Genomic DNA, 54373 nt, shown 5'->3' on the forward strand with positions numbered 1-54373 from the left:
CTTCGGTAGGACCGGGAAGTCGTCAAATCGTGCGTAGGGCTCGCGCTTGTGCCCGTGACCCTTCAAGCCCGCGGTGACGAGGCGGCATGACCACGTTCGACGGGATCCGGCGGTGGATCCGTGCTGACCCGGATGCGCTCGGGCCGGGTTCTGCGCCGCCCGGCACCGGCCTGGCCACCCGCACGGCCGCCGGCAACCTGGGGGCGGCCGCGCCGACTGTCCGGACCTGCCGATTCTCGAGGGGATCATGATCCGTTCGGAGGTCGACCGGCTCCCCCTCCGGCGCGGTCCCGAAACCGATCTGGCTCTGGTCCTCGACCACCGGCCTCAACACCGCCGAGGTCGACCGGCTCTGGCCGGCCTTCCTCCGCTGGTTCGACGTCGATCGCAGGTTCCGCCTGCTCGAACAGGAACGCTCGTCACGACGATCGTGCGGCGCCGCAGCGGCGCGGTTCGAGGCGCGAGTAGGTCTCATCAGCCACGACCCGTCATGCGACCGGCCGGGTGGCCATGAAGAGGCCGGGAGCCCTCTTTGCCGCCCGGAGTTGCGGCCCGGGCGACGTGAGGGTGAGCGTGGACCACAGCGGAACGGCGATCGCGACGCTCGCTGGCCCCATCCGGTGCGGCCCCGCCGCGGGCGATCGGCGGCGCGGTCCTGGGCGGCCCCGGGTCAGGGCCAAAGGGCTAGCTGAGGTAGGGGCGGAGGGCTTCGGCGGCGTCCAGTTGGGCCTGCACCGAGGCCTGGACGTCAGCTCCCAGGGCGAAGAACGTGTGCGGAACACCCGGATACCGAGCGACCGTCGTCGGGACGCCCGCTTCGGCCAGCCGCGCCGCGAACTGCTCGCCCTGATCCCGGAGCGGATCGCGGTCGGCGGTGATCACGTGCGTCGGCGGCGCGGCCTCGAGCGTCGACGCCGGCGCCTCGAGCAGCGCGAACCGCGGGTCCAGCGCGTCGGCCGGGTCGGCGAACAGGTGCATCAGGAACCAGTCGACCGCCGGGCGGTCCAGCAGCGCCGCATCGGCCGCGTCGAGCATCGACGGCGTCTCCTGGGTCGACGTCGTCACCGGCGTGATCAGCAACTGCGCGACCGGCCGCAGACCGACCGGCATCGCCAGCGCAGCCGCAGCGACCATGTTCGCCCCCATCGACTCGCCGGCCGCCACCACCAGAGCCGGGTCGCCGCCCACGTCGGCCGCCGACGCCAGCGCCCACTCCAGCACCGCCCGGACGTCGTCGTGCCCGGCCGGGAATGGGTGCTCGGGCGCGAGCCGGTACTCCACGCTCAGCACCACGCAGTCGAGCTGATCGCAGAGCGCCTGGGCGGTCGTGTTCGCCGCCGATCCGATCACCCCACCACCGCCGTGCGCGAACACGACGACCGGCAGCGTCTCCTCGACCCCGGCCGGCCGGAACACCACGACCGGCACGCCGTCGATCGTGCGCCGCTCGGCCGGCTCCGGGTCGGGCACCGAGACGACGTTCCGCAGCGACGGTTGCCTGCGGGCCGCCTCGGGCGTCAGCAGGTCGGGCGCGGTCGGCCGCAGCCGGGCGTACTCGTCCACCACCAGCTGTGCGTCGTGGTCCAGCAGCCCGGACGCGTCGGTCGCCAGCAGCTCGTCCCGGTCGGACGACTTGTCGCCGAGCAGCCCGTCGAACACCGACGTCACGGCCGCGACCAGGCGCGAGGCACCGGGAGGCTCCGGGTTGATGTCGCCGGGGGCGGCCCGCCGCGCCTCGTAGTAATCCCGGCCGAGCGCCTGCAGGTCGGCGCCGGACCCCCGCAGCGCGGGCAGCAGTTCCCCCTCGATCTGGGCGACGTGCACCCGGGTGCCCTCGATCAGCCGCAGCAGCGCCTGCTCGAACTCCGGCTCCCCCGGCTCGGCGGCCGACAGCACCGCGAGCCGTTCCTTGCTGGCGTTCTCCCCGGCCCGCGCCTCCTCGACGATCGTCGCGATCGACCGGTGACCGGCCGGGACGATCAGGTCGGCCGCGATGGTGCTGGGCCCTCCCCTGGGCGGCGAAACAGGTTCGACGACGGCGCCGGGCCCTGCGGTGGTGCGCGGGCCCACGGCGGTGCCTGGGTCGGCGTAATCAGAATGCTTGTGCAGTTCCGCCAGAACGACCTGATCCATGCCCGCGTACAGCAACGCACACCGGTGCACCAGCTGATCGGCGAGCGTCCGGCGGGAGCCGGAGCCGGTCTCCAGGTGCTCGAGCAGGCGCAGCACGGCGGCGTGGTCGTCAGCCACCGCCCGGTCGACGTCACCGGGCAGCGTGGGGTACGGCAGGGCCATCGGGTCCTCTCTCTGCCGGGGGAATTCCAGGTCGCTACCCATTGAGCGCCTGAAACATGTGTCCCGCCAGTGTGGGGTAAGCGGTAGCTATGGTCACCGTCGCAACGTTCAACATCCAGCACGCGCGCACGGAGGGGGGCACGGTCGAGCCGCAGCTGCTCGGGAAGGCCTGCCAGGAGCTCGGCGCCTCGGTGATCGCGCTGCAGGAGGTCGACCGGTGCACGACCCGGTCGGGGGGCACCGACCTGACCGCGCTCGCGGCCGAGGCGACCGGCATGCAGTCGTGCTTCGGCGCGGCGATGGAGATGGAGGGCGGCGAGTACGGCAACGCGCTGCTGGTCGACGGTGACCTGGGCGATCGCGAGGTCGTGATCCTGCCCCAGACCTCACGCTACGAGGGCGCCGAACAGCGGGTCGCGGTGCTCGCGCACGTGCACACGGCCGGGGAGACGCTGACCGTCGGGGTCACGCACCTCGACTTCCGGCCCGCGCTGGCCGAGATCCAGCTGGCCGCGGTGCTCGACGTGCTGCGTCGGCGGCCGGGTCCGCACCTGCTGATGGGCGACCTGAACCTGCCGCCGTCGGTGGTGGTGCCCGCGGTCGAGGCCGCCGGGTGGTCGGCGACCGCGGGGCTGACCACGTTCCCGCTGCGCCACCCCGACCGGACGATCGATTACGTGATCACTCAGGGACTCACCGTAGAGTCCTTGCACACCCGGATCCTGGCGGTCGGCGATCATCGCGCACTGATAGCAAACGTGACGCCTTCTCACGCTGCGACCGAGTAATTGCGCTGTTACCGTGAACTCGACGGTCGATACCTTCAGCTTGCGAGGGTTGGCGGCCGACATCAGCCGAGGGGCACCCCGATGGCAACTTCCCCCGAGAATGCCCTGAACACCGCGTCGGTTCGGGTCGCATTGCACGGTGAGATCGACATGGTCACGGCCGAGAGCGTGGTCTCCGCGGTCGAGGACGCGCTCGTTCCCGGAGTTCCGATCACGGTCGACCTGGCCGACGTCCGCTTCCTCGACGGGCGCGGGGTGACCGCGCTCGTGATGGCGCAGGCCTCGGCGGCTGCCCTGGGGTCGGCGTTGCAGCTGGTCGACGCGCAGCCGATCGTGCGTCGCGTGCTGGAGATCAGCGGGCTGCACCCGGCTTAGCCAGTTCGCCGGTCTCGGTGAGATAGCGCGCGATGTCGACGAGCTTGACGTTCGCGTGCTGGCTGGCCCGGACGAGCAGGGCGAACGCCTGGTCGCCGGTGATCTTGTGCCGCTCCATGAGGATGCCCTTGGCCTGGCCGATCTGATCGCGGACGCTGACCGCGTGCGAGAGTTGCTGCACCTTGCGGGCGTCCGCCATGGCGACCGCCGCGTGCGCGGCGAACAGCAGGCCCACGTCTTCCGACTCATCGTCGAACGCGCGCGGCTCCCGCGCGTAGAGGTTCAGCGCGCCGAGGTTGTCGTTCGCCACGTACAACTGGAACGACAAGATACTGCGGACGCCGAGGTCAGCCGCTTTTTCGGAGAACGTCGGCCACCGGGACTCGGCATTGGTGTCGGGAATGTGGACGGTGCGGTGCTCGAACAGAGCGGCCAGGCACGGGCCTTCGGCGGTGGAGTACTGGGCCTGGTCGACCGCGCGGACGAGGTCGCCGGTCGCGGCCGACGTGCGGACGATGCGCCGGCGCTCGACCTCGGAGATGCCGGCGTGGGCCGCGCCCGGAATCGTTTCGACGGCGGCGACGACGATGCCCTGCATGGTCTGTTCCGGGTCTTCGGCCTGGAGATCGCGGGCGAGATCGGACAGACGCATCGCCAGCGTGTAGTCGGTGGGCGTGCCACGGTGGGCGGGGCCGCGGGTGGCGTCGGGCGTCATCGGGCCTCGCTTCGCGGGTCGCGGACAACTCCGACCGACGGTACCGCGTCAGCGTCAGCGGCGGCGGAGGCGGTCCAGGCGGGAGCGGGTGGGAATCCGGCGGTCGGCCAGGGCCTGGCGGACCTGGGCGAGGGTCAGGCGGTCCTCGGGGTTCCGCGCCATCATCCGTACGAGCACGGGCCCGAGCCACCCGGCCCGCTCCGGCTTCCGGGGCGCCCCGCACGAGGGTGCCATCAGCGTCGCCCACGGGTCCTCACCCGTGAACGCGTGCTCCCCCTCGACCGCGTAGTACAGCGTCGCCCCGAGGCCGAACACGTCCACCGCCCGGGTCGGCGGATCCCCCCGGACCTGCTCCGGGGCCGCGTACCCGGCGCTCCCCTTGGCCGCGGGCGTCTTCTCCTCGTCCCACTGCGCGATCCCGAAATCGGCGAGCCAGGGATGGTCCTCGTCCGACAGCAGGACGTTCGCCGGCTTCACGTCGCGGTGGATGATGCCCTGGCCGTGCGCGGTGTCCAGCGCCTGCGCGAGCCCGTCGCCGATCCGGGCGACCAGCTCCACCGGGAGCGGCCCGTCGGCGGCGACCCGCTGCTGCAGCGTCGGGCCTTCGACCGCGGGCATCACGATCCACGGCCGGCTCCGGTGCTCCACCACGTCGTACACCGGGATGATGTGCGTGTGGCTGAGCGCGGCGACGGTCCGGGCCTCCGCGAACCCGGCCGCGGTCAGCCGGGTCGCGCCGGAGGCGTCCATCGGCGCCAGCCGCACCTCTTTGATCGCGACCGACCGCCGCAGCAGTTGGTCCCGGCCCAGCCAGACGGCCCCCATGCCGCCGGCGCCGAGTTCGCGCTGTAATTCGTAACGTCCTGCGATCAGCCGCATCGGTTCCCCCAAACCGGTTCCGAATGACCCTCATTCGGGACGTTAGGCGGGTACAGAGCCGATTTAGCCGCGCAAGCGTTGATTTCACGGACAAACTAGGTTGACTTAAGAGGCGGATTCACACCGGTATCAGTCGTCCCATCCGTACCGCGGGAGGTCAGATGGAGCCGTTCGGGCCCGACTCGTTGCTGTGGCGGAACTTCGGTTCGCGACTCGGTTATCTGCACGGAGCCGCCTACGGAATCCTCCAGAACATGTACCCGCCGCTCGGGGCGGGCGTCACCGAGCACTCGGACGTCTACGACGACCCGTGGGACCGATTGATCCGGTCACTGCCACAGATCATCGGCGTGGTCTACGACGGTCCGGCCGCCCTCGAGACCGCGCGACGGATCCGGAAGTACCACGAACCGATCTCCGGGCCGGGCTACCACGCGCTCGACCCCGGCACGTTCTACTGGGCCCACGCCACGTTCGTCCGGGCGATCTTCTTCGGCATCGAGATCGGCGGCACGGTATTGACCCGGGCCGAGAAGGACCAGCTCTACCGGGAGTCGATCGACTGGTACGCGATGTACGGGCTGTCGATGCGACCGGTACCACCCGACTACGACGCGTTCTGCGCCTACTGGGACCGGATGTGTTCGTCCGAACTGGAAGCGACGCCGGCCGCGTTACGACTGCTAGCGCTGTTCGACCACTTCGGAGACGTCGCCTACCCGGGCGTGCCGCGAGTCCTCTGGCGGGCGTCCGCGCCGCTGATCGCCCGGCCGCTGCGCTGGCTGAATTACGGTGTGTTCCCGCCCGTCGTCCGGGAGAAGCTGGGGATCACCTGGACCGACCGGGACGAACGCCGGTTCCGCCGGGTCATGCGGACGCTGGCCGCGGTCTGGCGCCGGATGCCGGACCGAATCCGGCTGATCTCGCGGGCCTACGAGGCCCAGCGCCGGGTCACACGAGAGGCAGCGGGTGCCGCAGCACGCCCTCGCCCGGGGATCGCCCGGTGAGGATCCGCGCGAACTCCACCGCGTCCCGCTCGACGACCTCGCCCGGGTGGTCAGGGTCGCGCACGAACTTGCCGCCGGCCGGGCCGGTGAGCCGCAGCGTGAACGGCTCGCTGTGCGTGCCGGCCCACTCGGCCACCAGGTCGGCGACGATCCGTCCGTCGTGCTCGGGGGTGGTGTGCGGCTCGCGTCCCGTCGCGCCCGTGATGTCGAGCCGGTGCATCCACACGCTGCGGGTGAACCCGATCCCGTACAGGTACTCGACCGGCTTCCAGCCGAACTTCACCCCGTCGACCGTCCCCAGCGGCAGCAGCGGCAGCGCGCGCACCGGGCCCGGGATCCGCTGCCGAGCGTGTAACGCCTGGTAGGACGCGACCGCCCAGAGGTCCGGGAGCGCGTCGGGCTTCAGCGCCGCCCCCTCGGCGAGCTGGGCCGCGTTGGCCCGGTCGCGCCAGCGCTTCTGCCCGCTCCGACGCCCGGCCCGGACCTGCCGGACCAGCTCGCGCACCGACGCCTGCGCTCTCGCCGACCCGAGCACGTGCACGGCGATCGCCCGGACGTCCCAGCCCTGGCAGTCGGTGGCGCGGGCCCACTCGTCCGGAGCCAGGCCGTCGAGCAGGGTGTAGAAGCGGTCGTGCTCGGTGACCGTGAGGTCCATGGCCTCGGCATGGTCGATGCGGGCCAGTGCACTGATCGGCGTCTCGACGTCCGGAGCGCTCATGATGGCCATGTAAGTGGGTAGCGGGGATCCGCCGCAAGGGTCTGTCGATTCGGGGCGGTGCCGTTCGTACTACCGGTACAACGAGGAACGGAGATCGACATGGCTCAGTACCTGCTCAGCGTCTACCAGCCCACGGGCGGCGAGCCGCCTGCCCCGGAGGCGCTGAACGTCATCATGGTGAACCTCGGGAAGCTCCAGCAGGAGATGAAGGACGCCGGAGCGTGGGTGTTCTCCGGCGGCCTGGAGGCCCCGGAGACCGCGACCGTGCTGCAGGCGACCGGTTCGCTACGGCCCGACGGGACCCTCTCGTCCGACGAGGTCCTGCTCACCGACGGGCCGTTCATCGAAGCCAAGGAGTACCTCGGCGGGTTCACGATCATCGAGGCCGACGACCTGGACGAGGCCCTGCGCTGGGGCCGCCGCACCGCGGCCACGATCGGCCTCCCGATCGAGGTGCGCCCGTTCTTCCGGGTGGAGTCCTGACTTCTCTCGACGGCCTCTACCGGGCCGAGTACGGGCGGGTCGTCGCCGTGCTGATCCGTCAGTGCGGCGACGTCGACCTGGCCGAGGAGTGCGCCCAGGACGCGTTCGCGGCCGCCGTCGAGCGTTGGCCGTCCGACGGGGTGCCGCCGAGCCCGGCCGGCTGGCTGATCACGACCGCCCGGAACCGGGCGATCGACCGGCTGCGTCGGGAGAGCACCCGGGACGCCCGGCAGCGGGCGGCGGCGCTGCTGGATCCCGGGCTGCCCGAGGAGGTGGGAATCGTGACGGACGACCGGCTGCGGCTGATCTTCACGTGCTGCCACCCGGCGCTCGCGCCCGCGGCCCGGGTCGCGCTGACGCTCCGGCTGCTCGGCGGGCTGACCACCCCGGAGATCGCCAGGGCGTTCCTGGTCTCGGAGGCCACGATGGCCGCCCGGATCACCCGGGCCAAGAAGAAGATCAGCGCGGCCCGCATCCCGTACCGCGTTCCCCGGGAAGCCGACCTGCCCGATCGCCTGCGTGGCGTCCTGGCCGTGATCTACCTCGTGTTCAACGAGGGGTACACCGCGCTGGATCGTTCCGAGCTCGGCGCGGAGGCGGTCCGGCTCGGGCGGCTGCTGGTCGAGCTGATGCCGGACGAACCCGAGGCCCGGGGGCTGCTCGCGTTGATGCTGCTGGCCGAGGCCCGTCGTCCGGCGCGTACGGACGCCGGCGGGTCTCTCGTCCGCATCGGAGAACAGGACCGTTCGGCCTGGGACGCGGAGCTGGTGGCCGAAGGCCACGCGCTGGTCCGGCAGTGCCTGCGCCGCGGGCAGCCGGGTCCGTACCAGGTGCAGGCGGCGATCGCCGCCGTCCACAGCGACGGGCCGTCGCCGGACTGGACGCAGATCAAGCAGCTCTACGACCAGCTGCTGACGATGACCCCGACGCCGGTGGTCGCGCTCAACCGGGCCGTGGCGGTGGCTGAGGTCTCCGGCCCGGCTTCGGCTCTGGAGCTGGTGAACGGGCTCGCGCTGGACGGTTACTACCTGTTCCATGCGGTCCGTGCGGACCTGCTCCGCCGTCTGGGCCGGCCCTCCGAGGCTCTGGACGCCTACGCCTCGGCGTTGACGCTGACCTCCAACCCGGCTGAGCAGGAATTCCTACGCGGACGTATTCACCAGTGCGCGCGCGAGGCCAAGCCGATGGCGTAGGCCTGCCACCAGACGCCGGCGTTGGGAGCGCCGAGCCGGCAGGCGCCGTCCGAGAGGCCGATCGTCTTGATCCACAGCTCCCCGTCCAGCAGCGGGTCGTCGGTGCTGGTCGTGGGGCGTGGGCCGAGCGCCCGGCCGGGCGGGTTGCACCAGGCCTGGGTGCCGGTCCAGGGCCCGTTGCCGTTGCGGCTCACGTCGACGACGAAGTGCGCGTCGTCGGTGGCCGCGGAGATCTGCCGTCCGTAGGCGACCTCGCCGTCGGTGTTCTGGAAGTTCGCGACGTTGAGCGCGAAGCCGGCGGCCTGGTCGACGCCGGCCTGCTGGAGCCGGGTGGCCATCGTCGCCGCGGGCTTGAACGCGCTGTGCCCGGCGTCCAGATAGACGGCGATGCCGGCCTTGGTCGTGAGGCGGGAGACCGCGTAGCGCATCAGCGCGAGGCGGGCCGCCTGCCGGGCGCTGGTGAGGCAGTCGAGGTGCGGCAGCGCGTCCGGCTCGAGGACGACCGCGACGCGGCCGCCGGCCAGCCCGGCCGAGACCTGGTCGATCCAGGTGCGGTAGGCGGTGTCGCTCTTCGCGCCGCCGGCCGAGTAGCCGTGGCAGTCGCGGAACGGGATGTTGTAGAGGACGACCGGCAGCAGCGCGTTCTTCTTCCTGGCCGCCGCGACCAGCGACGTCGCCTGGGTGCGGGCCTTGGCCGGGGTGAGCCAGTCGCCGAACCAGACGGCCTGGGGCTGGTTCGCGATCTTGGTGAGCAGCGTGCGGTTGCGGGTCTGGGACTTCGGGGTCTTGGCCAGCGCGACCGCGGCGGCGCTGCCCGGGGCGGTGAAGAGCGTGCGGCCGCGGACGAGCGTGCGCTGGGCGTCCGGGGACACCGCGGCGAGGCTCGCGAGCGCGGTGCTCTTGTTGAACGCGTAGCCGAGCGTGTCCGAGGTCGGCGCGGCCGCGGTGAGCGTGGTCAGGCCGAGTGCGGCGGCGGCAAGCACGGAGAGTCCCCGTTGCATGTGGTTCTGATCGGCCGGGCGGCGGGTGGGTTGAGGGCTTCGGTGCGGGATGGGAGCGGTGGGTGGTTCGGGCGCGATATCTGCGGGGCTGGGTCGACGTCAGGGGGGCGACCTACGACCTCCCCAGGAGACCCCTCATGACGATGCCTGAGAGCCCTGCGTCCTCTTCCGGGGCGGGGGCGGCGGAGCCGACTCCGGCGTGGACGCGGGGGGCGGCTGCTTATCCGCCTGGGGGCGTGCCTACATTCGATGTGCCGTGGTATCAGTCGGCTCCGTTCGCGGAGGGGCCCAAGGCCTGGCCGGTCGCGGTCTTCACGGTGATCTTCGGGATCTTCGGTGCGATCTCGGCGGCCCGCCGAGCCGACGACGCCCGTGCCCTCGGTCTCCCGTCCGGCCGCTACTGGGCGGTCTTCGGCGGGGCCCTCGTCGGCAGTTTCGCGATCTGGACGCTCGCGTTCGGGCTGCTCGTCGCGGTCTGGCTGCCGGGCTACATCGAGTCGGCCTCGACCGTGATGACCACCGCCCAGCTCGAGCAGGAGATCGAGGCCAGCAGCGCGGCCGGCGTCGCGGTCAGCGAGGCCGACTGCGTCGAGGAGTCCGTCAACCCGGACGGCACCGGTTACTACGACTGCCAGATCGCGTTCGGCGACGGCGAGAGCCTGTCGTACCGGATCTCGGTGAACCACGATGGGACGTGGGCGGAGGTAGTTCGATAGGGCAGGCTTCTCTGCGGGCCCGGTTCGGGGGCGCGGTCGCGGTGAGCAGCGCGGGCACCCGCGGATGGGGGGCACCGCTCGCACGTCCTGGGCGCGAGCCGCGGAGCGGGCTCGCCCGGGCTGGACATCGACGATCCGGTGGGTGGGCCGTCGGCCGGGTTCGTGCGTGCGGCGGCGGAGATCGGAGAGGCGCTGGCCGTCCCGGTCCGGCTTCTGTAGCGAAGTGCGGTTTTTGCCGGTCACTCAATAAAGAGTGCGGAAAACCGACATCAGCCGTAAGCACAGAAATGCGCTGAGCGCAGCCTGCGAGCCAGGTCGGCAGGTTACTCTCCTGCTTGTTCCGCCCGGCCGATCCACGGCCGCCGAGCGCCACTTCTGTCACAGGGAGAACCCGCCGTGGAGGCAGCCCCCGCATCTCAGGCCATCGAGGTGATAACCAGTCGATTGTCGCGAGGGGACGCGAACCCGGCAGATGCCGAGATCACCGACGCTTCGGAACCGCTGATCAGGGTGGTTACCGACCGTCTGCTGCTCAGCGACGTAGGACGTGGCGCCTACCAGCGAATCACGGAGCAACCCACGGACGACGACGCCAAGGACGCGGCAATTCGGACCTTGCAATTCGAATTGGACCGCGACCACGCATTCGCTGCGCGCATTCAGGCGCTACTGGCCGGAGAAGAAGATCCGGAGTTCGTCGACGAACCGCCGGTAAAGCGCTCGAATTGGAGCTGGATTCTCGGCGGTGCGGCCGTCCTGCTCATCGTCGGGATGGCCGCGGCCGCGGTTCTCGCTTATCCGCGGGCCAATCGGGCCGAGACACCGACCGTCGCTGCCTCCCCGTCGCCGTCCCCATTCGGGCCGACCTGGAAAATTGCCGCCAACGTCGACGTGAAAGCGAACGACATCAAGTTCGACCGGCAATACGGCGACCTCTTCGCGACCGCGAACACCGACGGCACGATCACGCTGTTCAAGGTCGGCCGCAAGTCCCGCCTCGCGCGCTTCGACTCGACGATGGGCGCGATGACGTCCGGGGCTCAGGACCTCAAGTCGCTCGACTTCAGCGCGGACGGGAAACGGCTGGTCGCGGGCGGTATGCGCGGCTCGGTGGAGATCTGGAACCTCGACACCGGCAAGCTGGTGACCAAGCCGTTCGGCGCCGGGCGGATGGGCGTCATCAACGGCGTCTCGTTCGCGCCCGACCGGCAGTCGGTCGCGACGGCGAGCGCGGACGGCACGGTCCGGCTCTGGAACCCGTACAACGGTCAGCAGATCGGCGAGCCGATCACGACCGCTCCGGAGGGGTCGGAGTACAAAGTCGCGGCGACCGCGGTGCAGTTCAGCCCGAACGGAAAAGTGCTCGCGACGCTCTCCGACGACGGTTCGGTCGCGTTCTTCGACGCCGAGTCGCACGAGCGCATTCGGCAGGCGGATTCGCCGTCCACCACGGTCGGCACGATCGGCGACGAACTCGTCTACCGTCCGGACGGCCGCGTGGTCGCGACCGTCAGCGCGTCCGGATTGCACATGTGGGACGCGCGTACCGGGAAGACGTTGAAGGCGGCGAAGACCGATTCGATCGGCGCGTTCGCGTTCCGGCCGGACGGCAAGATGCTCGCTTGCGCGAGCATCGCCGGGCCGGTGCGGCTGTACGACCCGGCGACGCTCGCGCCGGTCGGCAACCCGCCGCCCGGCGAGTTCCGGTTCGTCGATGCGATGTCGTTCAGCCCGACGGGCAAGTACCTGGCCGCGGCGGAGACGGACGGGTCGGTCCGGATCTGGAGTACTTGATCCTTTTCGGGGCCGTCAGGATTCTCGGGGCCGTCAGGATCTCCGGGGCCGTCAGGCCTCGAGGACTGAGGTGAGCAGGCCGGGGAAGCGGTGGTCGAGGTCTTCGCGACGGAGGCTGACCATCCGCTCCCGGCCGTGCGCGACGTTGCGGATGATGCCGGCCTCGCGCAGCGTCTTGAGGTAGTGCGAGCGGGTCGACTTCGGCATCTCGCCGCCCAGCGTCTGGCAGCTCGCCGTCTCCATCGGTCCCTCGGCCAGCTGCCGGACGATCGTCAGCCGGTTGGGGTCGCTCAGCGCGAAGAGCACGTCGGTGAGGACGAACTCCTCGGTCGACGGGTGGGGCAGTTCACGTTCCGGCATGGTTCGAGAATACTTGAACCGTGGGAGGTGGCGACGTACCGTTCGGACCGTTCGAAGAAAGTGGAACGGTCTGAGGAGGAATCGTGTACAGGCGCATCTTGGGCTTCTGGCTCGTCGCGCTCGCGTTGTTGGCGTTCACGGCCGCGGCCAGCGCCCCCTCGCCGTTGTACGTCGTCTACCAGGCCCGGTGGGGCTTCTCGACGCCGATGCTGACCGTCGTCTTCGCCGTGTACGTCGTGGCTCTGCTGGCCGCCTTGGTGACGGTCGGGCGTCTGTCGGACTACCTCGGTCGACGTCCGGTGCTGCTGGCCGCGCTGGTCGTCGAGACGCTCGGCATGGCGGTGTTCCTGACCGCCGACGGGCTCGGTGGGCTGATCGTCGCCCGGATCGTGCAGGGCCTGGCCACCGGCGTCGCCACCGGCACGATCAGCGCGACGCTGGTCGACCTGCTGCCCCCGGGGTGGGCCCGGCTCGGCGCGATGATCAACAGCGTGCTGCCGATGACCGGCCTGGCGCTCGGCGCGCTCGTGTCCGGGTTGCTGGTGCAGTACGCGGGGTCGCCGACGACCGTGGTGTTCGCCGGCCTGACCGTGGCCTTCGCGCTGCTCGCGGTGCTGGTCCTGGCCCTGCCGTCGACGATTTCCCGTCGGCCGGGTGCGCTGGCCGCGTTGCGTCCGCGGCTGGGGGTGCCCCGGCCGGCGAGGGCGGCGTTCCTGGCCGCGTCGCCGGTGCTGGTCGCGACCTGGGCGATGGGCGGGTTGTACCTGTCGCTCGGTGCGTCGCTGACGTCGAACGTGCTCGGAGTGCGGAGCCACGTCGTGGCCGGGCTGGTCGTGACCGTGCTCGCCGGGGCCGGAGCGCTCGCCGGCATCGTCGGGAGCTCGCGCGATCCGGGCCGGGTCATGACCGTCGGGGCTGCCCTGCTGGCGCTGGGCACGGTGGGTTCGCTGGTGGCGCTGCTGGATGCGTCGGCCGTGGGGTTCTTCCTGGGGTCGGCGGTTGCCGGCGCGGGCTTCGGGGCGGGCTTCCTGGGTGCGTTCCGGTCGCTGTCGTCGCTGGCCCCGCCGGACGAGCGGGCCGCGCTGTTCGGTGCGATCTACGTGGTGTCGTATGTGGGGTTCAGCGTTCCGGCGGTGATCGCGGGGGTGTTGACGCCGCGGATCGGTCTGCGGGAGACGGCGGTGGGTTATGCCGCTGTGGTGGTTGCGTTGGCTCTGGCGGTCGTGGCGGCGTCCCGCCGCCCGGCGGAGGGGGGCCGTTCGACGGGGGCGCGGGGGTGCCCGGTTGTCGTTGAGCAGGGGGTTTGAGTAAGGGGTTCTCGTCGGGCGTCAGAGGGCGGCGATCGCGGCCGGAAGGTCGGTCATCTGGCTGACGAGCAAGTCGGCGTCGCCGAGGAGGCCGGCCGGGGTCAGCCCGCAGTACCCGACGACCCGCATCCCGGCCGCCTTGGCCGCCGCAACCCCGGCCGGACTGTCCTCCGCGACGACGCAACGCTGCGCCGAAGTACTCATCCGAGAGGCAGCGAGAAGAAACAGATCAGGTGCCGGTTTGCCATGGGCCACGTCCTCGGCGCTGAAGATCTGATCGTCGGCGAAGAAGGTCCGCAGGCCGGTGAGGTCCAGGCTCAACCGGATCCGCGCGTGCCCGGACGAGGACGCCACACACAGGCGCGCCCCGCCCGACCGCAGAAGGGTGATCGCCTCCGAGACGCCCGCCACCGCGACCAACCGCGAGCGGAGTATCGAGTCATAAGCTGCCGCCTTGGCCGAGATGAAGTCGGCCGGCACTGGCCGTCCCACCCGCCGCTCGATGTTGGCAATGATGGCGGCCTCGCTGCGGCCCAGATGCTCGGCGAAGATCTCGTCGCGAGTGATGGGCCACCCGAGGCGCCCGATCATGGCCATGTCGACCTCTTGAATGAGCCGCTCGCTGTCCACGAGCACCCCGTCGCAGTCAAAGATCACTAATTTCGCCGCCCGCACGGCCCCAATGTTCCCGCCCCACCGATGTGCGGTGAAGTTTCCTCCGAGCGGAGACCCGACGAGGGAGCCGAGGGCAAAAGTCGCGCGCTGCGCCGGGCATGGCGCAGCCGGTGGTCCTGCGGGTCGAACGTGAGCACGGCTGGCCCGGCTGGTGTGGGCCTTGTCGGCCAGCACCAGGTCAAGGCGGGTCCGGGGCCGACCACCGCCGGGCCGGGCGACCCGGACGCGGCGGGATGAACTGCGGCCTGTCGCCGCGGTGTCTCGAGGTCACGATCAGCGCGGGGACTTTCTGGCCCTGCCCGCCGGCCGGATGTGTCTTGGTCGTGAGTCGACCGCGGGAGCGTCCGAGGCCGTGATCGGTGGGTTCGTCATGGACGCCGCCCGGTCAGCCGCCACCACCAGAATGTGCCGATCGCCCGGCGTCAGTGCCCGGCCGTGATCAGCCGGTCGACCACGGCGCGCAGTTGCACTGCGGTGAGAACGCCAGGTCTTCGCCCGCGGTCGTTTCCGGCCGCGGCCAGCACGATCCGCCCGTCCGCGGCGCGTGGCAACGGCGTCCCGGCCAGCGCAGTGTGCAGGCCCGCGACGTCGATCCGGCCGCAGGACCGCATAGAGCGACCCGTGACCGCGTCGATGCTCGCCGACCAGGGACAACTCGACCAGCGACCGCACCGGTCCGTCCGCGCAAAGCACCGCGTTGGTCAACTCGAACAACGCGTCCGGCCGCCGGGTCAGACAGGCGTGAAACGCCTCCCTCAACCCGGCCAGCGAGCCGAGCGAGTCGACGCGGGCAACACCATCGGGCACACAGCTCATCACGGCCTTCGGTACGCGGTCATGATCAGCCTTTCCCGACGAACCCGCGGCATGCTGATGCGCCCGGCTGGCCGTCGAAGCGACTGACACGTCTCAGGTGGTCAACCCGGCGGCGTCCGCGCGGGCCGGGAACGCGGTGAAAATCCGACCCCGGACACCGGCCCGCGCCCAGAGGCGGACCAACCCGTAAACGGCCCGCCACCGGCCATGACACTCCGGTACGTCACGCTGCGCATCAGAAAGATCCGAGCGCCCCGCCACGGGGGACGAGCCGCGGAGCCGGGGTGGAAGGCACACACGCCTGCGGCGCTGCTCCGATGAGCCCCTGCGCAGCGCCAGACCGATGTTGTCGAGCACAACTGGCCGCGCCGCGCCGTCAGGACAACGACGCACCGTCGGCCGGTCCGGTGCCGGAGGCGATCCGCGTCACCGGCCCGATCGGCCGCCCGGATCAGCGGCCGCCGGCGCGGAGCACCTCGATGAACGTGCGGATGAAGACCTTCACATCGAGCCAGAGCGACCAGTTCTCGATGTAGTAGTTGTCGAACCGGGCCCGGTCGGAAATCGGAGTGTCACCGCGCAGGCCACTGACCTGCGCGAGCCCGGTCAACCCGGCCGGCACCCGGTGCCGGTACGCGTACCGGCGGTGCTCGGCCGAGAACCGCTCGACGAAGAACGGACGCTCCGGCCGCGGCCCCACGATCGTCATGTCGCCGCGCAGAATGTTCCAGAGCTGCGGCAACTCGTCCATCGACGTCCGGCGCAGCACCTTGCCGACCGGCCCGACCCGGTTGTCTTGCGCGATCGACCAGTTGGTCGCCGACTCGGCCTCGTTCACCGGACGCATCGACCGGAACTTCAGCAGGATGAACGGCCGCCCGGCGAGCCCGATGCGCTGCTGCTTGAACAGCACCCCGGGCCCACCCTCGAGCCGCACCGCCAGCGCGATCACGGCCAGCAACGGGCTCACCAGCACCAGCGCGATCGACGCGAACACCAGGTCGACCCCGCGCTTGGCCAGCCACATCGGCCCGTTGAGCCGGGGCTGACGGATCCGCATGATCGGGATCGCGCCGATGTGGTCGGGCAGCCCGGTCTGGGTGTGGAACTCCCGCATCCGCGGAACGACGAGCAGGTCACAGCGGGCCGCGCGGGGGCGACGCACCAGGTCGACCAGCCGGGCGTCGTCGGACGTGTCGGCGACGAGCAGGACGTCGGCGCCGGTGACCCGGATCGCGTTGTCGAGCTGGTCGAGCCCGCCGCGCCAGGGCACGTCGACCCCGGCGACCGGGCCGGCGTCGCTGACGTGCGCGACGACCCGCAGGCCGTACTGGGGGTAGCGGCGGAGCAGGTCGGTGAGCTCGATCGCCGCCTCGCCGGTGCCGACCAGCACCGTGCCGTGGGCGACCAGCCGGGCCCGGCGTCCGTACAGGATGACCCATCCGGTCAGGAAGCGCCCGACGATCACCAGGCCGATGGCCGCGGCCGCCGCGCGCAGGAAGTTGCCGAGGATGACGGTGTCTTCGTGGCGCAGCGCGGTGATCACCGCGACGATCGCCGCCGCGGTCAGCAGACGCCCGACCAGCAGGGGTAATTCGTCGAGGATGCTCAGGTGCAGGCGGGCGCGGTAGCGGCCGCCGGTGGCGAACAGCGCGACGGTCAGCACCGCCATCGAGAGCACGGCCTTGAAGTTGCCGGTGGCGAACACGGCCGGGATCGACAGCATCACGAGGTCGACCGGCAGGACCAGGTACCAGGCCTTGAGGTGCGGGGTCAGCCGGCGGAGGCCGCCCTTGACGCCGGTGCGAGCCGGGCGCACCGGTGCCGAGGGCTCGGTGAGCTCCGCCGGTGGATCGACATCGACATCGATCACCGGGTGCTCACCAGTTGCCTGCGCCGCCATTTCCCACCCCTGGAAACCTGGTCCGACAAATCGGAACGGGTACGTAGTACATACGCATTGTTCGAGTGCGTAATGCGACGATTACGCTCCACCGCGTAATGATCTCGTCACAATTCCGTGGTTTGGTCGTTCGCCCTGCGCCGACAATACGTCGCCACCGGCCCGAGTTCCATTCCGCGGGCCGTGACCAGGCTAAATTGCCATACCCCGGACCGGCCGTCGGCTATCTGACTCTGTTTCTGGCCGCTCGGCTGAGAATTCCACTCCGGAAGGTTGGTTTGGGTTACCGCAGTGTGACAGGACGTCGTTGTGTTGCGAGCCATCACTGTGGTGACCGGTTTGCGCGGAAACTGCTACTTGCTGTGGGCGGTTACGCTGTCCGACTGGGCCGCGCGGAAACCCTCGACAGCCCGTTCTGCGGCACTTTCCCACGACAATTCGCTCTTCATGAACTCGTATCCCCCGACCCCCATGCGTTCGGCATCGGCGGGAGAGGAAAGAAGCGTCAGAAGAGCTTCGGCGAATCCGTCCGGAGTCGGTTGAGCGAGCAATCCGGTCTGGCCCTGGATCACGACGTCACGCATCGATCCGACGTCGGTCGCGACGACCGGCCGGGCGAAGGTATACGCCATATGCACGACACCGCTGATATTGACGATTTCGTAAGGAAGTGCGACGACTCGGGCCCCGGCGAACAAGACCGGCACATCTTCCATCGCCACGTAGCCCGGCCGCAGATCGACGCCCGGAATGTCGGCGGCCTGCTGCGTCACCGCGTCGAGATCCAGGTCGGCCATGACCGGGCCGGCGATGACGAGCTCGGCGTCCGGGCGCTCGGCCCGGACCTTCGCGAACGCGTTGAGCAGCATCGGGATGTTCTTGTAGCGGGTCCAGGTGCCGAAGAACACGATCCGCGGCGGGGTCGTGCTCGCGCCCGGCGTCGCCGCGGCCTCCTCGGCGAACGCGGAGTACTCGCCGTGCCCGATCACCGCGGTGCGGCGCACCTCGGGGTAGGCCTTGAGAAGGTCGTCACGCGGGCCGGGACCGAGCGTCAGGACGAGGTCGAACGACTTGTAGGCGGCCCGCAGCGCGCGCTGCGTCGCCGGGTCGACCTTCTCGACGCTGTCCGAGTCGCCGCTCACGTCGTACGGCGTCGGGTTGTGGGCGACCTCGCCGATCACCGTGCCCGGCCGCTTGCGCTTCGAGAGCCGCACCGCGAACCAGCTGTCGAGGGCGAACCGCATCTCGCCGAGCAGAACGGCGTCCGGACGCTCGTGGCGCACGTAGCGGACCAGCTTCATCCACGAGTACGTCAGCCTGGCCGCCCGGAAGACCCGGCGGACCTTGCGGAACAGGTTGGCCTCGCCGGTGTCGGCGCCCGGGTGCCAGGTCGGGAAGTGTGACCGGACCGTGAAGCCGGGCACCTTGGTCTGCAGCTCGGGCGTCGGCCCGGTGAGCAGCGTGACGTCGTGGCCGAGCGAGGCGAGCGCCTCGCCGAGCATGAAGTTGAACTGGAACATCCCCCCGCTGGGGAGGAACTCGACCAGGACGATCGAGAGCGGTGCCGGGTCAGGGCTATCGGTCACGAAAACAGAACTCTTTCGTTCGTCGTGTCGGACTCGTTCGCGGCTGCGGACTCGGTCTTCGTCGACCCGGTCTTCGTCCCGGACTCGGCCGGGGTCTTCTCGTTCTTCTTCTCCCCGCCGAAGCCGTTGGTGATCGGCTTCGCGGTGCCCTTGGCGGTCGGCCGCGAGACGGCCGAGTGGGCCGCCGCGGTCTGCTGGGCGGCGGTGTGGACCGTACCGGGGACGGTCGGAGAGGTGACCGTCGGGGTGGCCACGCTCGGCGGGACCACCATCGGGGCCACGGCCGTCCCGGCCGGCCCGGCCGGAGCCGCGACGGCGGGCGTGCCGGCGGCCGTGAAGGCCGGACGGCGGAGCGGACGGCGCTTCGCCCGGCGGGCCTGCAGCACCTGGTAGGCGGCTTGCTGGACGGCGAGCGCGACGGCCAGCGCGGCGATCACGGTGCCGGCGAGCACGATCCAGGTCGCGGTGCCCGCGGCGTACGCGGTGCCCTCGGCCGGACGCACCTGGCTGGCCGTGTACGGCTTGATCATCGACTGGAGGTACGCGGCGCTCAGCGCGGCCGTGCGGTCGGCGAGCTGCTCGGCGACCTCGGGCGAGCTGGCCTCGGCGTCGATCAGCAGCACCGACGTCGACGGGACGACCGTGACCGTGACCGTGGTGTCTTCGGCCTCGGACGCCGAGAGGCCCAGCGCCTTCTCCGCCTCGGTCTCGAACCGGCCGCTCTGCGCGACCTCGGCCATCGTCGCGGTGACCTGACCGCGGCTGAGGGTCTCCAGGAAGCTGGCCTGCGACTGAGCGTCCAGGGTGCTGGCCGGGAGGACGATCAGCGAGGTCTCGGCCTTGTAGCGACCCTGCTGCGTCAGCGCGAACACCACGCCGGCGACCAACACGAGTAGGGCCGCGACGGCAGCGATCTGCAAGCTGCGCCGCAGCGGCTGGAAATCACTCACTTGAAGGTCCCATCTTCGGTGCTCGGCTGCGACCTGCGTCCCCGGCCACGTGTCCTGGTCAGCACTGACCGGTAGGCAGCAGCCAGTCGAGCACTAAGTATTGGCAGGTCATGCCGCTCCTCGGCTCGTTTTCGGGCAGCTGCTCCCATCGCCTGGCGCCGCTTGCTCGACGTCAGGACGTCTTCCAGTGCCGCAGTGAGCGCAGGCACGTCACCCGGCTCGACGACCCGGCCTTCGACCCCGTCCCGGATCATCGTCGGTACCGCACCGATCGCGGTGGCCACGACCGGCAGGCCGCTGGACATCGCTTCGAGGATGGCCATCGGCTGGCCCTCAAGATAGGACGGCAACACAAACACGTCGCTCTGCCGGAGGCGGGCCCGTACCTGCTCGCCGTATTCGGGCCCCACCGCCGAGTCGGCCAGGCCGGCTTCGTCGAGGGCCGCGGTGACCCGGGCGTACTCGTCGTCCGGCGTCGGGCCCTGCCCGCCGATCACCACCAGGTTGAACGGCACCCCGCGCTCGCGCAGCGCGGCCCCGGCCGCGGCCAGCTCCGGTACGCCCTTGCGGGCGCACACCACGCCGACGAACAGCACGGTGGGGACGTCGGCGTCGAGCCGTGCGAGCTCGAAGCTGCTCACCTCCACCGCGTTGTCGACGGTCTCCACGCGGGTCTTCGGAAGGATCTGCTGCAGCGTCCGAGTACCGGCGTCGGAGACCGTGAGCACCAGCGAACTGACCCCGACCAGGCGGAGGATCCGCCGGTCGCGGGCGCTGTAGTCGGCCACCTCGGGCCGGCCGGCGTTGCCGACGGCCGAGTGGCAGTGCGCGATCACACCGCGGGTGCCCGCCCGGGCCGCGAGGCACAGCGCGGCGGCCCGGATCGTCGGCAGACCGGGGTCGGCGACGAGCTGGACGTGCATGATGTCGGCCTTGCGGGCGGCCTTGTACGTCTTCCAGGCGTCCGACAGTGCGTGCGTGACGTTCGAGAACACCAGCTTGCCGCCCTGCCGGGTGGCCGTGCGGGCGGTGTTCAGCAACTGGACGTCGAAGTCCGCGGCCAGCCGGGGGTCGGCGGTGATGGTCTCGGCGAACGTGGCGATGCCGCCCCGCATGGGAGCGGCCTCGGCGACGACGACGACACGGGGGCGGGCCGGAGCGGTCACGCCGGTACTCCGACCACGGATGCCTCTTCGTACAGGGACTTGAGCTGACGCGCCCAGTTCACCGCGTCGAAATGTTGCTCGACATGTGAACGGGCGGTTACGCCCATCGCGGCCCGGCGGGACGGATCGTCGAGCAGCGAGATCAGCGCGTCGGCGATCGCACTCGGATCACCGGGCGGGGTGAGCAGGCCGGTGACGCCGTCCTCGACGATGTCGGGGATGCCGCCGATGCGGCTGGCGACGACCGGCCGGGCGCAGCCGGCCGCCTCGATCAGCACCGTCGGCAGGTTCTCGCCGTAGGTCGACGGCAGCAGGACGACGTCCGAGGCCCGCAGGATGTCGACGACGTCGGAGCGGGCGCCGGTGAAGATGATGTCGTCCTGCAGGCCGGCCTCGGCGACCTGGCAGCGCAGGTTCTCATGCTCGTCACCCGAGCCGACCAGCAGCATCCGGGCCTCGGGGCGGGCGGCGCGGACCTTCGGCCAGGCGTCGACCGCGTGCGTGATGCCCTTGAAGTCGCGCTGCGCGGCCAGCACGGTGACGACCGGCCGGCCGGTGACGCCGAACTCCGGCGGCATCAGCGCCGGGCCGGGGGAGAAGTGCGCCAGGTCGACGCCGTTGTGGACGACGACCCAGTTCTTCGGCAGGGGCTTGCCGGGCCGGTACTTGTCGGCGAACGACTTCCGCGAGGCCTCGGACACGAAGATCGTGCGGTAGGCGCGGCTGGAGACCTCGAGCGCGAGCTTCTCCCGCCAGGCCGCCCGGCCCGGCAGCGCCCGGTGGACGTGGTGCCAGGTGCAGATCGCGTTGCGGCCGGCCATCTTGGCCGCGGGCACCGCGAGCGTCATCGCCATCTCGAGGTGCGCGTGGACGACGTCGGCGCCGGACTCCTTGATCGCGTTCGCGAGCAGGCGCGGTGCGCGCGGGTCGAGCGTGCGACGAACACCCAGGTACCGGGGCGTCAGGCCGGATTCGCGCAGCAGCGGTTCGAGCTTCGAGTGCTCTTCCGACGGCGGGGAGAGGCTGAGCACGTCCATCTCGAACCCGGCCGTGCCCGCGACACGACCGAGTTGCGCGATCAGCGTTTCGGCACCACCCAACCGAAACGCGTCGACGAGCGTCAGTACTCGAACCATTGTGCTCCCACCCGTGGACGCGATTAGTCGAGCTCACCAACAACGGATGAGCGAATAGGCATGGGTGTTAGTTTCGGGGCCCACGTTAGCATGCGGATGGTGCACGGTTCCTGGGCTCACAGATCGCCCGAAGTCCGGCGTAACGCGCCGAGCGAATGGGACATTAAGCCGTGTCTGGGGAGGAAACGTGCAGCAGTCGAGCGCTTATGAGGACCCTATGGGCGCGCCTGACCCCGGAAGAGACAGTGCTGAACCAGCCGTTCAGCCGAGTCTGTCCGGTGCTGCTACCAGGGGATTTCTCTGGACCACACTGGCCTGGGGCGGTAACCGCCTGGTGGTGCTGGCGCTCACCGCGTTGCTCGCGCGCCTTTTGGTTCCGGAGGATTTCGGCCTCGTAACCGCCGGATTGACGATCATCACGTTCTTTGACGCTGCCCTCGACCTGGGCGTCGGCTACGCACTCGTGTACGAACAAGAACGGGGAATTAACGAACGGGTACGGCTCGCAGCGGGGTTGAATCTCGCGTTGAGTGCATCCATCTGTGTGCTAGGAATTGCCTTCTCTCCGCTCATAGCGCGGTTGTTCGGCGAATCGGACCAGACCGCTATATTCGCCGCTCTTTTTCTCTATCCGCTGTTCCGCGGCGCGAGCCAGGTGAACGATGCGGTTCTCAAACGTGACATGCAGTTCAAGAAGCGAACTGTCGCCGATCTGACTCGGGCGGGCGTCCGGGTGGCGGTGTCGATCCCGTTGGCGCTGACCGGGTTCGGAGCGTGGAGCATCGCGCTCGGCATCATCGCCGGCGAGGCCGTCTGCACGCTGATCATGTGGTCGCTGGTGCCGATCCGGCCCGACTTCAGCCTGCGGTGGAGCCGGATCCGGTCCCTGGTCTCGTTCGGTGGCGCGGTGACCGGCGTCCGGGTGCTGGGGTCGTTCCGGTCGAGCGTCGACTACCTGTTCATCGGCAGCATCCTGGGCTCGGCGGCGCTCGGCTACTACGGGATGGGCTACCGGCTGCCCGAGCTGATCATCGCGAACGTGTTGTGGATCTTCACGACCGTGGCGTTCCCGGTCTACGCCCGGGCCCGCGTCGACGGCATCGAGCGGCTCCGGGCGACGATGCTGCGCGCGACGCGGCTGGTGTCGCTGTTCGGGCTGGCCGCCGGCGTGACGCTGGCCGTGCTGGCGCCGCTGGCGATCCCGGTGGTGTTCTCGGCGACCTGGGAGCCGGCGATCGTCCCGATGGCGCTGGTCTCGCTGGCCCTGGCCTGCCAGTCGCTCGGGTGGGCCAGCGGTGACGTTTTCTCAGCCCTGGGCCGGCCGGGGCTGCTGCTGGTCCTCGACATCCCGGCGACGATCCTGGTGACGATCGCGTTCGGGTTCGCCGCGCACACGAGCATCGCCGCGGTCGCGGCCGTGCACATCGGGTTCGAGATCGTCTACGCGATCATCCGGGTGACGATGGCGATCCGGGTGACCGGAGTGTCGGTCGGGGCGATGGCCCTGACGCTGGCGCCCGGGTTCCTGACCGGGGCGGCGGTCGCCGCGGTCGGGCTGCCGTTGCGGTCGGTGCTGCCAGAGAACTCGTTCTGGTCGCTGCTGCTGCTGACCGTGGTGTGCGGGGCGGTGATCGCGGTGGTCGGAGGGTTGAGCGCCCGTCGCGAGCTGATCGGCGTCCTCGGCGCGGTGCGCAACCGCGGCAATCGCGCCCCCGCCACCGCGGCGGCCTGAGGCCTCGGACTTCAGGCCTCGCGGAGGCGGAGGAGTTCGGCTCGGGCGTGCTGGACGCGCGGGGTGTCCTCGCCCCGCGCGGTGGCGATCTCGTGGGCCAGGTCGCCGGCCGCCTCGATCAGGTGGCGGGCCCGGCGGCGGCTGCCCAGGTGCTTGCGGTAGCGCTTCCGGTCGCGTCGCAGGCCGCTGACCGCGGTGAGCAGGTCGGCGTCGACGACGCCGGCGGCCACCTCCGGCTCCAGCAGCGCGCGGGTCCAGCCCCGCTCGGTCGTCGCCGCGTGACGCAGGACGAAGAACAGCACCGCGAGCTCGACCGGCAGCAGCACCAGCCACGGCAACACGACCGCGAGCCAGTCCACCCCACCGGCCAGCGCCCCGGCGTCGTCCCAGCTGAAGTGGAAGAACATCGCGACCAGGCAGGCCAGTACGCCCCGCCCGAACTTCCGGTCCTCCGGCACCCGGCCCAGCACCCACATGACGCCCGCGCAGAAGATCGCGCTGAACAGCGCGTGCGACACGATCCCGGCCACCCCGCGCAGCGCGAACACCGACAGCGTCGAGCTCAGCTGGTCGGCGCCGAACGTCGAGGTCGCGTTGTTGTAGACGTAGAGCACGTCCTCGAAGACCTGGAACCCCAGGCCGATGTACGCGCCGATGATGAAACCGTCGTACGCGCTGCGGACCAGGCGCGGGGCGAGCCCGATCAGCAGGATCAGCCCGAGGCCCTTGCTCCACTCCTCGTTGATCGGCGCGGTCAGCCCGGCTCCCCAGTCCGACGCGGTGGCCGGCCCGAGCACCTTCGACCAGACCTCCAGCAGCGCGTCGTTGGCCGGCAGCGCGATCCAGAACGTCGCCGCGACCCCGCCCCAGACGAAGCCGGTCGCCAGTAGGCCGCCCGGCTGGGCCGTGTACCGGTTGTGGTGCCGCAGGAGCAGCAGCCACGGCCCCAGGTAGATCGCGAACAGCACGATTCCGCTGGTGAGGGCCGCGCTGTACGGGCCGACGGCCGGGGCGAAGAACTTGAACAGGCCGACCGCGCCCGCTCCGACGCCGATCAGGTACACCCAGAACGCCGGGTTGGTGAGCTGCACGAACCGGTACGGCGTGCCCCAGCCCGACTCCTCGATCGCCGAGAGCTGCGCCCCGCTCATCGCGCGGCCTCCGGGGTGATGCTGCTGAGCAGCGCGTCGATCTGATCCCGGTACCGCTCGAACTGCCCGGGCGCAGTCCTGACGACGACCAGCAGCGCCGGGGCCGCGTCGGCATCCGTACCTGTGGCCAGCTTGAACGCCGCCCGGAGGCCGTCGCCGCTCGGCCCGCTCTCGCTCTCGACCACGCCGACCAGCCCGGCCGCGGTCGTGTACGAGGTCCGCTGGCCGCTCACCGCGGACGTCCGGTCGGAGACGCTCGCCACCTGATCGAGGAACGCGGACGCGCTGCCGTCGAACCGCGCGCCCTGCAGGTGGATCACCGCGCCGGCCTTGGCCAGCGTGATGCTGCTGCTGGTCGGGCTGGTGCCGGAGTTCCCGGCTCCGACGAGCGCGCCGTCCTCGAGTTGCCAGCCGACCGGCGGCACCGCGGTCGCCCCGTCGCCGAGGTCGAGCACGTCACCGGCCCGGGTCGGGTCGTTCCACGGGATCACCGCGTTCAGCGCCTGCGTCCCGTAGATGAGCACCAGCGCGACGCCCAGCACGAACAGCGCCGGCCGGAACCGGCGCCGGTCGAACCCGAAGAGCCGGTGCTCGACCGGCACCCAGCCGTCGGGCGGGGCCGCGGTCACGAGAAGAACGCGTCGTAGCTCCGCCGGATGACGTCCGGCGCGAAGCGCTTGTCCCAGGTCTCGCGGGCCGCCGCCGACAGCTTCCGGTTCGTCTCCGGCTCGGCCGCTCGGGCCAGCAGCGCCGCGAGCTCCTCCGGCGTCGAGCCGATCAGGCAGCCGTTGTCTTCGCCGACCTCGGTGCCCTGCACGCCGTAGGGGGTGGCGACGACCGGCAACGACCGGGACAGCGCCTCGAGCACCTTGATCTTGATTCCGCTGCCCACCCGGAGCACCGACAGCAGGGCCGAGCAGCTGGCCAGCGTCTCGCCCAGGTCGTCCACCCAGCCGACGAACTTGACGTGCTCGCCCCAGGCCGCCGCCTCCGGCACCCCGACCTCGGTGCCCTTGCCGATCACGAGCAGCTCGAAGTCGGGCAGTGCGGCCAGCACCTGTTCCCGACAGTTGTTCAGGAACCAGGCCAGCCCGTCGGCGTTCGGCGCGTAGTCGAGGCCGCCGAGGAACGCGAACCGCGACCCGGCCGGGGCCCGGTCGTGCAGCGGCACCTCGGGCAGCATCGGCAGCAGCGTGTGGATGTCGGTGCGCCCGGTGAACCCGCGGAGCCGGTTCGTCTCCTCGTCGTTGACCAGCAGCGTGGCGTCGAACTCGGCCGGCTGGTTGCGCTCGGACGCGCCGACCAGCCGCGACTCCAGGCGCAGCAGCGGACGGTAGACCGACTTGCGCGACAGCAGCGGCCGGGCCGGGGCGGGCAGCATCTTGTGGAACTCGCCGAGCGGGTTGACCTGCCGGTTGCTCGGGCCGTTCATCTCGCGCAGCATCGTCTTGTACCGCTCCGAGAACAGGTCGTCCTCGTAGAGCACGCGTCGCCGCCGGGGCACCCCGGCCGCGTACTGGCCGGTGCGGATCGTGTCCCAGACCTCGAGGTCGGCGTCGATCGACGTCAGCAGCTCGGCGATCTCCTTGGCGATCCGGGGCGCGTAGACCGCGGCCTCCTGGATCGACGTGTGCGGCCCGCCGGCGACCCGCGTCACCAACGACCGGACCTGCTCGGACGCCCGCGGCTTGGCCACGACGTGCATCCGGTACCGGGTCGGGCGGATCTCGACGTCGGGCTTGGCGATCAGGATCAGATCGACGTTGTCGTCCCCGAGCATGTCGCAGAGGTAGTCGAGGATGCCGCCCATGACCACGCGCTTACCGTACGAACGTGGTTCTGGTTCGGTCGTGGTGATATACACCGCTCGCCTGACCTGGGCGGATTCCGCCATCGGCTCCCCCTCGCTACAGCCTGCGGCCGCCTCGCGGGACATCTAACCTTGTCTGTGGGTCCGCTACGTTACGGCCCCGGCCAGTACTCCAGAGGGCCAGATGCCGATCATCGCTCGAACAGAATCCCGACAACGGATACTGCTCAGGACGACACTGGCGCGAAACCCCGCGACTTGAAAGTGTAGGTAGCCTCGGCCAGGGCCGAAGCATTCGTCAATTCCTCCGTATCAGCGTCCGGGGAGCACAGTGGTATCCACGATCGCGGGACTCGTCGCGGCGGGGATCGTCGGTGCGGCTCTCGTCGCTTTTGCCCTGCTTCGGCCGACGATCATCCTCGTCTTAGCCGTCACGCTGGACGCGACCGGTCTCAACGGCGTCCTCGTGACCAACGGTCTCCCGAGCCCGTTCAAGCCGATGCTGGGGCTCGTCCTGCTCGCGCTGTTCGTGCTCTGGCGGCAGGGCAAGCTCAAGGTCGGCTGGTCCCCGGTGCTGACCGCTCTGCTGATCCTGGTGGCGGCCTGGTTCGTGACGATGTTCAACTCCGCCGACCCGGCGACGAGCTGGACGCTGTTCATGGACTACGCGAACGGCCTGCTGTACTTCGTGGTCATCTACGCGCTGCTCTGCTCGACCGGTTCGTGGAAGGCGATGCTGTCGGGCGCCGTCGCCGGCCTGGCGGTCATCGCCGCGCTGACCCTCGTCCACCAGTTCGTGCTGCACAACGCCGGGGACCTCCACGGGCTGAGCAACGTGCCGCTGACGTTGGAAGACGGTGCGTTGACCCCGAGGCACTCGGGCACCGCCGGCGACGTCAACTTCTGGGCCCGCACGCTCGTGCTGGTGACGCCGCTGGCGCTGAGCCTGTGGGCGATCAACCGCGGCCTGACCAAGCTGTTCTGGGTCGGCTGCGCGCTCGCGCTGCTCGGCGGCATCTTCCTGACCCAGTCGCGGGGCGGCTTCCTCGCGGTGATGCCGGCGATCGCGCTCTGGTTCGTGATGGCCGGCCCGAAGCACCGTCGGATGCTCGCCTACGCGCCGCTGCTGCTCATCGTCGCGATCCCGATCAGCGGCGTCGGCAGTCGATTGGCGACGCTGGCCGACGTCGGGGCGTCGTCGAACATCGCGGCGGCCGACCCGTCGCTGGTCACCCGGGCCCGGCTGCAGGAAGCGGCCTGGCGGATGTTCCTCGACAGCCCGGCCTTCGGGCACGGGATGGGGACGTACGGCTCGTTGTTCCCGCAGTACGACCGCTACTCCAACCAGGGCGATCCGGTCACGATCGTGGTCGCCGCGCACAACTTCTACCTGGAGCAGGCCGCCGACGGCGGGCTGGTGCTGCTCGCGGCCTGGGCGATCTTCTTCGGCTCGATCCTGTTCGTGTCGTGGCGGGTCTCGAACCTCGCCCGGTCGATCGGGCGGCGCACCGAGCACGTCCTGGCCGTCGGTGTCGCGTCCGGTCTGGTCGGCTGGCTCGGCGCGAGCGTGTTCCTGCACCTGTCGGACTTCCGCGTGCTGCTGATGCTCGCCGCGACGGCGGCGGCGCTCGACGTCCGCGTCCGCTGGGCGGTGGCCTCGGCGCCGGACTCCGCGTTCGTGCAGATCCCGCGGGCGAAGAGCCCGGTCGACGTCCGGAAGTGGGCGCCGCGGGTGCTGCTGCCCGCGGCCGGCCTGGTCGCGCTGCTCGCGGCCGCGCTGGTCGTGAAGGCGATCCCGACGACGTACACGGCGACGACCGACGCCCAGATCACGCCGTCGTCGGCCGCCAACGACTGGTTGACGTCCTACCAGCGTGACCTGCTCACGCGCGGGTGGCTGGTGCCGTCGATGACGTACGTCGCCAGCGCGCCCGACTTCGAGAGCGTCGTGGCCAGGCGGGCCGGTCTGACCCAGGAGCAGGCCGACCACATGTCGGTGACGATGGAGGTCTCCCGCCAGGGCGGGGCGATCACGATCACCGCGAACGCGCGCGACGAGACCGTGGCCGAGAACCTCGCGGTGGCGGCCGGTCTGGTGATCGCCGACGACATCAAGACGCTGCGCACGCCGTACGTGCTGCAGCAGCCGCGCCGGCCGTCGGCGGTGCCGACGCATCCCGGGATGGTGGCCGGTCTCGGTGCGGCCGCGTTCGCGCTGGTGCTCGCGACGGCCGCGGCCGTGGCGCGCCGCCGCCCCGCGGACGAGGTCGAGGAGATCGACGAATACGAAGACGACCGGGAGCTCGTCGGAGTTTAGGCCGTGCTTCAAAGGCCAGCAGCCCGCCGTGGCCGAGGCCCAGACGACGACCGGCCGCGTTGTCGGCCTTCCCGGATACAACAGCGGTATCCGGAAAGACCTCCGCCTTGCCGGTCGCCGCCTGGCCCACGCCCACGACGGCCTGAACCTTTGAAACATGGCCTAGTGATGGTACTGGTGGACGACCGCGTGGCCCTTGCCGCGGCCGATCATCCAGTAGTTCACCGGCGTCGTGACGACGAACGCGACGACCAGCGAGAACGCCAGTGAGGCCCAGAAGAGCAGGCTGGTGAGGCCGGCGTCCATGGCGCCGGGCACGGCGACGACCACCGCGTTGTCGATGATCTCCATGACCGTGATCGACACGGTGTCGGCCGCGAGCGCGACCCCGAACGCCTGCCGGAACGTCAGCCCGGCCTTCAGGACGCCCCGCATCGTCAGGCCGTAGCCGAACACGAACGCGAGCACGATCGACAGCACCACGGTGGCCGCGTTGTGCAAGCCCAGCGCGGTGCCGATCACCATGCCCAGCACCTCACCGATCGCACACCCGGTGAGGCAGTGCAGCGTGGCCTGCGCGGCCATCGACCAAGTGGTTTTCACGGGCTCCAACATACCCCCATGGGGTATAGCGTCAAGTTTTCCTGAGAAGCTGTCCGGATGAACGTTCTGACCTCCCACGTCGACGCCGGGTACGCGCCCGGAGGCGTCACGGTGGTGAGCCGGCGCGGCGAGGTGGACGTCGACGCGGTCGGCTTCGCCGACCTGGAGCGCAGTGCACCGTTCCGGGCGGACGCGATCGTCCGCATCGGGGCGATGACGATGCCGATCGTCGCGGCGGCCGCGCTGATGCTGGCCGAGGAGGACCGCCTCGGCCTCGACGACCCGGTGGATCTCTGGTTGCCCGAGCTCGGCAACCCGCGGGTCCTACGGTCCCTCGAGGCCGATGTGGACGACACGGAGCCGGCGAAGACCCCGATCACGCTTCGCCACCTGCTGACCAATACGTGGGGGTTCGGGCTGTTCTTCGGGGGCGGCCCCTCGCCGCTACGCCGGGCGGCCAACGAGCTGCGGGTGCTCAACGGGCCGCCGATCCCGGAGAACTCCGACAGCCCGGACGAGTGGCTCCGCCGGGTCGGCTCGCTGCCGCTGCTGCACCAGCCGGGTGAAGGCTGGACGTACGGCCTGGGCGCGGACGTGCTGGGAATTCTGCTCTCCCGGGCGTCCGGACGGTCGTTGGAGCAGTTGTTGTCCGAGCGGATCTTCGACCCGCTCGGGATGGTGGACACCGGCTTCGCCGTGCCGGCGGAGAAGCTCGACCGGGTGCCACCGGCGTACGCGCCGGACCCGCGCAGCGGGGACCTGCACGTGTACGACCCCGGGGCGTGGGGCAGCGAGTGGCGGGAGCGGCCGACGTACCCGTCGGCGGCCGGCGGGCTGGTCTCGACGGCGTCGGACCTGCTGGCGTTCGGGCAGCTGCTGCTCGGCGGGGGACGTTTCGGCGGGGAGTGGCTGCTGACCCGGGCGTCGGTGTCGGCGATGACCACCAACCAGGTCACGGTGCCGGTCCCGCGTTTCCTGGAGGGGTACGGCTGGGGCTTCGGGCTGGCGGTCGCCCCGTCCGGGCGGTTCGGCTGGGACGGTGGGCTCGGAACGTCACTGTGGGTGGAACCGGCGACCGAGACGATCGGCATCCTGTTGACCCAGCGCTCGGGCATGCCGCTGCGCTCCGAGCTGTACCGGGACTTCTGGAATGAGCTCTCTCACCAGGCGGTTTAGCGATTTCGGGCTTAGACTGCGGTGATGACCACCGTGCCGCGCAGAACCGAGACCGACGTGCGCGGTGAGTGACACCGCGCGCCTCGACGCGCTGAGTCGCACCGGGCTGGACGCGGCCGCGGACCCGATGTTCGACCGGTTCGCCGAGATGGTGCGCACCGTCCTGGGCGTGCCGGTGGCGCTGGTCTCGCTGGTCGACGTCGATCGGCAGTTCTTCCCCGGCGCGTGTGGGCTGGGCGACCCGTGGGCACAGGCCCGGCAGACGCCGCTGAGCCACTCGTTCTGCCAGCACGTGGTCGCGACCGCGGAGCCGCTGGTCGTCGTCGACGCCCGGGTCGACCCGCGGGTCCGGGGCAACCTCGCGATCGACGACCTGGGTGTGGTCGGATACGCGGGGATGCCGCTGACCGACGCCGACGGTCAGGTGCTCGGGTCGCTGTGCGCGATCGACCACTCGCCGAGGCAGTGGACCGAGCACGAGTTGTGCGCGCTGCGTGACCTGGCCGCGGCCTGCTCGGACAGCCTGCGGCTGCGGATCGCCAACTCCCAGACGCAGCGGGAGTTCGCCCGGACCCAGTTGCTGCTGAACGCCTCCCACGCGCTCGGCGGCACGACGACGCTCGACGAGATCGTCGTCGCGGTGCGCGATCTGGTCACCGAGGCGCTGGCTCCGGCGTACGTCGGCATCTCGCTGCTGGAGGCCGGACGTCAGGTCGTGCTGGCCTCCCAGCAGTTCCTGCCGGACCACGTCGCCGAGCGGTGGCTCCGGTACGACTCGTCGGAGCGGACGCCGACGGCGCTGGCCGTTTCGTCGGGTGGCCTGGTCCTGCTGCCGTCGCTGGACGAGGTGGGCCGGTCGGCGCCGGATGCGCTGTCGACGTTCGAGGAGATGGGCTGGCAGTCGTCGGCCAGCGTGCCGTTGCCCTCGTCCGGCGGGGCGCTGGGCGCGCTGACGCTGGCCTGGGAAGTTCCCTACCGGCTGGACTCGTCGGAGCAGGCGGTGCTGGTCGCGCTGGCCGGGTACGTCACCCAGGCGGTGACGCGGGCGTCCGTACTGGACGATCGGCGGACGGCCGCGGCGACCATGCAGAAGGCGCTGCTGACCCCGCTGCCGTCGCACCGGGAGCTGACGCTGGTCGCGCGCTACGCGCCGGCGCACCACGAGAACCACGTCGGCGGCGACTGGTACGACGCGATCACGCTCGACCAGGGGCGGCTGGCGCTGGTCATCGGCGACGTCGTCGGGCACAGCATCGCGGCCGCGGCGCAGATGGGGCAGTTCCGCACGATGCTGCGGACGCTGATCGCCGATCGGCGGGAGTCGCCGTCGTGGGTGCTGCGACGCATGGAGCGGACCGCGCACACGCTGGGCGTCGGGGGTCTGTCCACCGTGCTGCTGGCCTACCTCGATCCGACGCCCACCGGCGAGTACATGCTGACCTGGTCGAACGCCGGGCATCCGCCGCCGACGCTGGTCGCGCCGGGCGGGCCCGCGGTGATGCTGCCGGGCACCGACGTGCTGCTCGGGGTGTCGAAGGAGCTCCCGCGTCACGATCACTACGCGCGGTTGCCGCGCGGTGGTTCGCTGCTGCTGCACACCGACGGGCTGGTCGAACACCGCCGATTGCCGGTGGACGAGGGCATGGAGCAGCTGCGTGACTTCCTCGGCCGGGCGTCGTACGGCGATCCGGAGAAGCTCTCCGACGTGCTGATCGAGAACGCGGCCGCGCAGGGCCAGGACGACGTCGCTCTGCTGTTGGTGACCACGCCGAGCTGACCCTGGGTTCTGTCGGTGGGCGGGTGCAGGATGGCCGCATGACTGGAGTCGGACGCCTGGAAATGGTCGCCATCGACGCGCCGGACATCGACAAGCTGGCGGCGTTCTACGCCGAGCTCGCCGGCTGGGAGATCGTCCGCCGAGATCCCGACTGGATCACGGTCCGGACGCCGGAGGGCAACGAGGTCGCCTTCCAGCTCGCGCCGGATCTCGTCCCGCCACAGTGGCCGGGGCAGGAGCACCCGCAGCAGTTCCACCTCGACCTGCAGATCGACGGCTACCAGGCCGCCGCCGAGCGCGCGGTGGAGCTGGGCGCGACTCGGCTCGCCGACGGGCCGACGTGGATCACGCTGGCCGACCCGGCCGGGCACCCGTTCGACCTCTGCCAGGCCGACGGCGTCGGTCCGGCCATGAAGCTGTTCGCGTCGACGGTCGATGCACCCGACGCAGCCGGGCTGGCCCGGTTCTACGCCGGGGTGCTCGGCATGGAGGTGACCTACGAGGGGCCGGAGGGGGCGTTGATCGCCGGTGAAGATCACCGTGGCGCGGCCACCTCGGTGATGTTTCAGCAGATCAGCGGTTACACGGCGCCGCGGTGGCCGGATCCGGCGTATCCGCAGCAGGCGCACTTCGACATCGAGGTCGACGACCTCGATGCCGGCGAGGCGGCGGTGCTGGAGCTCGGCGCCGAACGGCTGCCCGGCCAGGGCAAGGGCTTTCGCGTGTTCGCCGACCCGGCCGGGCACCCGTTCTGCCTCACCGTCCGGATGTGAGGTGGTCGCGCTCCCGCCGGGCTCGGAGGAGTTCGGCGGTGAGCGTGGTGGCCGAGGCGCAGAGGGTGAGCGCGGCGGTGAGGAGTTCGAGGAGGGTCATGTCCCGGGTCCTTTTCTCCGGGACTCGGCTCCCCTCGCACCAGGTCCCGGCACGTGTGTGTCAGGAATCTGCTGCGCCCGGGGCGGGCCTGGTGGCCGCCGCCCCCGGTGTGTCCGGGACGCCGTGCGAGACCGTGAGCCGACGCTCTCCTCCATGGGCCTGCGCTGAGTAACAGGATACGGGCTGAGCGCTACCAGGGAACCCCGCCGATCGGTTCCCCTCCGACTGTTCGACGGGGTTCCCTATCGGGGTGTTCGGAGCCGGGGCGCGTCCGGATGGGTGCTCGGGGAGAATTTTTTCGTGAGTTACGGGCTGACGAGGGCTCCGGCGACGGCGGTTCGGCCGTCGGGGGCGCCGACGAACTCGATCGTCGTGCCGGCGCGGTGCTTTTCGCCGAGCACGGACGCGATCGCGTCGGTGACGTTCCTGGCCAGCGCGGCGAGGATCTCCGGGCCGTCCGGGCGGGCGAAGACCCCGTCGCGAATGCCGAAGGTGACGCGCGGGGCCGGGTTTTTGGCCGGCGCGCCCCCGATTCCCCAGCGGCCGGGCGCCAGCCCGACGAGCTGGACGACCGCGTCGGCGCGGGCCCACTCGCCGTAGACCTCGACGATCGCGTCGGTGAGCGCGGCGATCAGCGCGGCCTCCTTGGTGGCCAGGTCGGGCTCATGCGCGTAGAGGATGAGGTGCGGCACGCGTGCCGGAGCAGTTCGCGTCGGCCGACCTGGCGCCGCGCCATCTCTCGCTGCTGTCGTTGCTGCTGCTCGACGGGGCTCAGACCGTGTCGGAGCTGGCCGCTCGGCTGGAGATCGCGCCCACGACCGTGAGCCTGATCGTCGGTGATCTGAGCCGGAAGGGTGTGCTGGTGCGGCGAGAGGACGAGGGCGACCGCCGGCGTCGGATCGTCGATGTCGAGCCCTCGGTGCGGCCGACGATCGAGGAGTGGCTCTCGCCCGGGGCCCGGGCCTGGCGTCGGGCGTTGGCGCCGTTGACCCCGGCCGAGCAGCGGATGGTCGTCGACACGTTCCTGGCCTACGAAACCGCCATCGCCGCCGAACGTGGATAAAATGGCCTGGACGCCGCATTCTCGCGGTGCTCCCGGACGAGGGTGTGTCGTACCCGGCCAGCAAAGACGACCTCACGTAGGTGAGCTGTCATGGCATGGGTCGTGCTCGTCATTTCTGGCCTTCTCGAGACGGTCTGGGCGATCGCTCTGGAGCGGAGCCACGGATTTTCCCGGTTGGTGCCGTCGGCCACGTTCGTCGTCGCGCTCGTACTGAGCATGGGCGGGCTGGGCTACGCGCTGCGCTCGATCCCGATCGGGACGGGTTACGCGGTCTGGGTCGGTATCGGGGCGGTCGGCACCGCGCTGGTCGGCATGGCCGCGCTCGGTGAGTCGGCGAGCGTCGCGCGCGTCGGCTGTCTGCTGCTCGTCGTCGTCGGCGTCGTCGGTCTGAAGGTGTTCCATTAGGCCATGCCACTGATCGACCTGCACCGTCACCTCGAAGGGACGCTGCGCGTCTCGACCACGCTCGAGCTCGCGCACCGCGACGGTCATCCGCTCGCGTCGGCCGCGGACCCGGAAGACCTGCTGGTGGCGCGCGGGCCGCTCGGCGGCCTGCTGCCGTACCTGGCCAAGGTCGACGCGGCGCCGTCGGCCTTCCCGCGCGAGGAGGACTGGAACCGGGCGGCGCGGGAGTGCGTCGAGGACGCGGCCGCGGACGGGCTGGACCACCTCGAGGTGCGGTTCAGCCCGTGGTTCATCCGGCAGGAGACCGGGCTGGATCCGGTCGCGATCGTCGACGCGGTCGCGGACGGGATCCGGTCGGCGGCGAAGGAGGCCGGGCTCGCGGTGGGGATGATCGGGACGCTGCTGCGGGACCTCGGGCCGGCCCGGGCCGAGGACCAGGTGTCGACGCTGCTGGCCCGGCCGGACGTGTTCTGCGCGGTCGACCTGGCCGGCAACGAGGCCGGGGTGCCGGCCGCGGACTTCGCCCCGGCGTTCGCGCGGGCCCGCGATGCCGGATTGCACGTCACCGTGCACGCCGGCGAGGCCGCCGGGCCGTTCAGCGTGTGGGACGCGGTGCGGTACCTGGGGGCGGAGCGGATCGGACACGGGGTTCGGTCGGTGGAGGACCCGGCGCTGCTGGAGTACCTGGCCGGGCACGGGGTCACGTTGGAGGTGGCGCTGACCAGCAACGTGCACACGAACGCGGCGCAGAGTTACGCGGAGCACCCGGTGCGGGAATTGGTGGGGGCCGGCGTACCGGTCGCGTTGTGCACGGACGATCCGCGGACGTCGGCGATCACGTTGTCGGGGGAGTTCGCGGTGGCGCGGTCGGAGGTCGGGTTGAGTGCAGCGGAGATCGAGCGGATCGAGGCTGATTCGCGGGCGGCCGCGTTCGTTCGGTGAGTCGTCTTACGTCTTACGCGCGGACGATCGCGTCGCGGAGGCGATCCAGGGCGTCGAGGCGGGCGCCGGTCAGGGAGGGTTCTCCGGTGCGTCGAGCGGCGCGGATCGGGACCTGGCGCGGTTGGTCGGCGGCGGCGGTCGTGATCGCGGCGAGGATCGCCGGGTGCGTGCCCCAGGGGCCGCCGATCACGACGTAAGACGGGTCGGTGAGCGCGACGATCGCGGCGATCACGCCGGCGACGGCCTCGCCGAGCGCTCGTCGCACGTCCTCGCCCGTGGCGGCGATCGTGGCCAGGAGGCGGGTGACATCGATGGCGGTGGAGTCGGGTTGGCGGAGGCCCAGCTCGTCGAAGACGTCGATGAGGCGGGTGGCTCGGCCGCTCGGACCGACCGTGATCAGGTGCGCTATCTCGCCCGCCAGGCCGCCGGCGCCCTGGCGGACCTCGCCGTCGCTGACGATCGCACCGCCGAGGCCCTCGCCGAGGTAGAGGTAGGCGAAATCGCGGGCGTCGTCGCGTTCCGCCCGGGCGGCCCAGTTGACGTCGTTGTCGACGACGATCGGTCCGGCCACGAGCGGGGCCAGGACGTCGTGCGGGTCGAGTTCGCCGAGGAGGAACGGGGAGTCGGGCAGGTGGATCATCCGGCCGCTGGCCCGATCCACCGGATCGGCTGCACTGACGACCGCCACCCGGATACGCCCGCCCGCCGCCGCACCGGCGGCGCTGGCGGTGCCCGAGGCGGCCGGGGGCCCGGAGGCGGCTGCGGCGGCCTTGTGGAGGGCGGCGGCTACGTCGGTGGGGTGGGCTGGGCGGGCTACCGCCTCTTCGGACCGGGCCACCACCTCGCCGTAGGCGTCGATCCGCTCGGCCACGACCCCCTCGGGGGCGACGCTGATCGCCAGGGCCGTGCCCACCTCCTCGGCCAGCGCGTAGTACGTGCCGACGCGGCCCCGGCCCCGGCCGCCCTGGGTGCGCTCGCCGGTGTCTACGACCAGGCCGGCTTCGCCGAGACGACGCACGCTCTCGCCCACCGTCGGCTTCGAGATGCCGGTCGCCGCGGCGAGCTCGGCGCGCGTCAGGCGACGGTGCTGCATCAGCGTCCGCAGCACGTTCTCGTCGGTCATCGTCCGGAGGAGCTCCAGCGACGGCTTGTCCACGGCGCAATTCTAGGCAGGACTCTTGCCTAGAACACTCCGCCCACCTACCGTGGGTTACAAGTAAGGAGTCTTACCTAGAAGGAGCGCCCGATGACCACGCCCCTCGCCGTGCCGCACTGGGACAGCCCGCCCGCCGATCTCCCCTCGGCCGTCCGGGAGGTCAAGCGCGCCCTGCGCGCGCGGATCGCGGCCTCCGGCCGCACGGTCGACGAGGTCTTCGCCGTCGTCGAGCAGCGCATTTCAATCGAGGTGGACGCCATCGCGGCCGAGAAAGCCCGTGGCGAGCAGGTCTGGCCGGTCATCGACTACGACGACATCGCCGCCGGCACGGTGAGCCCGGACGCCGTCGCCAAGCTCCAGCGACGCGGCTGCCTCGTCGTCCGCGGCCACTTCCCGCGCGAGCAGGCCCTCGCCTGGGACCAGGGCATCGTCGACTACGTCGAGAGCAACCAGTTCTTCGAGAACTATCGCGGCCCCGGCGACGACTTCTTCGGCAGCGTCGGCTCGAAGCCCGAGATCTACCCGATCTACTGGTCACCGGCCCAGATGCAGGCGCGGCAGAGCGTCCGCATGAGCAACGTCCAGAAGTTCCTGAACAGCCAGTGGACCCACGCGTCGGAAGGCGCGCAGTGGTTCGACCCGGAGCGGGACTCGCTCTACCCGGACCGGATCCGCCGTCGCCCGCCCGGCGCCACCTCCGGAGGGCTCGGCACCCACCTCGATCCGGGGACGCTCGACCTGTGGATGACCGGGGCGTACCAGCAGGCGTTCCGGCACCTGTTCGACGGGACCGTCGAACAGTACGACCCGTGGGACGCCGCCTACCGCACCGACGGTCCGCAGTATCCGGGGTCGACGATGTGCTCGGTCTTCCGGACGTTCCAGGGCTGGACGGCGCTCTCCGACATGGCCCACGACCAGGGCGTGCTGCACACCGTGCCGATCCCGGCGGCGATGGCCTACCTGATGCTCCGCCCGCTCCTGGACGACGTTCCCGACGACGACATGTGTGGGGTGACGGTCAACCAGGTCTTCCCGGCCAACGGTGAGTGGCACCCGTTGCTGATGGAGGCGGTCACCGGGATCCCGGACGTTTCCGCTGGTGATTCCGTGTGGTGGCACTGCGACATGATCCACGGCGTCGCGCCGGTCGAGGACCAGGTCGGGTGGGGGAACGTCATGTACATCCCGGCGGCGCCGTGGTGCCCGCGCAACGAGCGGTACGCGGCGTCCGTGCGCGAGGCGTTCACGACCGGGTCGAGCCCGAGCGACTTCCCCGAGGAGCACTACGAGCGGACCTGGTCCAACCGCTTCGCGGTCGACGACCTCAACGAGACCGGGCGCCGAGGGCTCGGACTCGACTGAAGTACGCGCCGCGGATCGCGAGGATTCCGGCGACGATCGCGACGACCTGGCCGGTCCATTGCAGGACGACGCCCAGCCAGTCGGCGAACTCGCCGGGGTCCGCGATCCGGTGCCAGACCGAGCCTTCGATCAGGCCGCCGACCGTGACGAAGAGCGCGGCGATCAGCCCGACGACGAGCGGCCAGCGCGGCCGGGTCAGCGCGAGCACCAGCACCCCGGCGATCCCGAGGATGAAGGGGCCGGGCGGGATCGTCGGGAAGTCCGCGACCCCGGCGAAGTACTCGATCGTCAGGCCCGCGGCGGCCACCAGCAGTGCGGTTCCCATGACCTTTCGCATGGGCTCCACGCTGCCGAAGCTCGCCGGCGCGCGCGTCGGCGCGACGACGTATCGGGTTCTACGCGGATTCGCGTACGGGCGGGGTTTGTCGTAGCAAAGGAGTAAGACCGGGGGCATGACGTTCTCGAAAGCGCGGTTGGCGCGGATGCACGACGTGATGGCGGGGCACGCGACGAGCGGGTACGCGCCCGGCATCGTCACGCTGGTGGCCCCGGGCGACGACGTCGTCGTCGACGCGGTTGGCACCACCGATCTCGAAGGCAGCGCGCCGATCCGGCGCGACGCGATCTTCCGGATCGCGTCGATGACCAAACCGATGGTCGCGGTCGCGACCCTGATGCTGGTGGAGGAGTGCGTCCTCCGGCTCGACGAGCCGGTCGACCGGTGGCTGCCCGAGCTCGCCGACCGCCGCGTCCTCCGCCACTTCGACGCCGATCTGGACGACACGGTGCCGGCGAAGAGGCCGATCACCGTCCGTGACCTGCTGAACTTCACCTGGGGCTTCGGGATGCTGGTCGGCGCGGGGGCCAAGCTCGTCCAGGCGGCGACCGAGGTACGCGCCCTCACCGGGGTGCCGCAGCCGGAGACCGAGCTCGACCAGGACGAGTGGCTGCGCCGCCTCGGCTCGCTGCCGCTGGCCCACCAGCCCGGCGAATCCTGGACCTACAACACCGGCTCCGACGTGCTCGGCGTGCTGATCTCCCGAGCCTCGGGCCAGTCCCTGGAAGGCTTCCTGCGCGAGCGTCTCTTCACGCCGCTGGGCATGACCGACACCGGCTTCTCGGTGCCGGCCGACCAGCTGCACCGTCTGCCGACCAGCTACCTGGCCACCGCCGACGGTCTGACGCTCCGCGATCCCGGCGGCGCCGAATCGGCCTGGCGCAACGCGCCGACGTTCAGCTCCGGCGCCGGTGGCCTCGTGTCCACGGTGGACGACTGCTTCGCGTTCGCGCAGCTGCTACGCAACTTCGGTCGGCACGGCGGCGAGCGGCTCCTCGCCCGGACGTCGGTCGAGGCCATGGCCACCGACCAGCTCACGCCGGAGATCAAGGCGTCGTCGCCCTGGTTCCCCGGCTATTGGAGCAGCCGGGGCTGGGGCTTCGGCGTCGGCGTCACGACCCGGCGGGCCGGTGGCGCCGCGGTACCCGGTCAGTTCGGGTGGGACGGCGGGCTCGGCACGTCGATGTGGATCGATCCGGCCGAGGACCTGGTCGGCATCCTGCTCACCCAACGCGCCGCGTTTCCGCAGAACTCGAACGTCTATCTGGACTTCTGGACGTCGGCCTACGCGGCGCTCGACGATCAGAGCCAGTGATTGTCGTGCTCGGCGTAGAACTCAGCCTTCTCCTCGTCGGACATCTCGCTGATCCGGAGCAGACCCTCGAAGTAGGCCTCGCGCGGCGCGCCCGGCGCGAACTGCAACAGCATCGACGCCGGTTCGCCGGACTCGTTGCGGAAACCGTGGACGCCTCCGGCCGGTACGTGCACCCAGTCGCCGGGCGTCGTGTCGTTCCAGCGCGTGCCGTCGTAGATCCTCACGGTGCCCGAGAGGATGTAGAACGACTCGGCGATCGAGCGGTGGAAGTGCGGGTCGGGGCCGCTGCGCACGCCGCTGAACTCCCAACGGTAGAGGCCGAACAGCCCGCCGGTCGACTCGTGCGTGGCCAGGTAGTGCACCGTGTTGCCGTTCGGGTAGGTCAGCTCGGGTGGGGTGCTCGAGCTCCGGTACGAGGCGGTCAGGGTTCCGGTGTCTCCGGTGTAGAGCGGCGGCGGATAAGACATTGCTACTGCCTATCACTCACCAGGGCCACAGCCGTATAACGCAGGACAAAACTGCCGCCGACCGCGTCCACCGCGGCGCCGATGCCGGCCAGTAGGGCGTCCAACTGGGGTTGGGGCAGTGTGGTGTGACCACCGGAGGTGGGAACCTGATCGAGCCACTCGTCGCGGGTGTAGGTCCGTTGCCACTCGTAGAACCAGTGGTCGACGGGGCCGAAGGCGCCGGACCCGCGGAGGCCGGCCTCGGCCGGTTCGAAGAAGAGCCGCCACGGGTCGCGGCCGGAGGGACGGGCCCAGGGCTTGAACGGGAGGTCGGGCAGCACTTCGCGGTAGACCGCGCCGAACGCCTCGGCCAGGTCGGGGTCCGGGTCCCAGACGTTCCAGAACAACGCGAGGAGTCCGCCCGGGCGCAGCACCGAGGCGGCCTTCGCGGCCCCGGCCGACGGGTCGATCCAGTGCCAGGTCTGGGCGGCGACGACCGCGTCGAACGTGCGACCGGCCGAGTCCCAGGTCTCGAAGCCCGCGACGTCGGTCTCGATGCCGTAGCGACGGGCGAGTGCGGCCATCCGGGCGTCGACCTCGACGCCGTGGACGATGCAGCCGGCCTCCCGGAGTTGGCGGGCGGCGATGCCGGTACCGGTGCCGACGTCGAGGACGTCCGGCCCCGGCGCGGTCCGCGCGATGCGGGCGATCAGGGCGTCCGGGTAGCGGGGGCGGGCGCGGTCGTAGCGGTCGGCGTCGGCGCCGAACGATTCGGCGATCTGACGAGCTTCATGTGAGGGTTGAGTGGGCATGTGCCCACTCTAGTGGGCGGTCGCCCACTCATGCGACGATTTCCGAGTGCCAACCGGGATCGCGCTCCGCGACGTGCGCGAGCAGCTGTTCGACGCCGCCGAGCGGGTGCTCCTCGCGCACGGGCCGAGCGCGCTGACCAGTCGGGCGGTCACCGACGAGGCGGGCGTCGCGAAGGGCGTGCTGCACCGGCATTTCGCCGACTTCGACGCGTTCCTGGCCGAGTTCGTGCTCGATCGGATCCATCGGATGGACCCGAAGGCCGCCGCGTTGCGCGAGGCCACCGGCACCGGGCGGGTCGTCGACAACCTGGCCCAGGCGCTGATCGGGCTGTTCGGGTCGGTCGCGGTGGCGATCGTGGCGCTCGTGACGTTCCGCGACGGGCTGCGGGCCCGGCTGCGGGACACCTGGCCGGCTGGGGTGCCGGTGCTCACGGATGCCGCCGACATCATCGCCGGGTACCTCCGCGCCGAGCGGTCCGGTGGGCGCCTCAAGCCGGACGCGGACGTCGACACGATCGCGTTCATGCTGATCGGCGCTGGTCATCTGCTGTTCGCGGACCGGACGGGGACGCCGCCGGAGCCGTCGGTGGTGTGGATCAAGGTTGCGGCGGTCGTTGGGCCCTGGTTGGCCTGAGAAACGCGCGCTGTCGATTTTCGGCGAGCCCGTTGGTCGGTAGTTCGGACGAACTGGCCGATCGAGTACGAGCCCCGTGAGGGCGGTGCCGAAAAGGGCCTCACCGGCCACGGTGGCCAGGTCACCGCCTGGGAACCCGGCCGCCTCTTCCGCACCCGCGCCGAGGGCCCCAACGGCTGGTTCAACCAGCTCGAATACCGCCTCGAAGGCCGGGACGGGACGACCCACGTCCGCTACCGGCACACCGGCTCGTACGCCGACGACCCGCTCGAGTACGAGCAGTGCGCCGCCCACACCACGTTCTACGAAGAAACCCACTTCCTCGGCCTCCGGACCGGGGACTCCCTCGTCGCGGTCTTCGGCCGAGACGCCTGGGGAGGTTCGGTCGGCGTTTCGCTGCACTTCTTCGGTCCGGACGCCAACCTGGAAGCCGAACGAGCCTGCCGGCAGGAAGTGACCTCCGCAACGGTCTGCTCACCGACGGGCCGTTCGTCGAGACCAAAGGGGGCCCTCGCCGGCCTCTTCATCCTCGAAGCGCGAGACCTCGACCACGCGCTCGAACTCGCGAAGATGACCCCGATCGTCGAAGGCGGCGTCGACCTCGCCGAGGAGAGCGTCCAGGACGCGTATGTCGTCGCGCTCACGGCCTGGGAGCGCGACGGGATCCCCGAGCGTCCGGGCGCCTGGCTCACCACCGCCGCCCGCAACAAGGCGCTCTCGACGCTGGCCCGTCGGCAGACGCTGGAGGCCAAGCTCCCGTTGCTGGTGGTCGAGCCGCCGACGGAGAAACCGGCCGACCCGCTCAGCCTGGTCTTCACCTGCTGCCATCCCGCGCTGTCGCCGGAAGCCCGGATCGCGCTCACCCTCCGGCTGGTGTGCGGCCTCACCACGCCCGAGATCGCCCAGGCCTTCCTCGTCCCCGAGGCCACGATGGCCGCCCGGCTCACCCGCGTCGATCTGACCGATCGGGCGGTGGATCTCGCCCGGCTCCTGCACGCGCTGCTCCCCGACGAGTCCGAGGCCACCGGATTGCTGGCTCTGCTCCTCGTCCACAAGGCGCGGGAGGGAAGCCGGGTCGGACCGGAGGGCCGGCTCGTCCGCCTGGCCGACCAGGACCGTTCGGTCTGGGACCGGGTGGCGATCGCGGAGGCCGACCGACTGGTGGTGACCGCGCTGCGGTCGCGTCCTCCCGGGAGGTTCAGCCTGCAGGCCGCGATCGCCGCCCTTCACGCTCAGGCGCCGACGTACGACGCGACCGACTGGCCGCAGATACGGACGCTCTACGACGCGCTGCTCCGGGGGTGGCCGACGCCGGTCGTGGCGCTGAACCGGGCGGTAGCCGTGTCGATGGTGGACGGTCCGGCCGCCGAGATGATCGGCACGCCGGTCTCGGCGAGGTCGCGGAGGAGCGGGGCGTCGACGTCGGTCACGATGCCGGCCACGTCGCTCAGCCCGAGCACCGTGAACGGCGACGCGGCCCCGATCTTCTCGGCGCTGGCCAGCACGTAGGTGTCGGCGGCCCGCCGGGACAGCGCCCGCTTCATCGCGGCCTCGTCGGCGTCGCCGGTGGTGAGTCCTTCGGTCGGGTGCACGCCGGTGACGCCCATCAGGAAGACGTCCGCATGAACCAGGGACGCGGACTCGACGGCGGCGGCGCCGCACGCGACCGCGGAGTGCTTGAAGATCCGGCCGCCGATGACGTGTAGTTCGACCGCGGGGTGGTCGACGAGCGCGGACGCGATCGTCGGGCTGTGGGTGATGATCGTGGCGTTGAGGTCCCTCGGGAGGGCGCGGGTGACCGCGAGGGTCGTCGTGCCGCCGTCGAGGATCGCGGTGCAGCCGGGAGCGATCAACTGGGCGGCGCGGGCGGCCACGCGCTGCTTGGAGTCTGGTTGCACGTTCTTGCGCGTTTCTAGGTCACCGATCGCGGGTGAGACCGGGAGGGCACCGCCGTACACACGCTGGCACAGGCCGGCCGCCGCTAGCTCGCGAAGGTCGCGACGGATGCTGTCCTCGGAGATCCGCAGCTCAGCGGCAATGTCTTTGGCGACGATGCGGCCGTCGGTGCGGAGCCGGTCGAGCAGGAGCTCGTGACGCTGGGCGGCGAGCATTCATGTTCCTTCTTGTTTGTCCTTGGTATTGCACGTAGCGTACTACGCATGATGATTCTGATTGCTGGTCCCTACCGTTCCGGCACGGGCGACGATCCGGCGCTGATGGAGGCGAACCTGCGGCGGCTGGAGGAGGCCGCGTGGCCGCTCTTCCAGGCCGGGCACGTGCCGATGATCGGCGAGTGGGTCGCGTTACCGGTGCTTCGCGGGGCCGGTGGCACGGGTCCGGCCGATCCGATCGCGGCCGAGATCATGTACCCGACCGCGCAGCGGCTGCTCGAGCGCTGCGAGGGCGTGCTGCGGCTACCGGGCGAGTCGACCGGGGCCGACCAGGACGTGGCGATCGCCCGCGAACGGGGCATTCCGGTGTGGTTCAGTCTGGAAGACGTGCCGCCGTCTAACCTGCACGAATGAGCGTCGCGGACGAGATCGGCCGGGGTAGGTACGTCAGCCTGACGACGTACAAGAAGGACGGAACACCGGTGGCCACGCCGGTGTGGCACGCCTATGTCGACGGTGTGGTCTACGTGATCTCCGAGGCGAGCGCGTGGAAGGTCAAGCGGATCCGGAACAACCCGGCCGTGCAGCTCACCGTGTGCGGCATCCGGGGGCGGATCGCGCCGGACGCTCCGACGGCGTCGGGAACGGCCCAGCTGCTGGACGAATCCGAGGAGCCCAGGGTCCGGCGCTACATCGCGAAGAAGTACTGGATGTCACGGATCGCCAATACGGCGACCGCGGTGTTCCGCATCAAGCGCCCACCGGTGACCTGCATCGCGATCACGATTCCGTGACCGACGAGTGGTCGCCGGTCGCCGTCGCCTGGGCGCGGTGGTGGGGGACGTTCGCGGCGCCGGTCTGGGAGACGTTCGCCGACGGTAGCCGGGTGCTGGACGTCGGGTGCGGAAGCGGCGAGTTCCTGGCGTCGCTCGGGGCCCGCGGAGTCGCCGGGGCCGATCCGTCGCCGGCGATGGTGCAGCTCGCCGCGGCCGCGGCGCCGGGCGCGGACGTACGCGTAGCGGACGCCGAAGCCCTGCCGTGGGCCGACGACAGCTTCGACCTCGTGACCGCGATCAACGCGCTGCAGTTCGCCGACGACCCGGACGCGGCCGTCGCCGAGATGCTGCGCGTGACCGTGCCGGGCGGACACGTCGCGGTGGCGAACTGGGCCGAGCGGGCCCGCAACGACCTCGACGTGATCAACGCGGCGCTGGCCGACGAGCCGCTGGAAGACGGCGACCTGCGCCTGCCGGGCGGCCTCGAGGAGATGCTGGAACCCGCGGCCGACGTCCGGTCCGGCCTCGTCGAGGTCCCGTGGACGGCGGCGGACGACCACGACCTGGTCGCCGGCCTCCTGTTCGGCGAGGACGACCCGTCGCTGGCCCGGACGATTCTCGACGCGGCCCGCCCGTTCCGCACCGAGACCGGCGGCTACCGGTTCGTGAACCACTTCCGCTGGGCGATGGGCACGAAAAAGCCCGGCCGGTAGAACCGGCCGGGCTTCTCCGGAACTACTTGGTCAGGATCTTCGAGAGAACCTCGTGCACGTAGGTGTTCGCGTGCTCGCCGGTGAACGAGGACGCGTACGGGCCCGACGCGGTGACCGGCACGTTCACGCCGGTGTGGCCGCTGGTGGTCCAGTCGATGTTGAACTTGAGCGAGCTGCCCGCGATCGCGAACGGCCCGTCTTCCTTCGAGATGCCGTCGCCGGACTCGTCCGCGGTGTCCTCCGCGGCCTCGACGGTGGCGCCACCGCAGTCGTGGTCACCGGTGATGACCAGCAGCGTGTCGGGGTGCGTGGCGACGTAGGCCTTGGCGACCTTGACCGCCTTCTCGAGCTCGGCCATCGACTTGAGGACCTTCTCGCCGTTGTTCTCGTGCGAGAACTCGTCGATGCCCTCTTCCTCAACGAACAGGAAGAAGCCGTCCTTGTCGGTCTTCAGCGTGCTCAGCGCCTTGGACGTCATGTCGGCGAGCGGGACGACCGGGTTGTAGATGTCGCCCTTGCCTTCCTCGCGCTGCTGGAACATCTCCTCGTTGGAGAAGAGGCCCAGGAGCTTGCCGCCCTTGGCCGCCTTCAGCTGTGCGGCCGAGGTGACGTAGGTGTAGCCGGCCTTCTTGGCCTTGGCGATCAGGTCGCCCTTGGTGCCCTTGCTGGCCTCGGTCGGGTCCTCGGCCGGCTTGTCCGGGAACGCGCCCGGGCTGCCCGCGGGGAGCCACCAGTCCTCGCCACCGCCGAGAATGACGTCGGGCTTGCTGACCTCGAGGTACTGACGGGCGATGTCGTCCTGCTGACCGCGGTCGACGGTCTGCGAGAACCACGCGGCCGGGCTCGCGTCGGTGACCTGCGCGGTCGTGACGAGACCGGTGGCCTTGCCGGCCTTCTTGGCCTGCTCGCCCAGCGTCGCGAGCGGCTTCTTGTTGACGTCGACGCTGATCGCGCCGTTGTAGGTCTTCTGGCCGGTGGCCCACGCGGTGGCGGCGGCGGCGGAGTCGGTGATGGCGGTCTTCGGGTCGTGCGGGCTCGTGCTGAGCTGACCCGAGTAGGGCAGGCTGTCCATCGCCAGGCGACCGTCGAGGCCGGTCATCGCGAGACGGGCGGCCTCACGGTGCGCGGCCGACATGCCGTCGCCGTTGATGAAGATGACGCTCTTGGCCTTCGGGTGGCCGCCGTTCGCGTCGGCCGCGCCCACGGTCATCGTGGCGGCGCCGACGGCAGCGACTACCGCAACCGACCCGGCGAGCCAGCGCAGTCCTTTGTTCTCCACGGATCCTCCTGTGTCTATGACCCAGGTCAGGCAACACCAGCGGCAACGATGGCAACTTGCGCACATATGAACTAGATATGAATTCGTTGTAGGGACAAACGACTTCGTCTCGGTCAGCTGCGCAGTCGATGGCTGATTCAGAGTGCTTTCGCCAGCACCTCGTGGACGTGGGTGTTGGGGTGCTTGCCGGTGAACATCGACGAGAGCGGGCCGGTCGCGGTGACCGGGACGTCCACGCCCGTGTGGCCGGTCGTCGTCCAGTCGAGGCTGAACCGGCGCGGGCTGTGCGCGATCGGGAACGGCCCGTCCTCCCGCGAGACGCCGCTGCCCGACTCGTCGGTCTTCGAGTTGTCCTCGACGGTCAGGCCGCCGCACTCGTGGTCGCCGGTGACGACCACCAGCGTGTCCGGGTGCTTCGCCGCGTAGGCCTTGGCGACCGCGACCGCCTTGTCGAGCTCGCCCATCGCCTGCAGCATCCGGGTCGCGTTGTTGTGGTGCGAGAACTCGTCGATCGCTTCCTCTTCGACGAACAGGAAGAAGCCGTCCTTGTCGTTCTGCAGCACGTCGAGAGCCTTGGACGTCATGTCGGCGAGCGGAACGACCGGGTCGTAGACGTCACCCTTGCCCTCCTCGCGCTGCTGGAACATCTCCTCGTTCGCGAACAGCCCGAGCAGCTTCCCGTCGTCCGGCGCGGCGCGCAGGTCGGCCGCCGACGACACATACCGGTAGCCGTCCCGGCGGGCCTGGGCGATCAGGTTGCCCTTCGTGCCCTTGCTCCGCTCGCCGTCGCCGTCCGGGAACGCGCCCGGGTTCGAGGACGGAAGCCACCAGTCCTCGCCGCCGCCGAGGATCACGTCCGGCTTGCTGACCTCGAGGTACTGACGTGCGATGTCGTCCTCATCCTTTCGGGAGGCCTCGTTGGCGAACCACGCGGCCGGGCTCGCGTCGGTCACCTGGGCCGTCGTCACCAGTCCGGTGGACTTCCCGTCGTCCTTCGCCTGCTCCCCCAGCGTCCGCCAAGGCTTTTTGTGGACGTCGACGCTGATCGCGCCGTTGTAGGTGCGCTTGCCGATCGTCCAGGCGGTCGCGCCGGCGGCGGAGTCGGTGATCGCGCTGACCGGGTCGTCCGGGCTGGTGGTCAGCTGACCGGAGACGGGCAGGCTGTCCATCGTGAGCCGGCCGTCGAAGCCTTTGTAGGTGAGGCGTGCGGCCTCGCGCTGGGCCGGACCCATGCCGTCGCCGTTGATGAAGATGACGCTGCGGGCCCGAGGTCCGTCGTTGTCGGCGCGGGCGGCGTAGGTGACGGCGCCGCCGGCGACGAGCGCAGCGGCGGTGGTGAGGGCGGCGAAGGTCTTTGGGCGCACGCGGCTAGGGAACACCTTTTTGAGCGAATCGCCCGGTATTGGGGTTGATTCGGCGGTTCGGGCGTTTGAACAGGCCCTAGCCGGCCCAGTGCGTGGGGCGGAACCAGTTGCGCGACTCGGCCGGGAGGAACAGGAGTAGGACCATTCCGCCGCCGAGAAACGTCGGCGCGCCGCCGATGACGGGCCACGGCGCCGGCCCGGTGAACATCAGCAGGCCGTAGATCACCAGGACGACCGCGATGAGCGTGGCCAGCACCAGCCCGCCCCGACGCCCTAGGTAGACCATCCAGGCCGTCCACAGCGTCAACGCACTCAGGACGAGGAACCCGAACGCGGCGGTGAGTCGGTCGCCGACCGTGCCGGACGTGGCGAGGAATCGATAGGCGGCGTACACCGCGATCAGCCCGCCGAGCACGACCAGCACCGCGACGACGATCTGCAGGGGAGTGGGCGGCTGGCGACGCAGCGGAGGCATGCTCAGCTCCCAGTGGCCAGAAACGGTACGGACACCCCGACCATGGCCCCACCAGCTACACACGACCTACACGTCCGAGCAGGGCGACGCTGCGGCCCGGAGTGTCGGCAACCGAACCGTCGGGCCGTAGTGGCGGCGATCGAGTCGTTCCGGATTCAGCGCGAATCTAGTGGTGCACCGGGGGAGAGGCTCCCGGGCAGACACCAGGAGGCTGGACACCATGAGCGGTTGCTACGACTACGAGTACGACTACTGCGGAGACTACGACTACGACTACTGCCGCCCGCGGCGCCGTCACCACAAGCGTCGCCACCACAACGACTGCTGGGACTACAACTACTGCAGCTGACACAACGCGAGATTCCTAGGCCCCGGAGCGCCCCGAGCGTTCCGGGGCTTTCGCTGTGCGCCGGGCGCGCCCGGCCGTACGGGCTTCGGGGTAGTCCCGGAGCCGGATCTCCGGGGCCGGTCGAGGGAGTCTCCCGATGTGCCGGGGGCGGTCGGAGCCGCACCCTTATGGCATCGGTTCGAACACTCCAGAAGGGGAGCCCACACCATGAACGACGTCCACCGCTACCTCGCCTCCAAGGGTCTGGTCCGGCCGCGGGAGGGGCGCTTCCTGGGTGGTGTCTGCGCCGGCCTCGGCGCCCGCATCGGCATCGACCCGTGGCCCGCGCGGGCCCTGTTCGTGCTGACGATGCTCCTGATCCCGGGCAGCCAGGTTCTCCTGCTGTACCCGATCCTCTGGATCCTGATGCCCGCCGAGGAGCGCGCCACCTACTCGAACCCGATGGTCCCCCCGGCCGCCGCCTGACCCCGGAGACGATGCCTGGAGCGCCAGCGCGCGCTCCGGGCATCGTCCTGTGTTGCCGCGCTAACGCGCCGGACGTTCGCTGGGCGATCGAGCGACATCCCGAAACCCGGGAACCTGAAGACCGGAACGGGTCACCTGACCCCGCAAACCGAGCGAGGAGGCTGAGCGACATGAGCGGTAGCTACCACCACGAGTACCACCGGTGCGACGACTGGGACTACAACGACGTCCGGCCTCGTCGCCGCCGGCTGCAGCGCAAGCGCCACAACGACTGCTGGGACTTCTACCCCGGCCACTGAGCCCGAGCGCCCGGAGCTTCCGCTCCGGGCGCTCTCTGCTCACGCCCGGGCCCGCACCGCCGGCGCGATCTCCGTACCCAGCCGCTCCAGCGACGCCTCCACGAGCTCACCCGGCAACCCGCCCCAGTCGACCAGCAACTGCACCCGATCGAATCCGACGACCTTGTGCAACTCGACGAGCTTCTCGGTGACCTGCTCCGACGTCCCGATCATCAGCGGACGCCCGGGCTCGCGGCCCTCGACGAAATCCCGCGGCGAGACCGTGTACCCGCCACCGCCGGGCTGCTTCGGCCGCAGGAAGTCGCGATAGTACGGATACGTCGACGCGGCCTCCTCCTCCGACGACGCCCCGAAGTAGTGCGCCGCCACGCCGACCTGGAGACCGCTCTGCCCCGCGCGGTCGCCGGCCGCCCGGTAGAGGTCGACCAGCCGGCGCAGGTGCTCCGGGTCACCCCCGAGATACCCCAGGATCAGCGGTAACCCGAGCACACCGGCCCGCGCGGCACTGGCCGGCGTCCCACCGGCCCCGATCCACATCGGGACGTCGGCCCGCGGCCCGACCGTGGCCCGCGACAGCGGTGGCCGGAACTCGCCGCGCCACGAAATCTCCCCCTGCTCCCGCAGCTGCAGCAGCAACCCGAGCTTCTCGGTGAACACCTCGTCGTAGCGCTCGATGTCGATCCCGAACAGCGCGAACGGCTCCGGGTGCGCGCTCCGCCCGACCGTCATCTCGGCCCGACCGCCGCTGATCAAGTCCAGCGTCGCGAAGTCCTGGTAGACCCGCACCGGGTCGAGCGCGCTCAGTACGGTCACCGCGCTGGTCAGCCGGATGTTCGACGTGCGCGCGGCCACCGCGGCCAGCACCGGCGCCGGCGACGACACGACGAAATCGCGGCTGTGGTGCTCACCGACCCCGAAGACGTCGAGGCCGAGCTCGTCGGCCCGGACGCCCAGCTCGATGATCTGGCGCATCCGGGAAGCCTCGGACACCGACCGGCCGTCCACCGTCCGCGGCTGCCGATCCGACAGTGACGCGATCCCGATCTCGATGCTCATCGTCCTGCTCCTTCGAAAGTGGAAGACATCTTCCATATCAACAACTGGAAGGTCGCTTCCATTTCGAGTTACGGTGAACCGTGCCACCGACGCGAGCGGACGCGGTCCGCAACCGGCAGCGAGTCCTCGACGCCGCCGCCGAGGAGTTCCGGATCGCCGGGCTCGACGTCCCGATGAGCGAGGTGGCCCGGCGCGCGAACGTCGGCATCGCCACGCTGATCCGGAACTTCCCGGCCCGCGAGGACCTGGTCGCGGCCGTCTTCGGGCCGGCGATGACCGCCTACGCCGACCGGGCGGCGGCCGCGGCCGCGGATCCCGCTCCCTGGCCGGCGTTCTGCGACTTCATCCGGTACGTCTGCCGGATCCCGCAGGACGACCGGGGCTTCGGCCAGGTCCTGACGACGATGTTCCCCGGCGTCGAGGTGCTGGAGGCCGAGCGTCAGCGTGGGCTGCGCGAGTTCGTCCGGCTCGTCCGCCGGGCGAAGGCATCCGGCGCGCTGCGCGCCGACTTCTCCCCCCACGACCTTCCGCTGATCCTGCTGGCCAGCGGCGGGGTGGCCCGGCCGCTCGGACCGGCGGCCGACCGCCTGGTCGGCTACCTCCTGCAGTCGTTCTCGTCCATCAATACGGACGCTCTGCCCGCGCTGCCGCCGGTCCGCGCGCTGTATGCGGCCCTCGAGGCCGGCTCCTCTATCTCCCGGTAGAGATGACGTTCCGCCGCCGGGACGACGAGATCGACGACGGCCGTTCGTAACTTCGAGTCATGAACGCATCCCTGCCGAAGAGCCAGAAAGCCGCTGCCGTCCTCGTCGTCGCCGGAGGGCTGGCGCTGACCGTGCTGGGCTGGTGGATCGTCGGTTTCGAGTACCGCGACGACCTGGGCCGGTTCGTCGACGTCACCTGGTGGCTGCACGGGGCCGTGCGGGCGCTCGGCCTGCTGGCGTTCGGCAAGGTCGGCTTCAAGATCGCGCTGGCCGTCGTCGGCGTGGTCGTAGCTGTCGGAGCGAAGCTCCGCTCGCGCCGCGGAGCGCGGGAACCTCAGGCCTGAAGGAGGCTCCGGAACAGGTCCCGGAGCGGGCCCGCGAGCTCCTGCTCGGACGCGGACGTCAGGGGCTCGATGCCGGTCGACAGCCGGACGAGCAGCATGCCGAACGTCGCGCAGAGGGCCACCTCGGCCCGGAGCACGAGGTTCTCGTCGACCGGCCGGCCGGTCAGCCCGGCGAGCCGCTCGGCCTGACTGCGGAGCACGTCCCGACGGATGCGGTCGCCGCGCTCGTCGCCGGACGACCGGAGCAGCAACAGCAGCCGGTCGGTCGGCCGGTCGCCGATCGACGCGCCGGCCATCTGAGCCGCGATGAGGTCGGGGAGCTGCTCGAGAGTGGCGTTCTCGGGTATGGAGCGGGCCAGGTCGTCGGCGGTACCGACCAGGCACTGCTCGAACAGGCCCTCTTTGCTCGTGAAATACCGGCTGATCAGCGCCACGTTGACGCCGGCCTCGTCGGCGATGTCCCGCACGGTCGTGGCGCTGTAGCCGTCGGTGGCGAACCGGCGACGAGCGGCCTCGAGCAGGCGCTGCCGGGTGCCGGCGGCGTCTCGGCGTCGGGCGGGTGCGCTCATGACGCCAGCGTAAACATTCGCCGCAGTGATGTAAACGACTGTTGACTTGCCGCGGGCCCGGCCGATACTGAGGAAGTCAGCGTCTGTTTACAACCGCTCCCGAGGACGTCATGAAGAAATCGAACGGCTCCCTGCTGGTGCTGTACCTCTCGCTGGGTGGCCTGGCGTTCGCGGTGCTGCAGTCCCTGGTCGCCCCGGCGCTGTCGACGATCGCGACCGACCTCGACGCATCGACCGGCGACATCAGCTGGATCCTGACCGCGTACCTGCTCTCGGCCTCGGTGCTGACGCCGATCCTCGGCCGCCTCGGCGACATGATCGGCAAGCGCAAGGTGCTGATTGCCGTGCTGGCCGTGCTCGCCGCGGGCACACTGCTGGCCGCGCTGGCCCCGAACCTGATCGTGCTGATCCTCGCGCGCGTGCTGCAGGGCGCGGCGGGCGCGATCCTGCCGCTCTCGATCGGCATCGTCCGGGACGAGCTGCCGCGGGAGCGGGTCAGCGTCACGGTCGGCCTGCTCTCGGCGATCTTCGGTATCGGCGCCGGCGTCGGCATCGTCGCGGCCGGGCCGATCGTCGAGAACCTGTCTTGGCACTGGCTGTTCTGGCTGCCGCTGGTGCTGGTCGTGGTCGCGTTGATCGGGGTCATCTTCGGGATGTCGGAGTCGCCGGTCCGCACGCCGGGCCGGCTCGACGTGCTTGGTGCGGCGATCCTGTCCGTGTCGCTGGTCGCGCTGCTGCTGGCGATCAGCAAGGGCGAGAGCTGGGGCTGGGCCGACGGGCTGACGCTCGGCACGGCCGGGCTCGGCGTCGTCGGGCTGATCGGGTTCGTGCTGGTCGAGCTGCGCACCGCCGAGCCGCTGATCGACATGCGGCTGATGCGGGTCCGGGGCGTGTGGGCCACCGACGTGGTCGCGATGGTGCTGGGCTTCGCGATGTTCGGCACGTTCGTCCTGGTGCCGACGCTGCTCGAGCTGCCGGCCGCCACCGGCTACGGCTTCGGCAAGTCCGTGTCGCAGGCCGGGCTGTTCCTGCTGCCGACCGTCATCATGATGGTGCTGTTCGGTCCGCTGGCCGGGCTGCTCGACCGCCGGTTCGGCCCGAAGGTGCCGATGTTCCTCGGGACGGTCGCCGTCGTCGGGGCGTTCGTGGTGCCCGCGGTGTCCCACGGCGAGATCTGGCTGGTGCTGATCTCCGGAGTCCTGACCGGGATCGGCATCGGGTTCGCGTTCGCCGCGATGTCCAACGCGATCATCGAGAGCGTCCCGGCCACCCAGACCGGCGAGGCGACGAGCGTCAACACGATCGCGCGGACGATCGGGAGCAGCATCGGGACCGCGGTGATCGCGGCGGTCATCTCGTCGAACAGCACGCCGCAGGGGCTGCCGACCGACGACGCGTTCACGCTCGGATTCACGCTCTGCGCGGGCGTGGCCGTGCTCGCGGTGCTGGCGTCGCTCCTGGTGCCGGCCGCGAAGCGGCGGCGGCAGGAGGCGCTGGCGCACGGTGTCGACGACCTGGAATCGGTCGCCTGATCGGTGCGCTGGAAAGCCCCATCGAGTGTGTTAACGGTCGCGCGAGGGTACTCGTGATGATGTGAAAATCGTGCTGATCGTCGTGTTCGCGGCGCTGGCGGGGTTGGCGGTCTACCGCCTGATCGCCGGCGGCCGCGCGCGCCGGCGGGCGGAGTTCAGCGGCGATCCGGCCGAGGCCGACTCGCTGCGGCCGTCCCGGCAGGTGTTCCGGGCCGTTCGCGCGGCCGAACACACGCAGGTTCGCTACGACGGGACGATCGGCCCGGATTCGTAGAACCGGCGGAGGGCGGCGACGAGCTCGCTCCGGTCGTCGGCCCGAGTGGCCAGGACGGGCCGGGCCGTCCGGGGCTCGGCTGCCGTCCGGACGCGGATCGACGCGCCAGAACGCGTCCCAGATCGGGTCCAGGATCCGGGGCATCGGCTCGGTCTTGATGTCGTCGAGCGTGACCGTCTCCCGGCCGACGAGCCGGTGGTCGTCGGGTACCAGCAGGAGCCGCGGTTCGTCGTAGAGGACGGTGACGCGCAGCCCGTCGACAGGGAACGGCAGTCGCGCGACCAGC

57 protein-coding genes, 4 pseudogenes and 1 riboswitch (1 of these 62 cut by a window edge) are annotated in these 54373 nt (G+C 70.7%); of the genes and pseudogenes, 31 read left to right on the top strand and 30 right to left on the bottom strand.

The annotated features are described in order from the left end of the window. The first annotated feature begins 86 nt into the window (after positions 1 to 86). Positions 87 to 251: a hypothetical protein gene (locus tag FL583_RS40435; protein WP_170323935.1), complete on the top strand. Its 165-nt coding sequence runs from the start codon at positions 87 to 89 to the stop codon at positions 249 to 251. A 433-nt stretch (positions 252 to 684) separates the two neighbouring features. On the opposite strand, the gene FL583_RS29795 is transcribed toward FL583_RS40435, so the two are convergent. Next, a complete protein-coding gene (locus FL583_RS29795; protein WP_170323936.1) occupies positions 685 to 2295 on the bottom strand; it encodes an alpha/beta hydrolase in 1611 nt (536 codons plus the stop codon). Between the two features lie 89 nt (positions 2296 to 2384). Between FL583_RS29795 and FL583_RS29800 the strand changes: the two genes are divergently transcribed. Both FL583_RS29800 and FL583_RS29805 read left to right on the top strand, forming a co-directional pair. Next, complete coding sequence (locus tag FL583_RS29800) at positions 2385 to 3083, top strand: endonuclease/exonuclease/phosphatase family protein (protein ID WP_142708182.1); 699 nt, start codon at positions 2385 to 2387, stop codon at positions 3081 to 3083. 81 nt (positions 3084 to 3164) lie between these two features. Further along, entirely contained in the window at positions 3165 to 3458 is a 294-nt protein-coding gene (locus tag FL583_RS29805) for an STAS domain-containing protein (RefSeq protein ID WP_142708183.1), read from the top strand. On the opposite strand, the gene FL583_RS29810 is transcribed toward FL583_RS29805, so the two are convergent. Further along, positions 3436 to 4173, bottom strand: a complete 738-nt coding sequence (locus tag FL583_RS29810) for a GAF and ANTAR domain-containing protein (RefSeq protein WP_142708184.1) — start codon at positions 4171 to 4173, stop codon at positions 3436 to 3438. The genes FL583_RS29805 and FL583_RS29810 overlap by 23 nt on opposite strands. A 54-nt stretch (positions 4174 to 4227) precedes the next feature. Continuing rightward, positions 4228 to 5052, bottom strand: coding sequence for a serine/threonine-protein kinase (locus tag FL583_RS29815; RefSeq protein WP_142708185.1), 825 nt, complete (start codon positions 5050 to 5052; stop codon positions 4228 to 4230). A gap of 161 nt (positions 5053 to 5213) precedes the next feature. Between FL583_RS29815 and FL583_RS29820 the strand changes: the two genes are divergently transcribed. Next, positions 5214 to 6059, top strand: a complete 846-nt coding sequence (locus FL583_RS29820; RefSeq protein ID WP_142708186.1) for an oxygenase MpaB family protein — start codon at positions 5214 to 5216, stop codon at positions 6057 to 6059. Here the strand turns inward: FL583_RS29820 and FL583_RS29825 are convergent. After that, positions 6004 to 6777, bottom strand: coding sequence for a maleylpyruvate isomerase family mycothiol-dependent enzyme (locus tag FL583_RS29825; RefSeq protein WP_142708188.1), 774 nt, complete (start codon positions 6775 to 6777; stop codon positions 6004 to 6006). The two genes, FL583_RS29820 and FL583_RS29825, sit on opposite strands and share 56 nt — an antisense overlap. Positions 6778 to 6876: 99 nt before the next feature. On the opposite strand from FL583_RS29825, the gene FL583_RS29830 reads away from it, so the two are divergent. After that, complete coding sequence (locus tag FL583_RS29830) at positions 6877 to 7260, top strand: YciI family protein (RefSeq protein ID WP_142708189.1); 384 nt, start codon at positions 6877 to 6879, stop codon at positions 7258 to 7260. A gap of 47 nt (positions 7261 to 7307) precedes the next feature. Next, positions 7308 to 8453, top strand: a complete 1146-nt coding sequence (locus tag FL583_RS29835) for an RNA polymerase sigma factor (protein ID WP_240746858.1) — start codon at positions 7308 to 7310, stop codon at positions 8451 to 8453. Here FL583_RS29835 and FL583_RS29840 read toward each other — a convergent pair. Continuing rightward, the gene (locus FL583_RS29840; RefSeq protein WP_170323937.1) at positions 8417 to 9436 is read right to left on the bottom strand and encodes a glycoside hydrolase family 6 protein; all 1020 of its coding nucleotides are present in this window, start codon (positions 9434 to 9436) and stop codon (positions 8417 to 8419) included. The two genes, FL583_RS29835 and FL583_RS29840, sit on opposite strands and share 37 nt — an antisense overlap. Positions 9437 to 9690: 254 nt before the next feature. Here FL583_RS29840 and FL583_RS29845 point away from each other — a divergent pair, with 254 nt between their 5' ends. Both FL583_RS29845 and FL583_RS29850 read left to right on the top strand, forming a co-directional pair. Next, positions 9691 to 10170, top strand: a complete 480-nt coding sequence (locus FL583_RS29845) for a hypothetical protein (protein ID WP_142708191.1) — start codon at positions 9691 to 9693, stop codon at positions 10168 to 10170. 615 nt (positions 10171 to 10785) lie between these two features. Beyond that, complete coding sequence (locus FL583_RS29850; RefSeq protein WP_142708192.1) at positions 10786 to 11964, top strand: WD40 repeat domain-containing protein; 1179 nt, start codon at positions 10786 to 10788, stop codon at positions 11962 to 11964. A 51-nt stretch (positions 11965 to 12015) separates the two neighbouring features. On the opposite strand, the gene FL583_RS29855 is transcribed toward FL583_RS29850, so the two are convergent. Further along, positions 12016 to 12324: an ArsR/SmtB family transcription factor gene (locus tag FL583_RS29855; protein WP_142708193.1), complete on the bottom strand. Its 309-nt coding sequence runs from the start codon at positions 12322 to 12324 to the stop codon at positions 12016 to 12018. An 83-nt stretch (positions 12325 to 12407) separates the two neighbouring features. Between FL583_RS29855 and FL583_RS29860 the strand changes: the two genes are divergently transcribed. Then, positions 12408 to 13631 carry an MFS transporter gene (locus FL583_RS29860; RefSeq protein WP_205752570.1) on the top strand — a complete coding sequence of 408 codons (1224 nt, stop codon included), beginning with the start codon at positions 12408 to 12410 and terminating at the stop codon, positions 13629 to 13631. A 21-nt stretch (positions 13632 to 13652) separates the two neighbouring features. Here the strand turns inward: FL583_RS29860 and FL583_RS29865 are convergent, their stop codons facing one another. The 8 genes and pseudogenes from FL583_RS29865 to FL583_RS29900 form a co-directional block, all read right to left on the bottom strand. Beyond that, the gene (locus tag FL583_RS29865; RefSeq protein ID WP_205752571.1) at positions 13653 to 14306 is read right to left on the bottom strand and encodes an HAD family hydrolase; all 654 of its coding nucleotides are present in this window, start codon (positions 14304 to 14306) and stop codon (positions 13653 to 13655) included. 114 nt (positions 14307 to 14420) lie between these two features. Further along, positions 14421 to 14691 (bottom strand): annotated as a pseudogene (locus FL583_RS43145) (IS5 family transposase); the annotation flags it as partial. A gap of 130 nt (positions 14692 to 14821) precedes the next feature. Further along, positions 14822 to 15122: pseudogene (locus tag FL583_RS43150) on the bottom strand (transposase); the annotation flags it as partial. A 451-nt stretch (positions 15123 to 15573) separates the two neighbouring features. Further along, positions 15574 to 16995 (bottom strand): sugar transferase, encoded by a 1422-nt coding sequence (locus tag FL583_RS29880; RefSeq protein ID WP_205752573.1) that lies wholly within the window; start codon positions 16993 to 16995, stop codon positions 15574 to 15576. A 383-nt stretch (positions 16996 to 17378) separates the two neighbouring features. Further along, entirely contained in the window at positions 17379 to 18611 is a 1233-nt protein-coding gene (locus FL583_RS29885; RefSeq protein WP_142708196.1) for a glycosyltransferase family 4 protein, read from the bottom strand. Continuing rightward, positions 18608 to 19561 carry a YveK family protein gene (locus tag FL583_RS29890; protein WP_142708197.1) on the bottom strand — a complete coding sequence of 318 codons (954 nt, stop codon included), beginning with the start codon at positions 19559 to 19561 and terminating at the stop codon, positions 18608 to 18610. Before FL583_RS29890 ends, FL583_RS29885 begins: the two co-directional genes overlap by 4 nt. Next, positions 19558 to 20727: a glycosyltransferase family 4 protein gene (locus FL583_RS29895; RefSeq protein ID WP_142708199.1), complete on the bottom strand. Its 1170-nt coding sequence runs from the start codon at positions 20725 to 20727 to the stop codon at positions 19558 to 19560. The genes FL583_RS29890 and FL583_RS29895 overlap by 4 nt, the downstream gene beginning before the upstream one ends. After that, positions 20724 to 21863: a glycosyltransferase family 4 protein gene (locus FL583_RS29900; RefSeq protein WP_142708200.1), complete on the bottom strand. Its 1140-nt coding sequence runs from the start codon at positions 21861 to 21863 to the stop codon at positions 20724 to 20726. The genes FL583_RS29895 and FL583_RS29900 overlap by 4 nt, the downstream gene beginning before the upstream one ends. A 217-nt stretch (positions 21864 to 22080) precedes the next feature. On the opposite strand from FL583_RS29900, the gene FL583_RS29905 reads away from it, so the two are divergent. Continuing rightward, entirely contained in the window at positions 22081 to 23595 is a 1515-nt protein-coding gene (locus FL583_RS29905) for a lipopolysaccharide biosynthesis protein (protein ID WP_240746863.1), read from the top strand. An 11-nt stretch (positions 23596 to 23606) separates the two neighbouring features. Here FL583_RS29905 and FL583_RS29910 read toward each other — a convergent pair whose 3' ends face one another. From FL583_RS29910 to FL583_RS29920, 3 genes are read right to left on the bottom strand one after another with little or no spacing between them, the layout of a single operon-like run. Next, positions 23607 to 24746 carry a PrsW family intramembrane metalloprotease gene (locus FL583_RS29910; protein WP_142708202.1) on the bottom strand — a complete coding sequence of 380 codons (1140 nt, stop codon included), beginning with the start codon at positions 24744 to 24746 and terminating at the stop codon, positions 23607 to 23609. Further along, positions 24743 to 25375, bottom strand: a complete 633-nt coding sequence (locus tag FL583_RS29915; RefSeq protein WP_142708203.1) for a hypothetical protein — start codon at positions 25373 to 25375, stop codon at positions 24743 to 24745. Before FL583_RS29915 ends, FL583_RS29910 begins: the two co-directional genes overlap by 4 nt. Next, positions 25372 to 26556 carry a glycosyltransferase gene (locus FL583_RS29920; protein ID WP_240746864.1) on the bottom strand — a complete coding sequence of 395 codons (1185 nt, stop codon included), beginning with the start codon at positions 26554 to 26556 and terminating at the stop codon, positions 25372 to 25374. The genes FL583_RS29915 and FL583_RS29920 overlap by 4 nt, the downstream gene beginning before the upstream one ends. A gap of 331 nt (positions 26557 to 26887) precedes the next feature. On the opposite strand from FL583_RS29920, the gene FL583_RS29925 reads away from it, so the two are divergent. Beyond that, on the top strand, positions 26888 to 28873 hold the full coding sequence (locus FL583_RS29925) for an O-antigen ligase family protein (protein ID WP_142708205.1): 1986 nt from the start codon (positions 26888 to 26890) through the stop codon (positions 28871 to 28873). A 162-nt stretch (positions 28874 to 29035) separates the two neighbouring features. On the opposite strand, the gene FL583_RS29930 is transcribed toward FL583_RS29925, so the two are convergent. Continuing rightward, entirely contained in the window at positions 29036 to 29488 is a 453-nt protein-coding gene (locus FL583_RS29930; protein ID WP_142708206.1) for a DUF4396 domain-containing protein, read from the bottom strand. A gap of 45 nt (positions 29489 to 29533) precedes the next feature. Between FL583_RS29930 and FL583_RS29935 the strand changes: the two genes are divergently transcribed. The 3 genes from FL583_RS29935 to FL583_RS29945 all read left to right on the top strand — a co-directional run bounded on the left by FL583_RS29935 (position 29534) and on the right by FL583_RS29945 (position 33202). Next, on the top strand, positions 29534 to 30652 hold the full coding sequence (locus FL583_RS29935; RefSeq protein ID WP_142708207.1) for a serine hydrolase domain-containing protein: 1119 nt from the start codon (positions 29534 to 29536) through the stop codon (positions 30650 to 30652). A 64-nt stretch (positions 30653 to 30716) separates the two neighbouring features. After that, positions 30717 to 32429 (top strand): GAF domain-containing SpoIIE family protein phosphatase, encoded by a 1713-nt coding sequence (locus FL583_RS29940; protein WP_205752574.1) that lies wholly within the window; start codon positions 30717 to 30719, stop codon positions 32427 to 32429. Between the two features lie 38 nt (positions 32430 to 32467). Then, entirely contained in the window at positions 32468 to 33202 is a 735-nt protein-coding gene (locus FL583_RS29945) for a VOC family protein (protein WP_142708208.1), read from the top strand. A gap of 405 nt (positions 33203 to 33607) precedes the next feature. On the opposite strand, the gene FL583_RS29950 is transcribed toward FL583_RS29945, so the two are convergent. After that, on the bottom strand, positions 33608 to 33994 hold the full coding sequence (locus tag FL583_RS29950; RefSeq protein WP_142708209.1) for a tautomerase family protein: 387 nt from the start codon (positions 33992 to 33994) through the stop codon (positions 33608 to 33610). Between the two features lie 2 nt (positions 33995 to 33996). Here FL583_RS29950 and FL583_RS29955 point away from each other — a divergent pair, with 2 nt between their 5' ends. The 3 genes from FL583_RS29955 to add all read left to right on the top strand — a co-directional run bounded on the left by FL583_RS29955 (position 33997) and on the right by add (position 35712). After that, positions 33997 to 34365 carry a MarR family transcriptional regulator gene (locus tag FL583_RS29955; protein WP_142708210.1) on the top strand — a complete coding sequence of 123 codons (369 nt, stop codon included), beginning with the start codon at positions 33997 to 33999 and terminating at the stop codon, positions 34363 to 34365. A gap of 10 nt (positions 34366 to 34375) precedes the next feature. After that, positions 34376 to 34441: riboswitch (guanidine-III (ykkC-III) riboswitch) on the top strand. 14 nt (positions 34442 to 34455) lie between these two features. Then, the gene (gene sugE, locus FL583_RS29960; RefSeq protein ID WP_142708212.1) at positions 34456 to 34770 is read left to right on the top strand and encodes a quaternary ammonium compound efflux SMR transporter SugE; all 315 of its coding nucleotides are present in this window, start codon (positions 34456 to 34458) and stop codon (positions 34768 to 34770) included. Between the two features lie 3 nt (positions 34771 to 34773). Further along, entirely contained in the window at positions 34774 to 35712 is a 939-nt protein-coding gene (add, locus tag FL583_RS29965; protein WP_142708215.1) for an adenosine deaminase, read from the top strand. Between the two features lie 13 nt (positions 35713 to 35725). On the opposite strand, the gene FL583_RS29970 is transcribed toward add, so the two are convergent. After that, the gene (locus tag FL583_RS29970; protein WP_205752575.1) at positions 35726 to 36868 is read right to left on the bottom strand and encodes an ROK family transcriptional regulator; all 1143 of its coding nucleotides are present in this window, start codon (positions 36866 to 36868) and stop codon (positions 35726 to 35728) included. Positions 36869 to 36958: 90 nt separating this feature from the next. Here FL583_RS29970 and FL583_RS29975 point away from each other — a divergent pair, with 90 nt between their 5' ends. Then, positions 36959 to 38233, top strand: coding sequence for a YbiU family protein (locus FL583_RS29975; protein ID WP_142708216.1), 1275 nt, complete (start codon positions 36959 to 36961; stop codon positions 38231 to 38233). Here the strand turns inward: FL583_RS29975 and FL583_RS29980 are convergent. Then, the gene (locus FL583_RS29980; RefSeq protein WP_142708218.1) at positions 38196 to 38570 is read right to left on the bottom strand and encodes a hypothetical protein; all 375 of its coding nucleotides are present in this window, start codon (positions 38568 to 38570) and stop codon (positions 38196 to 38198) included. The two genes, FL583_RS29975 and FL583_RS29980, sit on opposite strands and share 38 nt — an antisense overlap. A gap of 115 nt (positions 38571 to 38685) precedes the next feature. Between FL583_RS29980 and FL583_RS29985 the strand changes: the two genes are divergently transcribed. Beyond that, positions 38686 to 39885, top strand: a complete 1200-nt coding sequence (locus FL583_RS29985) for a serine hydrolase domain-containing protein (RefSeq protein ID WP_142708220.1) — start codon at positions 38686 to 38688, stop codon at positions 39883 to 39885. Here the strand turns inward: FL583_RS29985 and FL583_RS29990 are convergent. Both FL583_RS29990 and FL583_RS29995 read right to left on the bottom strand, forming a co-directional pair. After that, a complete protein-coding gene (locus FL583_RS29990; protein WP_142708222.1) occupies positions 39873 to 40352 on the bottom strand; it encodes a cupin domain-containing protein in 480 nt (159 codons plus the stop codon). The genes FL583_RS29985 and FL583_RS29990 overlap by 13 nt on opposite strands. 2 nt (positions 40353 to 40354) lie before the next feature. After that, positions 40355 to 41143, bottom strand: a complete 789-nt coding sequence (locus tag FL583_RS29995) for a class I SAM-dependent methyltransferase (protein WP_142708223.1) — start codon at positions 41141 to 41143, stop codon at positions 40355 to 40357. Between the two features lie 46 nt (positions 41144 to 41189). Between FL583_RS29995 and FL583_RS30000 the strand changes: the two genes are divergently transcribed. Further along, entirely contained in the window at positions 41190 to 41777 is a 588-nt protein-coding gene (locus FL583_RS30000; RefSeq protein WP_142708225.1) for a TetR/AcrR family transcriptional regulator, read from the top strand. A 570-nt stretch (positions 41778 to 42347) separates the two neighbouring features. Then, positions 42348 to 43151: pseudogene (locus FL583_RS42735) on the top strand (RNA polymerase sigma factor); the annotation flags it as partial. Here FL583_RS42735 and FL583_RS41985 read toward each other — a convergent pair. Further along, positions 43058 to 43888 (bottom strand): DeoR/GlpR family DNA-binding transcription regulator, encoded by an 831-nt coding sequence (locus FL583_RS41985; protein WP_142708227.1) that lies wholly within the window; start codon positions 43886 to 43888, stop codon positions 43058 to 43060. The pseudogene FL583_RS42735 and the gene FL583_RS41985 overlap by 94 nt on opposite strands. A gap of 51 nt (positions 43889 to 43939) precedes the next feature. Between FL583_RS41985 and FL583_RS30015 the strand changes: the two genes are divergently transcribed. From FL583_RS30015 to FL583_RS30025, 3 genes are read left to right on the top strand one after another with little or no spacing between them, the layout of a single operon-like run. Further along, complete coding sequence (locus FL583_RS30015; protein WP_142708282.1) at positions 43940 to 44302, top strand: DUF4406 domain-containing protein; 363 nt, start codon at positions 43940 to 43942, stop codon at positions 44300 to 44302. After that, a complete protein-coding gene (locus tag FL583_RS30020; protein ID WP_142708229.1) occupies positions 44299 to 44682 on the top strand; it encodes a PPOX class F420-dependent oxidoreductase in 384 nt (127 codons plus the stop codon). The genes FL583_RS30015 and FL583_RS30020 overlap by 4 nt, the downstream gene beginning before the upstream one ends. After that, positions 44679 to 45377, top strand: a complete 699-nt coding sequence (locus FL583_RS30025; protein ID WP_142708230.1) for a class I SAM-dependent methyltransferase — start codon at positions 44679 to 44681, stop codon at positions 45375 to 45377. The genes FL583_RS30020 and FL583_RS30025 overlap by 4 nt, the downstream gene beginning before the upstream one ends. 22 nt (positions 45378 to 45399) lie before the next feature. On the opposite strand, the gene FL583_RS30030 is transcribed toward FL583_RS30025, so the two are convergent. The 3 genes from FL583_RS30030 to FL583_RS30040 all read right to left on the bottom strand — a co-directional run bounded on the left by FL583_RS30030 (position 45400) and on the right by FL583_RS30040 (position 48495). Further along, entirely contained in the window at positions 45400 to 46587 is a 1188-nt protein-coding gene (locus FL583_RS30030) for an alkaline phosphatase (protein ID WP_142708283.1), read from the bottom strand. A gap of 206 nt (positions 46588 to 46793) precedes the next feature. Continuing rightward, positions 46794 to 48035, bottom strand: a complete 1242-nt coding sequence (locus FL583_RS30035; protein ID WP_420843220.1) for an alkaline phosphatase — start codon at positions 48033 to 48035, stop codon at positions 46794 to 46796. A 61-nt stretch (positions 48036 to 48096) separates the two neighbouring features. After that, a complete protein-coding gene (locus tag FL583_RS30040; protein ID WP_142708231.1) occupies positions 48097 to 48495 on the bottom strand; it encodes a hypothetical protein in 399 nt (132 codons plus the stop codon). Between the two features lie 220 nt (positions 48496 to 48715). Between FL583_RS30040 and FL583_RS42565 the strand changes: the two genes are divergently transcribed. From FL583_RS42565 to FL583_RS42570, 3 genes are all read left to right on the top strand, one after another. Further along, positions 48716 to 48844, top strand: a complete 129-nt coding sequence (locus FL583_RS42565; protein WP_276611646.1) for a hypothetical protein — start codon at positions 48716 to 48718, stop codon at positions 48842 to 48844. A gap of 207 nt (positions 48845 to 49051) precedes the next feature. After that, positions 49052 to 49309, top strand: a complete 258-nt coding sequence (locus FL583_RS30045) for a PspC domain-containing protein (RefSeq protein WP_142708232.1) — start codon at positions 49052 to 49054, stop codon at positions 49307 to 49309. A 170-nt stretch (positions 49310 to 49479) separates the two neighbouring features. Continuing rightward, entirely contained in the window at positions 49480 to 49608 is a 129-nt protein-coding gene (locus FL583_RS42570; protein ID WP_276611647.1) for a hypothetical protein, read from the top strand. Positions 49609 to 49647: 39 nt separating this feature from the next. Here FL583_RS42570 and FL583_RS30050 read toward each other — a convergent pair whose 3' ends face one another. Beyond that, positions 49648 to 50664 (bottom strand): LLM class flavin-dependent oxidoreductase, encoded by a 1017-nt coding sequence (locus FL583_RS30050; RefSeq protein ID WP_142708233.1) that lies wholly within the window; start codon positions 50662 to 50664, stop codon positions 49648 to 49650. 80 nt (positions 50665 to 50744) lie between these two features. On the opposite strand from FL583_RS30050, the gene FL583_RS30055 reads away from it, so the two are divergent. Further along, positions 50745 to 51368, top strand: a complete 624-nt coding sequence (locus tag FL583_RS30055; protein WP_142708234.1) for a TetR/AcrR family transcriptional regulator — start codon at positions 50745 to 50747, stop codon at positions 51366 to 51368. 59 nt (positions 51369 to 51427) lie between these two features. Then, entirely contained in the window at positions 51428 to 51712 is a 285-nt protein-coding gene (locus FL583_RS30060; protein ID WP_142708235.1) for a hypothetical protein, read from the top strand. Here the strand turns inward: FL583_RS30060 and FL583_RS30065 are convergent. Further along, positions 51703 to 52281 (bottom strand): TetR/AcrR family transcriptional regulator, encoded by a 579-nt coding sequence (locus tag FL583_RS30065; RefSeq protein ID WP_205752580.1) that lies wholly within the window; start codon positions 52279 to 52281, stop codon positions 51703 to 51705. The two genes, FL583_RS30060 and FL583_RS30065, sit on opposite strands and share 10 nt — an antisense overlap. 110 nt (positions 52282 to 52391) lie before the next feature. Between FL583_RS30065 and FL583_RS30070 the strand changes: the two genes are divergently transcribed. Both FL583_RS30070 and FL583_RS40440 read left to right on the top strand, forming a co-directional pair. Continuing rightward, positions 52392 to 53813 (top strand): MFS transporter, encoded by a 1422-nt coding sequence (locus FL583_RS30070; protein WP_142708236.1) that lies wholly within the window; start codon positions 52392 to 52394, stop codon positions 53811 to 53813. Positions 53814 to 53874: 61 nt separating this feature from the next. Then, on the top strand, positions 53875 to 54087 hold the full coding sequence (locus FL583_RS40440) for a hypothetical protein (protein ID WP_170323940.1): 213 nt from the start codon (positions 53875 to 53877) through the stop codon (positions 54085 to 54087). Positions 54088 to 54147: 60 nt separating this feature from the next. Here FL583_RS40440 and FL583_RS43155 read toward each other — a convergent pair. Next, positions 54148 to 54373, bottom strand: a pseudogene (locus tag FL583_RS43155) (LysR family transcriptional regulator) (its annotated part continues 323 nt past the right edge of the window); the annotation flags it as partial.

Source organism: Cryptosporangium phraense (assembly GCF_006912135.1).
Classification (GTDB): Bacteria; Actinomycetota; Actinomycetes; order Mycobacteriales; family Cryptosporangiaceae; genus Cryptosporangium; species Cryptosporangium phraense.

Bases quoted from the DNA above. Each gene is read 5' to 3' on its own strand.
- FL583_RS40435 (WP_170323935.1), top strand. From the start codon at position 87: ATGACCACGTTCGACGGGATCCGGCGGTGGATCCGTGCTGACCCGGAT.
- FL583_RS29795 (WP_170323936.1), bottom strand. From the start codon at position 2,295: ATGGCCCTGCCGTACCCCACGCTGCCCGGTGACGTCGACCGGGCGGTG.
- FL583_RS29800 (WP_142708182.1), top strand. From the start codon at position 2,385: ATGGTCACCGTCGCAACGTTCAACATCCAGCACGCGCGCACGGAGGGG.
- FL583_RS29805 (WP_142708183.1), top strand. From the start codon at position 3,165: ATGGCAACTTCCCCCGAGAATGCCCTGAACACCGCGTCGGTTCGGGTC.
- FL583_RS29810 (WP_142708184.1), bottom strand. From the start codon at position 4,173: ATGACGCCCGACGCCACCCGCGGCCCCGCCCACCGTGGCACGCCCACC.
- FL583_RS29815 (WP_142708185.1), bottom strand. From the start codon at position 5,052: ATGCGGCTGATCGCAGGACGTTACGAATTACAGCGCGAACTCGGCGCC.
- FL583_RS29820 (WP_142708186.1), top strand. From the start codon at position 5,214: ATGGAGCCGTTCGGGCCCGACTCGTTGCTGTGGCGGAACTTCGGTTCG.
- FL583_RS29825 (WP_142708188.1), bottom strand. From the start codon at position 6,777: ATGAGCGCTCCGGACGTCGAGACGCCGATCAGTGCACTGGCCCGCATC.
- FL583_RS29830 (WP_142708189.1), top strand. From the start codon at position 6,877: ATGGCTCAGTACCTGCTCAGCGTCTACCAGCCCACGGGCGGCGAGCCG.
- FL583_RS29855 (WP_142708193.1), bottom strand. From the start codon at position 12,324: ATGCCGGAACGTGAACTGCCCCACCCGTCGACCGAGGAGTTCGTCCTC.
- FL583_RS29900 (WP_142708200.1), bottom strand. From the start codon at position 21,863: ATGGTTCGAGTACTGACGCTCGTCGACGCGTTTCGGTTGGGTGGTGCC.
- FL583_RS29905 (WP_240746863.1), top strand. From the start codon at position 22,081: ATGGGCGCGCCTGACCCCGGAAGAGACAGTGCTGAACCAGCCGTTCAG.
- FL583_RS29910 (WP_142708202.1), bottom strand. From the start codon at position 24,746: ATGAGCGGGGCGCAGCTCTCGGCGATCGAGGAGTCGGGCTGGGGCACG.
- FL583_RS29920 (WP_240746864.1), bottom strand. From the start codon at position 26,556: ATGGGCGGCATCCTCGACTACCTCTGCGACATGCTCGGGGACGACAAC.
- FL583_RS29930 (WP_142708206.1), bottom strand. From the start codon at position 29,488: ATGTTGGAGCCCGTGAAAACCACTTGGTCGATGGCCGCGCAGGCCACG.
- FL583_RS29935 (WP_142708207.1), top strand. From the start codon at position 29,534: ATGAACGTTCTGACCTCCCACGTCGACGCCGGGTACGCGCCCGGAGGC.
- FL583_RS29945 (WP_142708208.1), top strand. From the start codon at position 32,468: ATGACTGGAGTCGGACGCCTGGAAATGGTCGCCATCGACGCGCCGGAC.
- sugE (WP_142708212.1), top strand. From the start codon at position 34,456: ATGGCATGGGTCGTGCTCGTCATTTCTGGCCTTCTCGAGACGGTCTGG.
- add (WP_142708215.1), top strand. From the start codon at position 34,774: ATGCCACTGATCGACCTGCACCGTCACCTCGAAGGGACGCTGCGCGTC.
- FL583_RS29975 (WP_142708216.1), top strand. From the start codon at position 36,959: ATGACCACGCCCCTCGCCGTGCCGCACTGGGACAGCCCGCCCGCCGAT.
- FL583_RS29980 (WP_142708218.1), bottom strand. From the start codon at position 38,570: ATGCGAAAGGTCATGGGAACCGCACTGCTGGTGGCCGCCGCGGGCCTG.
- FL583_RS29985 (WP_142708220.1), top strand. From the start codon at position 38,686: ATGACGTTCTCGAAAGCGCGGTTGGCGCGGATGCACGACGTGATGGCG.
- FL583_RS29990 (WP_142708222.1), bottom strand. From the start codon at position 40,352: ATGTCTTATCCGCCGCCGCTCTACACCGGAGACACCGGAACCCTGACC.
- FL583_RS29995 (WP_142708223.1), bottom strand. From the start codon at position 41,143: ATGCCCACTCAACCCTCACATGAAGCTCGTCAGATCGCCGAATCGTTC.
- FL583_RS41985 (WP_142708227.1), bottom strand. From the start codon at position 43,888: ATGCTCGCCGCCCAGCGTCACGAGCTCCTGCTCGACCGGCTCCGCACC.
- FL583_RS30015 (WP_142708282.1), top strand. From the start codon at position 43,940: ATGATTCTGATTGCTGGTCCCTACCGTTCCGGCACGGGCGACGATCCG.
- FL583_RS30020 (WP_142708229.1), top strand. From the start codon at position 44,299: ATGAGCGTCGCGGACGAGATCGGCCGGGGTAGGTACGTCAGCCTGACG.
- FL583_RS30030 (WP_142708283.1), bottom strand. From the start codon at position 46,587: ATGACCGTGGGCGCGGCCGACGCGAACGGCGGCCACCCGAAGGCCAAG.
- FL583_RS30040 (WP_142708231.1), bottom strand. From the start codon at position 48,495: ATGCCTCCGCTGCGTCGCCAGCCGCCCACTCCCCTGCAGATCGTCGTC.
- FL583_RS42565 (WP_276611646.1), top strand. From the start codon at position 48,716: ATGAGCGGTTGCTACGACTACGAGTACGACTACTGCGGAGACTACGAC.
- FL583_RS30045 (WP_142708232.1), top strand. From the start codon at position 49,052: ATGAACGACGTCCACCGCTACCTCGCCTCCAAGGGTCTGGTCCGGCCG.
- FL583_RS42570 (WP_276611647.1), top strand. From the start codon at position 49,480: ATGAGCGGTAGCTACCACCACGAGTACCACCGGTGCGACGACTGGGAC.
- FL583_RS30050 (WP_142708233.1), bottom strand. From the start codon at position 50,664: ATGAGCATCGAGATCGGGATCGCGTCACTGTCGGATCGGCAGCCGCGG.
- FL583_RS30060 (WP_142708235.1), top strand. From the start codon at position 51,428: ATGAACGCATCCCTGCCGAAGAGCCAGAAAGCCGCTGCCGTCCTCGTC.
- FL583_RS30065 (WP_205752580.1), bottom strand. From the start codon at position 52,281: ATGAGCGCACCCGCCCGACGCCGAGACGCCGCCGGCACCCGGCAGCGC.
- FL583_RS30070 (WP_142708236.1), top strand. From the start codon at position 52,392: ATGAAGAAATCGAACGGCTCCCTGCTGGTGCTGTACCTCTCGCTGGGT.